42 protein-coding genes, 1 rRNA gene and 2 pseudogenes (1 of these 45 cut by a window edge) are annotated in these 46,677 nt (G+C 41.7%); 26 read left to right on the top strand and 19 right to left on the bottom strand.

Annotation, left to right across the window (positions count from 1 at the left end; translation table 11 throughout):
- Window positions 1-97: 97 nt before the first annotated feature.
- From rrf to B9T23_RS04195, 4 genes and pseudogenes are all read left to right on the top strand, one after another.
- A 5S ribosomal RNA gene (rrf, locus tag B9T23_RS04210) occupies window positions 98-212 on the top strand.
- Between the two features lie 191 nt (window positions 213-403).
- Window positions 404-875: pseudogene (locus B9T23_RS16920) on the top strand (hypothetical protein); the annotation flags it as partial.
- 67 nt (window positions 876-942) lie between these two features.
- Window positions 943-3,363: a YgiQ family radical SAM protein gene (locus B9T23_RS04200; protein ID WP_086193114.1), complete on the top strand. Its 2,421-nt coding sequence runs from the start codon at window positions 943-945 to the stop codon at window positions 3,361-3,363.
- A gap of 347 nt (window positions 3,364-3,710) precedes the next feature.
- Window positions 3,711-4,256: a DUF2726 domain-containing protein gene (locus tag B9T23_RS04195; RefSeq protein ID WP_086193113.1), complete on the top strand. Its 546-nt coding sequence runs from the start codon at window positions 3,711-3,713 to the stop codon at window positions 4,254-4,256.
- Between the two features lie 51 nt (window positions 4,257-4,307).
- Here B9T23_RS04195 and B9T23_RS04190 read toward each other — a convergent pair whose 3' ends face one another.
- The 6 genes and pseudogenes from B9T23_RS04190 to mdtD all read right to left on the bottom strand — a co-directional run bounded on the left by B9T23_RS04190 (window position 4,308) and on the right by mdtD (window position 9,569).
- Complete coding sequence (locus B9T23_RS04190) at window positions 4,308-4,667, bottom strand: RidA family protein (RefSeq protein ID WP_086193112.1); 360 nt, start codon at window positions 4,665-4,667, stop codon at window positions 4,308-4,310.
- Between the two features lie 61 nt (window positions 4,668-4,728).
- Window positions 4,729-4,860 (bottom strand): annotated as a pseudogene (locus tag B9T23_RS16915) (shikimate transporter); the annotation flags it as partial.
- Between the two features lie 268 nt (window positions 4,861-5,128).
- Window positions 5,129-6,184 (bottom strand): DNA polymerase IV, encoded by a 1,056-nt coding sequence (gene dinB, locus B9T23_RS04185; RefSeq protein ID WP_086193111.1) that lies wholly within the window; start codon window positions 6,182-6,184, stop codon window positions 5,129-5,131.
- 48 nt (window positions 6,185-6,232) lie between these two features.
- Window positions 6,233-7,252 carry an MBL fold metallo-hydrolase gene (locus B9T23_RS04180; RefSeq protein WP_086193110.1) on the bottom strand — a complete coding sequence of 340 codons (1,020 nt, stop codon included), beginning with the start codon at window positions 7,250-7,252 and terminating at the stop codon, window positions 6,233-6,235.
- A gap of 62 nt (window positions 7,253-7,314) precedes the next feature.
- Window positions 7,315-8,100 carry a glycoside hydrolase family 25 protein gene (locus tag B9T23_RS04175; protein WP_086193109.1) on the bottom strand — a complete coding sequence of 262 codons (786 nt, stop codon included), beginning with the start codon at window positions 8,098-8,100 and terminating at the stop codon, window positions 7,315-7,317.
- 77 nt (window positions 8,101-8,177) lie between these two features.
- Window positions 8,178-9,569 carry a multidrug transporter subunit MdtD gene (mdtD, locus tag B9T23_RS04170; protein WP_086193108.1) on the bottom strand — a complete coding sequence of 464 codons (1,392 nt, stop codon included), beginning with the start codon at window positions 9,567-9,569 and terminating at the stop codon, window positions 8,178-8,180.
- 409 nt (window positions 9,570-9,978) lie between these two features.
- Here mdtD and B9T23_RS04165 point away from each other — a divergent pair, with 409 nt between their 5' ends.
- Window positions 9,979-10,947: a hypothetical protein gene (locus B9T23_RS04165; RefSeq protein ID WP_086193107.1), complete on the top strand. Its 969-nt coding sequence runs from the start codon at window positions 9,979-9,981 to the stop codon at window positions 10,945-10,947.
- A gap of 82 nt (window positions 10,948-11,029) precedes the next feature.
- Here the strand turns inward: B9T23_RS04165 and B9T23_RS04160 are convergent, their stop codons facing one another.
- Window positions 11,030-11,650 (bottom strand): LOG family protein, encoded by a 621-nt coding sequence (locus B9T23_RS04160; protein ID WP_086193123.1) that lies wholly within the window; start codon window positions 11,648-11,650, stop codon window positions 11,030-11,032.
- 337 nt (window positions 11,651-11,987) lie between these two features.
- On the opposite strand from B9T23_RS04160, the gene B9T23_RS04155 reads away from it, so the two are divergent.
- The 6 genes from B9T23_RS04155 to B9T23_RS04130 all read left to right on the top strand — a co-directional run bounded on the left by B9T23_RS04155 (window position 11,988) and on the right by B9T23_RS04130 (window position 20,489).
- Window positions 11,988-13,565 (top strand): TerC family protein, encoded by a 1,578-nt coding sequence (locus tag B9T23_RS04155; RefSeq protein WP_067722496.1) that lies wholly within the window; start codon window positions 11,988-11,990, stop codon window positions 13,563-13,565.
- 85 nt (window positions 13,566-13,650) lie between these two features.
- Window positions 13,651-14,118 (top strand): YchJ family protein, encoded by a 468-nt coding sequence (locus tag B9T23_RS04150; protein ID WP_086193106.1) that lies wholly within the window; start codon window positions 13,651-13,653, stop codon window positions 14,116-14,118.
- Window positions 14,119-14,178: 60 nt separating this feature from the next.
- Window positions 14,179-14,823, top strand: a complete 645-nt coding sequence (locus tag B9T23_RS04145) for a trimeric intracellular cation channel family protein (protein WP_086193105.1) — start codon at window positions 14,179-14,181, stop codon at window positions 14,821-14,823.
- Between the two features lie 137 nt (window positions 14,824-14,960).
- Entirely contained in the window at window positions 14,961-16,280 is a 1,320-nt protein-coding gene (gene niaP, locus B9T23_RS04140; RefSeq protein WP_086193104.1) for a niacin transporter NiaP, read from the top strand.
- Window positions 16,281-16,444: 164 nt separating this feature from the next.
- The gene (parC, locus tag B9T23_RS04135) at window positions 16,445-18,664 is read left to right on the top strand and encodes a DNA topoisomerase IV subunit A (protein ID WP_086193103.1); all 2,220 of its coding nucleotides are present in this window, start codon (window positions 16,445-16,447) and stop codon (window positions 18,662-18,664) included.
- Window positions 18,665-18,812: 148 nt separating this feature from the next.
- Window positions 18,813-20,489, top strand: coding sequence for an AMP-binding protein (locus tag B9T23_RS04130; RefSeq protein WP_086193102.1), 1,677 nt, complete (start codon window positions 18,813-18,815; stop codon window positions 20,487-20,489).
- A gap of 52 nt (window positions 20,490-20,541) precedes the next feature.
- On the opposite strand, the gene B9T23_RS04125 is transcribed toward B9T23_RS04130, so the two are convergent.
- Complete coding sequence (locus B9T23_RS04125) at window positions 20,542-20,922, bottom strand: hypothetical protein (protein WP_086193101.1); 381 nt, start codon at window positions 20,920-20,922, stop codon at window positions 20,542-20,544.
- Between the two features lie 106 nt (window positions 20,923-21,028).
- Here B9T23_RS04125 and B9T23_RS04120 point away from each other — a divergent pair, with 106 nt between their 5' ends.
- Both B9T23_RS04120 and ppa read left to right on the top strand, forming a co-directional pair.
- Window positions 21,029-21,427 (top strand): MAPEG family protein, encoded by a 399-nt coding sequence (locus B9T23_RS04120; protein ID WP_086193100.1) that lies wholly within the window; start codon window positions 21,029-21,031, stop codon window positions 21,425-21,427.
- A gap of 128 nt (window positions 21,428-21,555) precedes the next feature.
- The gene (gene ppa, locus B9T23_RS04115) at window positions 21,556-22,092 is read left to right on the top strand and encodes an inorganic diphosphatase (protein ID WP_067722479.1); all 537 of its coding nucleotides are present in this window, start codon (window positions 21,556-21,558) and stop codon (window positions 22,090-22,092) included.
- 87 nt (window positions 22,093-22,179) lie between these two features.
- Here the strand turns inward: ppa and B9T23_RS04110 are convergent, their stop codons facing one another.
- Window positions 22,180-23,502, bottom strand: a complete 1,323-nt coding sequence (locus B9T23_RS04110) for an OprD family outer membrane porin (RefSeq protein WP_086193099.1) — start codon at window positions 23,500-23,502, stop codon at window positions 22,180-22,182.
- 593 nt (window positions 23,503-24,095) lie between these two features.
- Between B9T23_RS04110 and B9T23_RS04105 the strand changes: the two genes are divergently transcribed.
- Both B9T23_RS04105 and B9T23_RS04100 read left to right on the top strand, forming a co-directional pair.
- The gene (locus B9T23_RS04105; RefSeq protein ID WP_086193098.1) at window positions 24,096-24,866 is read left to right on the top strand and encodes a TorF family putative porin; all 771 of its coding nucleotides are present in this window, start codon (window positions 24,096-24,098) and stop codon (window positions 24,864-24,866) included.
- Between the two features lie 379 nt (window positions 24,867-25,245).
- Window positions 25,246-25,989: a TorF family putative porin gene (locus B9T23_RS04100; RefSeq protein ID WP_086193097.1), complete on the top strand. Its 744-nt coding sequence runs from the start codon at window positions 25,246-25,248 to the stop codon at window positions 25,987-25,989.
- A gap of 59 nt (window positions 25,990-26,048) precedes the next feature.
- Here B9T23_RS04100 and B9T23_RS04095 read toward each other — a convergent pair whose 3' ends face one another.
- The 3 genes from B9T23_RS04095 to B9T23_RS04085 form a co-directional block, all read right to left on the bottom strand.
- Window positions 26,049-26,558 carry a GNAT family N-acetyltransferase gene (locus B9T23_RS04095; RefSeq protein WP_067722471.1) on the bottom strand — a complete coding sequence of 170 codons (510 nt, stop codon included), beginning with the start codon at window positions 26,556-26,558 and terminating at the stop codon, window positions 26,049-26,051.
- 6 nt (window positions 26,559-26,564) lie between these two features.
- Entirely contained in the window at window positions 26,565-28,052 is a 1,488-nt protein-coding gene (locus B9T23_RS04090; RefSeq protein ID WP_067722469.1) for a YifB family Mg chelatase-like AAA ATPase, read from the bottom strand.
- Between the two features lie 67 nt (window positions 28,053-28,119).
- Window positions 28,120-28,347: an accessory factor UbiK family protein gene (locus B9T23_RS04085; RefSeq protein ID WP_067722467.1), complete on the bottom strand. Its 228-nt coding sequence runs from the start codon at window positions 28,345-28,347 to the stop codon at window positions 28,120-28,122.
- A gap of 279 nt (window positions 28,348-28,626) precedes the next feature.
- Between B9T23_RS04085 and glnK the strand changes: the two genes are divergently transcribed.
- The 7 genes from glnK (at window position 28,627) to B9T23_RS04050 (ending at window position 34,775) form a co-directional block, all read left to right on the top strand.
- Window positions 28,627-28,965: a P-II family nitrogen regulator gene (gene glnK / locus B9T23_RS04080; RefSeq protein ID WP_067722465.1), complete on the top strand. Its 339-nt coding sequence runs from the start codon at window positions 28,627-28,629 to the stop codon at window positions 28,963-28,965.
- A gap of 60 nt (window positions 28,966-29,025) precedes the next feature.
- Complete coding sequence (locus tag B9T23_RS04075; RefSeq protein ID WP_086193096.1) at window positions 29,026-30,429, top strand: ammonium transporter; 1,404 nt, start codon at window positions 29,026-29,028, stop codon at window positions 30,427-30,429.
- A gap of 138 nt (window positions 30,430-30,567) precedes the next feature.
- Window positions 30,568-31,026, top strand: a complete 459-nt coding sequence (gene nrdR, locus B9T23_RS04070; RefSeq protein WP_067722460.1) for a transcriptional regulator NrdR — start codon at window positions 30,568-30,570, stop codon at window positions 31,024-31,026.
- 12 nt (window positions 31,027-31,038) lie between these two features.
- Window positions 31,039-32,142 carry a bifunctional diaminohydroxyphosphoribosylaminopyrimidine deaminase/5-amino-6-(5-phosphoribosylamino)uracil reductase RibD gene (ribD, locus tag B9T23_RS04065; RefSeq protein WP_086193095.1) on the top strand — a complete coding sequence of 368 codons (1,104 nt, stop codon included), beginning with the start codon at window positions 31,039-31,041 and terminating at the stop codon, window positions 32,140-32,142.
- A complete protein-coding gene (locus tag B9T23_RS04060; RefSeq protein WP_086193094.1) occupies window positions 32,139-33,431 on the top strand; it encodes a DNA adenine methylase in 1,293 nt (430 codons plus the stop codon). The genes ribD and B9T23_RS04060 overlap by 4 nt, the downstream gene beginning before the upstream one ends.
- 27 nt (window positions 33,432-33,458) lie before the next feature.
- Window positions 33,459-34,118, top strand: a complete 660-nt coding sequence (locus B9T23_RS04055; RefSeq protein ID WP_067722454.1) for a riboflavin synthase — start codon at window positions 33,459-33,461, stop codon at window positions 34,116-34,118.
- A 111-nt stretch (window positions 34,119-34,229) separates the two neighbouring features.
- Window positions 34,230-34,775, top strand: coding sequence for a VTT domain-containing protein (locus B9T23_RS04050; RefSeq protein WP_086193093.1), 546 nt, complete (start codon window positions 34,230-34,232; stop codon window positions 34,773-34,775).
- Between the two features lie 115 nt (window positions 34,776-34,890).
- Here B9T23_RS04050 and B9T23_RS04045 read toward each other — a convergent pair whose 3' ends face one another.
- From B9T23_RS04045 to B9T23_RS04030, 4 genes are all read right to left on the bottom strand, one after another.
- Window positions 34,891-35,154, bottom strand: a complete 264-nt coding sequence (locus B9T23_RS04045) for a hypothetical protein (protein ID WP_378320476.1) — start codon at window positions 35,152-35,154, stop codon at window positions 34,891-34,893.
- A gap of 96 nt (window positions 35,155-35,250) precedes the next feature.
- Entirely contained in the window at window positions 35,251-35,886 is a 636-nt protein-coding gene (gene blhA / locus B9T23_RS04040) for a cell division protein BlhA (RefSeq protein WP_228145894.1), read from the bottom strand.
- 25 nt (window positions 35,887-35,911) lie between these two features.
- A complete protein-coding gene (locus B9T23_RS04035) occupies window positions 35,912-36,319 on the bottom strand; it encodes a DNA polymerase III subunit chi (RefSeq protein WP_086193091.1) in 408 nt (135 codons plus the stop codon).
- Entirely contained in the window at window positions 36,312-37,760 is a 1,449-nt protein-coding gene (locus tag B9T23_RS04030) for a leucyl aminopeptidase (RefSeq protein ID WP_086193090.1), read from the bottom strand. The genes B9T23_RS04035 and B9T23_RS04030 overlap by 8 nt, the downstream gene beginning before the upstream one ends.
- 159 nt (window positions 37,761-37,919) lie before the next feature.
- Between B9T23_RS04030 and lptF the strand changes: the two genes are divergently transcribed.
- The 4 genes from lptF (at window position 37,920) to B9T23_RS04010 (ending at window position 43,020) form a co-directional block, all read left to right on the top strand.
- Complete coding sequence (gene lptF / locus B9T23_RS04025; protein WP_067722442.1) at window positions 37,920-39,020, top strand: LPS export ABC transporter permease LptF; 1,101 nt, start codon at window positions 37,920-37,922, stop codon at window positions 39,018-39,020.
- A gap of 2 nt (window positions 39,021-39,022) precedes the next feature.
- Entirely contained in the window at window positions 39,023-40,093 is a 1,071-nt protein-coding gene (gene lptG / locus B9T23_RS04020) for an LPS export ABC transporter permease LptG (protein ID WP_086193089.1), read from the top strand.
- Between the two features lie 177 nt (window positions 40,094-40,270).
- Complete coding sequence (gpmI, locus tag B9T23_RS04015; protein WP_086193088.1) at window positions 40,271-41,818, top strand: 2,3-bisphosphoglycerate-independent phosphoglycerate mutase; 1,548 nt, start codon at window positions 40,271-40,273, stop codon at window positions 41,816-41,818.
- Between the two features lie 26 nt (window positions 41,819-41,844).
- A complete protein-coding gene (locus B9T23_RS04010) occupies window positions 41,845-43,020 on the top strand; it encodes a S41 family peptidase (protein WP_086193087.1) in 1,176 nt (391 codons plus the stop codon).
- Between the two features lie 4 nt (window positions 43,021-43,024).
- On the opposite strand, the gene B9T23_RS04005 is transcribed toward B9T23_RS04010, so the two are convergent.
- The 3 genes in view from B9T23_RS04005 to gacA are tightly spaced (at most 44 nt apart) and all read right to left on the bottom strand, a layout consistent with a single transcriptional unit that may run on beyond the window.
- Window positions 43,025-44,440 carry a sigma-54-dependent transcriptional regulator gene (locus B9T23_RS04005; RefSeq protein ID WP_378320495.1) on the bottom strand — a complete coding sequence of 472 codons (1,416 nt, stop codon included), beginning with the start codon at window positions 44,438-44,440 and terminating at the stop codon, window positions 43,025-43,027.
- A gap of 15 nt (window positions 44,441-44,455) precedes the next feature.
- Entirely contained in the window at window positions 44,456-46,024 is a 1,569-nt protein-coding gene (locus B9T23_RS04000) for a sensor histidine kinase (protein ID WP_086193085.1), read from the bottom strand.
- A gap of 44 nt (window positions 46,025-46,068) precedes the next feature.
- A protein-coding gene (gacA, locus tag B9T23_RS03995) for a response regulator transcription factor GacA (protein WP_067722434.1) crosses the window boundary here: on the bottom strand, window positions 46,069-46,677 show its 3' portion. The gene runs 27 nt beyond the window's last position; the window shows 609 of its 636 coding nt (coding positions 28-636); its start codon lies beyond the right edge, outside the window — the gene reads right to left on this strand; it ends in the stop codon at window positions 46,069-46,071.

Genomic DNA, 46,677 nt, shown 5'->3' with positions numbered 1-46,677 from the left:
ACTTTAACTCAAATATATCTGTTAATAACTCTTTTGACCAAAGCTAGGCATACACCCAGTGTAAATAAGACCATAGCGAGTAATCATAAACAGTTGTGCTGGCGACAATAGCAAGAGTGAACCACCTGATCCCTTCCCGAACTCAGAAGTGAAACCTCTTTGCGCTGATGGTAGTGTGGGGTTACCCATGTGAGAGTAAGTCATCGCCAGCTCATTATTCCTGAAAACACCCTGATCTAATCGGTCAGGGTGTTTTTTTATGCGCGGAATAAAGAGAAAAATAATGTAAAAGTTGCTAAAAAAGGCTCAAAACCCCCTCCTCATCAGCGCATTCATACCCAGAAAAAATCCTGTAAACGTTACTGTGGCTTCGCCCTCGTTAAATACATGTTTGTTGTAAGCTCATATTTCCGATATATACAGTTCACCTCATGCCGCTCATTGGGGAGCTAAGTTTGGATGAGAAAAAGTACTTGCTGCAATGTTGATGATCATGCCCATAGGTTTATGGTTGATGCTGATTTCTGCGATTGGGTAGGTTTTATTGGGACTGGTATTATTTACTTTTTCATTTTTTGCTGCACATTCAACCTCAAGTAGCTAGGTATCCGTACAATCCTTACAGTATCGTGTAGTGGGTTCTTCACTTTATCTATTTAGTTACTATATGGGATCCAGTATTTTGGGCAGTAGTAGCGGTTTAGTATGGGAAAACTAGGGTTGGAATGGCTTAACCTTGTTTATTAGCTGTGTGCTTGATGTTAGGTTTATTTTTTGCTATCCGACTCCATCTTTATAAACAACAAATAATTAAAGATTTAAATCACTGTTTTAGTATGTTTTTTAATCAAGAAAGTGGGCGGAATTCATGGTAAAATGATCGGCTTTCATCTTTGATCTAATTTTAAGATCTTCCATCTGCCAGCCGAGAATTTGCTAGCCATGTCTACAGCTTATACCGCACAGACAGCGCCGACCGCGTTGTTTGATTACGACAAATATTGGGCGTCTTGTTTTGAACCCGCACCATTTTTGCCGATGTCACGCGAGGAAATGGATCTACTCGGCTGGGATGCCTGTGACTTTATTTTAGTTTGTGGCGATGCTTATATCGACCACCCATCTTTCTGTTCAGGCATTATTGGACGTACCCTTGAAGCGCAAGGCTTCCGTGTGGGAATCATTGCTCAGCCAGATTGGACCGATCCTGAAGCATTCCGCGTATTGGGTAAACCGACCATTGCTTGGGGCGTGACCGCCGGCAATATGGATTCCATGATCAACCGTTATACGGCTGACCGTAAAATCCGTTCCGATGATGCTTATTCACCAGATAATCAGCCGAACAAACGCCCAGACCGTGCAGCAACTGTGTATTGTCAGCGCTGCCGTGAAGCATTCCCTGATGTGCCCGTACTTTTGGGTGGTATTGAAGCATCATTGCGTCGTATTGCACATTATGACTATTGGTCAGACAAAGTCCGTCGCTCGGTGTTGATGGATTCAAAAGCGGATTTATTGATGTACGGTAATGGCGAACGCTCTATTACTGAAGTAATGCACCGTTTGGCTAAAGGTGAAAAAATCCACGAAATTACCGATGTTCGTGGTACAGCATTTATTGTTAATAAACATAACCGTGCATCTAAAGCCAAGTTTGTTGAAATTGCATCGAATGATGTCGATAGCATTGGACGTGTTGATCCAATCATCAATCCGTATGTGATGACTGAAGATTTAGATGGTTGTGAAATAGAAAAAGATAAAGGTAATTCTTTAACTCAATATCAAAATTTCCAAAAAGAACCTGTTGCTAATCCAATTATCCGCGAAGGCGATAATCTGGATGCCGATACGCAAATTGTTCAGCTTCAGCCTGCGCCATCAAAAGCCATCAAACATAAATTGCCACCACGTGAACTGGCTGTCATTCGTTTACCTGCATTTGAAGAAGTGGCTGAAGATCCTGTTTTATATGCACATGCCAACCGTATTTTGCATTTGGAAACCAATCCCGGAAATGCTCGTGCCATGGTACAAAAACATGGTGAACGTGATGTCTGGTTAAATGCACCACCAATTCCGTTAACGACAGAAGAAATGGATTATGTGTTTGACTTGCCTTATGCACGTTTGCCACATCCAGTTTATGGTGAGGCACGTTTCCCCGCATTTGACATGATCAAGTTCTCCGTGAACATCATGCGTGGCTGTTTTGGCGGGTGTACTTTCTGTTCGATTACTGAACATGAAGGTCGTATTATTCAAAACCGTTCTGAAGAATCGATTCTGCGTGAAGTGGAAAAAATTCGTGATACAGCGCCTGGCTTTACCGGAATTATCTCTGACCTAGGTGGGCCGACTGCGAACATGTATCGTTTGCAGTGTAAAGATCCTGAAATTGAGAAAAACTGTCGTAAACCATCGTGTGTATTCCCAGGTGTTTGTCAAAACTTGCATACTGATCATGCACCGTTGACACAGTTATATCGTAAGGCACGTGAACTAAAAGGCATTAAAAAGATTCTGATTAGTTCAGGTTTGCGTTATGACCTGGCTGTATTGAACCCTGAATATGTGAAAGAACTGGTTCAGCATCATGTCGGTGGTTATCTGAAAATTGCACCGGAACATACCGAAAAAGGTCCATTGTCGAAGATGATGAAACCGGGTATTGGTACCTATGACCGTTTCAAACAGATGTTTGACCGTTTTAGTAAGGAAGCAGGGAAAGAGCAGTACCTTATTCCTTACTTCATCGCGGCGCATCCGGGTACTACCGATTATGACATGATGAACTTAGCGATTTGGTTGAAGAAAAATGGTTTCCGTGCTGATCAGGTACAGAATTTTTATCCTTCACCAATGGCAACAGCAACCACCATGTACCACACTGGTAAAAACCCGTTGGCGAAAGTGGCACGTTATACTGAAAATGTCGACATTGTGAAAGGGGACAAGCGTCGTCGCTTGCATAAAGCCTTCCTGCGTTACCATGATTCGAATAACTGGCCATTACTGCGTGAAGCATTGAAAGAAATGGGCCGTTCAGACCTGATTGGTAACTCGAAACAGCATTTGATTCCGACCTATCAGCCTGCAGGCACCGAAGGTCAGTATCAATCAGCACGTAAGAAAAACTCGACTGTTGCCGGTGATTCGCAAAAACGCAGCGGTGACAATGCTGTTCGTAATAATTCCGCAGCGAACCCGTCACGCCCGTCGAATACCAAAAAACGTCCTGAAAAAGGTCAGATCTTGACTCAGCATACCGGTTTACCACCCCGTGAAACAGGTGATGCTAAAAAACCGTTTGGTGGTCCTAAACCAAAAGGTAAATCTAAGCCGAAATCGAGAGCTTAGCCTTAAAAATAAAAAAGGATGCTACGGCATCCTTTTTTATGAATAACTGAAATAAATCATGCAGAAACATTTCGTCGGAATTGTCCGACAATATCCCATCGTCTTATTGCATCAGGGCTTAGGCTTGATATACCCTATTTATAGTGTCTAATAACGGATTTAATTTAGGCATCAATCATGAGCATAAAATCAGTGCAACTTTTTGTCAGCTTTTAAGATGATTTCGTCGTCATTTAAATGCAGTTTGTTTACTTAAAAAATTTAATAAAAATAAGAGTTGTATACTGAATTTGATAACAATCGGTGTGACACCGAAAAAGATTATAAAAATTTAAAGGACTAAGAGGATGATGGTTTATATTTTGGTCGGGAGTTTACTCCTATTTTGCGTACTGTGTATGGCTTGGAAAAGTCTGGAAAGCAGTAGCAAACAGCAAGATAGCGCTTTAAAGCAAAGGGCTATCTTTAATATTAACGAACAATTAACCTATACGCGACTCAAGGGAATATTGCCACAGAGCACTATATTGGCCCATGTTTCATTTGATGCGCTATTGACGACCAAATACTCTCGTACCCGCCATAAATATCGCAATATGGTGGCAGACTTTGTTGTGCTTGATGAACATCATCAAGTCACAGCCATTATTGCACTTGATGATCCCATGGCATTAAGACGTCCACAGAATGCGCAATATCAAGATGCACTTTTAGCTATGGCGGGATATCGTGTCATTCGCTATGAGGATGTGCCTGAGTATTATGAGTTAAGACAAGATTTCCTTCTTGAAAAATCTCCTCACAATCAGTTAGATATACAAGTTGCAGATACACCAAAGAAGTATAGTTTTTATCCTGAGCTGGAACGAAAGAAAATCCGAATCGTGGGGTAATAACAACAAGCATGAATTCATATGCGTTCATGCTTATTTATATCTATCGCTTTAATTTTCTGTACGGACAGCAGTAACCATCATTTCCACCAAAACGTCCGGTGCATAGAGTTTAGATTCAACACAGGTTCGTGCAGGCACTTGACCTTCAGCCACCCAGGCATCCCAAACTTCGTTCATTGCAGCATAGTCTTGTTGTATATCTTTTAAGAAAATCATCACCGACAAGATATTGCTTTTATCTGTTCCCGCATCTGCCAATAAGCGGTCAATATTATCTAAGGTTTCTTGCGTTTGCGCTTTAATATCCAGTGATGTGTCATTGGCCAATTGACCGGCTAAATGCACCAGATTACCTGAAATCGCCACTTCGCAATAACGCTTTTCTACATGTAGACGCTGAACATTCATCAAATTTTAATCCTGTGTTTTGGGTATTATTGCTGCGACAATTATAATCAGTAAATTGCCACACATTGTCAGCCATACTTGGGAAAAATTGGTTTTTTAAAATGAGTGTGGCAACAATGCCAAAGTAGAAATCGTACCAATCGACAACAGCATCAATGAAACTACTGAGTGCGGTTTTAAGCGCGTGTTGTTCTTAGAGTAGAGGTTCTTGGAGATTTACAGAAATATTCGCAGAAGATATGCAAGAGGGAGTTCCATGGTTTACAACAGAGTTGCCCTGTAATATTCGGATTTGATCGTCACGCCAATCACAGGACAGCATGCTAAAAGTAAAGGTGATTTTTAGCATCTCAGCGGCTACATGGATAAATGTATCGCGCCAATAGAGTACCGCAAAAATAGCAGTTGTGTATCATCAATTGGTCTAATTTTATTCTTTTGATTGAAAAACATTCAAATGCTTACCACAACGAAAGCTGCGGCTGATCCAGCTGGTCAGAAAGTTGGTGAACCCCAACCCCGATTAAGCGAAATTGAACATGTTCAGGAATCTGCATTTCAATCAACAATTGCTGCAGTACATCTTCCAGTTGCTTCTGATTTTCTAGGGGCTGTTTAAAGCTCTTACTATGCTGTAAAACCTGGAAATTTTTCAGTTTCAGTTTGGCCGAAACGCCGCGTGCACAAAGTTGTTTTTTCTCTAAAATTTGCCAGACTTGATCCATCAGTTTGGACCAATAATTCTGACATTGGGTTAAGGTGAGGTCATCATCAAAGGTGGTTTCCTTGGAAATCTGCTGGCGTTCACGTTCAGCTTGCACCGGTCGCTCATCAATCCCTTGGGCATAGAGAAACAGCTGCTTGCCGTATTTTCCAAAATGCTGAATCAGCACCGCTTCGTCAATTTGCTGTAAATCGCCCAAAGTTTCCAATTGCAAAATTTTGAGTTTTTCTTGGGTGACTTTACCCACACCGGGAATTTTCTTTAAAGGCAAATCCTGAATAAAGTTCTGCACTTGTGAGGGTTTAATTACACAGATGCCATTGGGTTTATGCCAGTCCGAAGCAATTTTCGCTAAAAATTTATTTGGAGCGACACCCGCTGATGCGGTTAAGCCTGTGGCTTGGAAAATATCTTCCCGGATTCGCATGGCCACTTCGGTTGCACTGGGAACGTTCTGTAAATTTTCTGTGACATCTAAATAGGCTTCATCTAAAGACAACGGTTCAATGAGCGGTGTATAACGCTGAAAAATATGATGAATTTTGACAGAGATAGCACGATATTTTTCAAAATTGGGTTCAATCACCACCACTTGTGGACAGCGTTTTTTAGCTTGTGACATCGACATGGCTGAGCGCAAACCAAACTCGCGTGCAGGATAAGAGGCAGCACAAATCACAGCACGTGGATGATGCGAGGAAACCACCACAGGTAAATGCTTTAGGTCAGGTCGGTCTTTGAGTTCCACGGATGCAAAAAAGGCATCCATATCGATGTGAATGATTTTTCTCATGCAGCCCTAATTCTGCCTCTAATTCTATATACCTTCAGTATCTCATCTTCATGGCTGAGATTGTAGAGCAGGATCAAGTGGATACGACACAGGCTGACTGAGTAAAACCACTTGTATTTTTTGTTGTTCTGCAGCCTGAATCAGAATTTTTAAGCTTTTTTCTGTGTTATCGGCCAGATAAGGTAGAAACTCTAAAGGCTGATCCACAGGTTTGAAAAAGTCATCCCAGTGGATGGGCACAACGACTTTCGGTTTTAAAGTTTTAAGTGTTTGATCCAGATAATTTTGCTGAAATTCAGTCGACTGCCGTGACAGCTGGGCAATGCCTAAAAATAAAGTATCGACCTTTAAATTTTTCAGTTGATCCGGAACAGCCCCGGTACTGGCTTTGACCAAAACAGTATGCCCTTGATGTTCAATTAAATAATCAAAGCTATGACCTTCTTTAAATTCAGAAAAGCGCGTTGGTTGTTGAAGCGGTTGGGAAATTTCTTCACCCAAATCATTATTCACTGCAGTGGGCGGGGTATGTTGTGAAGCAATGGCCGTGACTTTGAACTCACCAAAGGACATGGGGTGTAAGGGTTGAATCTGGATTAATTGTTGTTCTGCAACTTGTCCGCCTCGTGCAATATTTAAAGTACTGCTTGAACCGATAATTTTTGTATTTGGAAGTCGTTTGCCAAGCTCGGCAATATCTAGCGCATGGTCATAATGTGAATGAGTCACTAAAATCGCCCGAGTACGCTGTAAGTGCTGTTGCTGAATCATTCGCTGGATCACTTCAGGCTGACTTTGAATTTTTTGAAACAGCACTTGAGATAGGGAAGGGCGACTAAAGAATCCATCAATCAAAATCTGAGTTTTGCCATCATCGAAAAGTAGCGTTGAAACACCAAAGAATTTAACCTTAAGTGTTGGAGGTGCAGAAGATTTTTCAGATGGCTGATATTGCCATTTTTGAAAATCAGACATTTGACCGGAAGGTTGCAGTAAAAAAACCATGCCAGCCACCAAGCACAGAATAAGCAGTCTCAATGAAACCAAAAGTCCTTTTTTAATCGACATAATTTTCCTATTTTGTAATTGGGTATTATTTTTATTTTGATGAAAAATATGGACTTATCTTGTTATTTTTTCGGTAAATTTTCAACATTTTTTAAGGGGTGGATGCCATTTCGTTGTAAAAAGCTGATCCAGTCAGATTCATCGCCATTAAACACATTTAAGTCGACTGCTTTAGCAATGCCCTTGATGGTGCCCTGATTGGTATGTTGCCAGAACAGCCATTTCGGCTTGCCTTTTAAATCCGGTTTTCCATCATATTCACGTACCCACAGCGGAGTTTTTGGAAATTCCCCAGCCAAAATAATGTTATAAAATGACTTGGAAATATAGAAAATCGGTTGTTTGCCATAATGCTGATACAGCCGATCATGCATGATCTGGATTTCTTTCAGCAGTTGTTCTTTAGTGTAGGTGTTGATGCAATTACTGTCATATTCCAGATCAATCACCGGCGGTAAAGCATCGGCTTTATTGGGTACGGTTTCAATAAAATTTTGCGCCTGAATTTCACCGTCACGACATAGACGATAAAAATGATAGGCACCGACCATCAAGCCATTTTCACGCGCTTGCAGCCAATATTCCTGAAATTTTCGATCTTTAAAATCACCACCTTCCGTGGCTTTCAGATAAACAAACCGATAGCTCTTGGGGGAAATCTGTTTCCACTGAATATCGCCTTGATGATGCGATACATCAAAACCTTTGACCGGATAGTCTTGTGCCGAGGCAGGATTATGATGCAATACAAAAACATAAACGACGATTGCAACGCAAATCAGCACTAAGCCTGCGCAAGAGGCGTAAAGCTTTTTATGGCTGTTTGGGGCTAATCGTTTTTTAGGCATAAATAATTTACGGGTGATTTATCCAGCACATGATAACGCGATCTGAAGCTTCAAACCACGCTGTTTCTTCAATCAGTTTAAACAGGCGTATTGCGTGGAATGCGCCAAAAAATGCAGGCCGTGATGATATTAATACAGCCCAAGAAAATTAAGGTGCTATGAAATGCACTAGTGATGTGTTCGACACCATAGTATGCGGTGAAGACGTTAACTAAAGTCCCTGCCAAAGCCACGCCAATACTCATCGACACCATCATGATCATCGATAAGAAACTGTTACCACTACTGGCATCTTGTTGCGGTAAATCCTTCAAAGTTAATGTATTCATCGATACAAATTGCAGAGAATTCAGCATACCAAAGATAAAGAAGTGCAAAGCGCGCAACCAGATTGGAGTATCTGCCGTAGTGAGGGCAAAACTGGCAATACAAGCGCCCACCAATAAGGTATTGACCAACAATACCTTACGATAGCCAAAGCGTTGAATAATTTGACGAATAATCGGTTTAGATGCCAATGAGCCGAGTACAGTAGGAATCATCAGCAGACCAGTAATAAATGGCTCAAATCCAAATACCACTTGTAACATCAGGGGCATAAGAAAGGGCATGGCATTGCCGCCTAAGCGGGCAAAGAAATTACCCACAATACCAATGGCATAAATTTGATTACTAAATAATTTACTACGAAACAGTGCATTTTGATGACTATGTGCATGATAAGCATAAATAGCTGCCGCCATTAAACCTGCAGTGATTAATCCACTACTCCACCATAAAGACAGGTGTGGGCTAGAAAAGTTTTCGATCCCCATTGAAACGCCGACCATGGCGATTACCAGCAGTATGAAACCGGAAAAGTCGAATGATTTAACCGTAGGCTCTGTGACATTCGGCATGGCTTTAACTGTAATTAAACAACCTAAAAGCCCCATCGGAATATTAATTAAAAAGATCCAGTGCCAGGTCGCCACTTCTACCATCCAGCCACCCAGGGTGGGGCCGATGAGCGGACCCATTAGTCCTGCAAGACTCATCAAACTCATGGCAGATAAAAATTGAGTACGCGGAATAACCTTGAGCATGGCCAAACGCCCGACAGGTAACAATAATGCTCCGCCAATCCCCTGAATGACACGATAGAGCAGCAGTTCATTTAAGCTGTTGGCCAGACCACAACCTAAAGATGCCAAGGTAAAGATAACAATCGCGCTAAAGTACGTATTGCGTACCCCAAATCGATCTGCGAGCCAGCCACTTAATGGAATACAGGCCGCCACGGAAAGCACATATGCCACCACGACACTATGCATCTGGAGAGGATCTTCACCTAAATTTACCGCCATCGCGGGAAGAGCAGTATTGACGATGGTGGTGTCCAAACCTTGCATAAAAAAGCCAATAGATACCAACAAGACCAAGAGTCTAAATTCAGGTTGTAAGGCTTGATGTGATGGCGTGGCGTTCATAAAATTATAAAAGTGAAATTTTTAAATAGTTTAAAGTAATCATCTAAACATGGTGTAAGAAAAAGTTCTTCTATCGATAGTGAGTAAAGCGTAATAAAGTAGACCATCATGCGATGCAAATTCTTGGTTTAAAAAATTTGAAATTTCAAGCAAAGAAAATAAAATCCAGATCAAAGTTCAGCTTTTTAAACTTCTCCTTGCAATGAAGTTGATCATTCAACGGCAATCACTCCAATTCATTGGAAATAAAAAAATGCAGATAAAAACAACATTAAGCTGCTTTTTAATCGACGGTAACAAAATCCTGTCATGTTGATGTCATTAAAGTGACATAAAAATGTCATAATTCGGCCCAACCTCCAGTAGCGCTGGATGAGTACTTTTAATTGGTGAAAAAGGTTTTGTTTTTATGACAATCGAAATTTTGATGATTGTTGGCTTCTGTCTAGCCGCTTATTCAATTGTCGGAAATGATGTGCCGCAGACCTTAGGTACCTTTATTTCATCCAATGCCCATCGTCCCTGGTGGATGCTGTGGTTATATACCAGCAGTATTTTAAGCGTGGTCTTGCTGTATGGCTGGTGGGCTTCAGGTATTGGCGATGCATCTTATGGGCGTCTGGAAACCATTCCTTTTCCTGAGGGTGGCATTACCTGGCTGTATATTGTTCCGCCTATATTGCTGATTATTTTGACCAAATACGGGATTCCGGTCAGTACTACATTCTTGGTACTCACCATTTTTTCGCCGAGCAGTTTGGGTTCAATGCTGACCAAATCGATGATGGGTTATGCCGTCGCATTTGTGGTCGCAATCATTGTTTATCGTTTTGTGATTAAAGGCATTTCGGTTTATTTTAGTAAAACCCGGGATCATAAAGTCTCTCATGTCTGGATTAGTTTGCAGTGGGTGTCCACGGCGTTTCTGTGGAGCCAATGGCTGATTCAGGATCTGGCGAATATTTTCGTCTATGTACCCCGTCAGGTTCCGCTGGAATTTTTGATTTTTGCGATTCTGGTTTTTATCATTCTATTGGGCATGATTTTCTACCAACGTGGCGGTGCAATCCAAAAAATTATCGATACCAAAACCGGTGTGGCCGATATTCGTTCCGCGACCATTATCGATTTTATTTATGCCATTATTTTGCTGGTCTTCAAAGAGTGGAGCAACATTCCAATGAGTACCACATGGGTATTCTTGGGCTTACTCGCAGGTCGTGAATTTGCGATGTCGATGCATCTGGCTGAAGTGAATAAATATCGGACTTCACGCAATGTCAGTAAAGATGCGATGAAGTTGATGGTCGGTTTAATCATGAGTATTGTTTTAGCAACGACACTACCGTGGTTCTATAACTTTATTTCAAATTTATAGAACATACAGGGTAATCAAAAAAAGCGAGCCATGAGCTCGCTTTTTTGTTGTTTTTTAGGGTTTTTATGGTTATGAAATAGATTTAAATGGCAAAGTGTTTCGGAGAGCCGAGATTTTTAATTGCATTGATAATCTGATCTGCATGATTGCAAATAATCAGTTTCGCCCGATGCTGTGGCGGTAAAAAACCTTCACTGACTGCATGATCAAGCTGGGCAATTAAAGCATCATAAAAGCCATTCACGTTATATAGCATCATGGGTTTTTGATGCTGATTCAACTGGCCCCAAGTGGCAATTTCTAAAATTTCTTCAAAAGTTCCCAAGCCACCGGGCAGCGCAACAAAAGCACTGGCACGTTCTGCCATCATGGCTTTGCGTTCATGCATGCTGTCTACAATATGCAATTCGGTGAGTTGGTTATGTGCAATTTCATAATCCAGCATAAATTCAGGAATTACCCCGACCGTTTGACCGCCACGTTGTCTGACCGCATCAGCGACTTGTCCCATTAAGCCAATACTTGCACCCCCATACACCAGTCCAAAACCCAAGTCAGAAAGACCTTGAGCCAGAGCAATGGCTTTTTCTTGGTAAATGGGCTTGTTGCCTGAACGCGAACCACAATAGAACGCAATTAAAGGTTGAGTTGTTTTGGGCGTTGGATTTTTATGTTTTGGAGTCATTTTTAATACACTGATCATCATTATATTTTTACCATAGCACTTTATTTTTTCATGCTCTAGCTTAGATAGAAAATATGACACAGCATGTGATGTCATGAACAGGCTTTGCAAAGATTTGTTAAAACTTGCCGAGAGAAAGAGGGGGAGAACTGAAAAAAAGATGAATTTCCAGTTCAGCTTGCTATACTAAAAATCTGTTTTCCAATAAATGAATCAACATGGGTAGTGGTTGTCCTCACTCTGAACATCTCAATTCTTCCGCAAAAATTATACAGAATGCTGTTCATAGAATATTCACCGATTTTAATATGAACATCCTAAAATCAGACCTCAATCCCCTGCAGGAGAACATCCAATGATCTTTGAATGGATGTCAGATCCATCTGCATGGATTGGACTGGCCACTTTAGTGGTTTTAGAAATTGTTCTCGGTATCGACAATCTGGTCTTTATTGCCATTTTGGCGGAAAAACTTCCACCAGAACAGCGCAACACAGGTCGTATTGTCGGATTGCTACTCGCTTTGGCTATGCGCTTGGTTTTACTGGCTTCCATTGCCTGGGTCGTGACCTTAACCGAACCCCTGTTCCATATTTCGGAGCATCCTTTTTCCGGTCGAGACTTGATTCTGTTGTTTGGTGGTGTGTTCCTTTTATTTAAAGGCACCATGGAACTGCATGAACGCATTGAGGGAACTCAGCCACAGAAAGAAGAAAACCCGGTACATGCCGCTTTCTGGATGGTGATTGTTCAAATTGTGGTGCTGGATGCAGTTTTCTCTCTAGACAGCGTGATTACTGCAGTCGGAATGGTGAAAGACCTTTCTGTAATGATGATTGCAGTGATTATTGCGGTCGGCATTATGCTTTGGGCATCGAAACCGCTGATGGATTTCGTCAACAAGCATCCAACCGTGGTGATTCTATGTTTGGGCTTCTTGATGATGATTGGTTTCTCACTCATCGTTGAAGGATTTGGTTTCCATATTCCAAAAGGTTATTTATACGCTGCAATTGGTTTCTCTGTGGTGGTTGAGTTTGTCAATCAAACCATGCGCCGTAATCAGGAGAAAATGGTGACCACGACGGACTTACGTTACCGTACAGCTTCTGCTGTGATGCGTATGCTCGGCGGGAAGTCAGAGTCGCAAAATAATGATGCTGAAGATGTGCTTGCAACCCGTGCATTTGCCGATGAAGTCTTTAATGAACAAAATGGCGCTTATCACAGTGTGATGGTGCAAGGCGTGCTTGGATTGTCGGAACGACCGGTGAAATCGGTGATGACACCACGTCCTGAATTGGAATGGATTGATTTAGACGAAGACGATACTGCCATTAAAGAACAATTATTGAGCATGACCCATTCGCGTTTAATTGTTGCGCATGGTGAGCTGGACAATATTGCCGGTGTGGTCCTGACCCATAAAGTGATGAATGAATACATTGAAACCGGTGTACTCAATTTTGAACGTCACTTACGTGAACCGGTGATTGTGCATGAGAATGCCCAAGTGTTGATGGTGATGGAGCAGTTACGCCAAGCACCGTTACAATTGGCCATCGTCCTGAATGAATATGGTTCGATTGAAGGGATTGCAACCCCGATTGATGTGCTTGAAGCGATTGCAGGTGAATTCCCGGATGAAGATGAATTTGAAACTGCAGCAGAAAGTTTGGAAGACGGCACTTTAATTCTGGAAGGTTCTACCGATATTCGTCACGTTTCCTTACTTTTAGGCCGTGACTTGGTGGATGAGTCTGAACAGTATTCAACCTTGTCGGGATATATCTTGCATCACTTGGGTCATTTACCACAAAGTGGTGCAAAACTCGAAGCCGATGGTTATATCTTTGAAGTTGTGACGATGGACGGTCATAAAATTGATAAAGTCCATATCATTCCGCAAATTGAAAACCATGCCGACGATTAACTAAATTACGGCATATTATCTTTAAACCAAGATAATTGATTAAAATAGCTCGCATCGTCGGGCTATTTTTTATTGGGAAAATTTGATGTCAGAAAGCAATTGTCCATGTGGTCTTGGAATTTATGCCAGCTGTTGCCAACCGCTACATTTGGGGCAGGTGAAGGCGCAAACCGCAGAACAGCTAATGCGTTCACGTTATAGTGCATTTGCCAAACATGAGATTGACTATATTGTTAAAACCACAGCCATTGGACAACAACAGGCCTTGGATGTGGCTGCTATTCGTGACTGGAGTAAATCCAATCAATGGCTTAAGCTTGAAGTGGTGCAAGCCAAAGAAAAAATAGATAAAAATCATGCACAAGTAGAATTCAAGGCACATTACCACGATGGCAAACAGGCTCAGCTTCATCATGAAGTTTCACATTTTGTGCTACATGATGGAGCTTGGTATTTCCTTGATCCGACCACAGAGATGCAAATTACCATGAAGCAATCCTGCGTTTGTGGATCGGGGAAAAAATTTAAACAATGTTGTGCACAATATCTGTAAATTTCATCTGAATTTGCCTTAGAATAGCGCGCATCGATTACCCTCAGTGGAAGAAGGGCAATGTTGCTATTAGTGATTTATATTATTGCGATTACCGCCGAAGCCATGACAGGGGCTTTGTCCGCTGGTCGGCGTAGTATGGATTGGTTTGGGGTAACGCTGATTGCTTGTGTGACTGCACTTGGTGGCGGTTCAGTTCGAGATGTCTTGCTCGGACATTATCCACTGACCTGGGTCAAACATCCTGAATATCTGGTGCTGACCTGCGCTGCTGCCTTTGTCACGATCCTGATTGCCAAATGGATGCGTCATTTACGCTCGATCTTCTTGATTCTGGATGCCATGGGTCTGATCGGCTTTACCGTGATTGGTTGCCAGATTGCACTGGAAATGGGACATGGTTTCGTGGTTTCAGCTGTGGCTGGTGTTCTTACCGGTGTGTCTGGCGGTATTCTGCGTGACATCCTCTGTAACGATGTACCCTTGGTGTTCCGCCGTGAACTGTATGCCAGTATTTCTTTTGTGTCAGTCATCTGTTATTGGGTCTGTCAGGAGATTGGCTTTTCGTTGGAAGTGACCGTTATTTCGACCCTGATTTTCGGTTTTTCTTTACGCTGTATCGCCATTTATTTTGGTTTAGAAATGCCAAAATTCATTTATAAAGATGATGATGATCAGTCGGCATCTTCCAAAGATGCTTCATAAGAATTTGCACAAAAAAACGAGAAATGACCGACTAAATGAGCGGTCATAATCTTCAAATTAGCGTATAAAAATCAGCAAAATCATAAATCCTGTTGGGAAAGCAGTATACATCCTTTCACAAAATCAGAGATCTTGTTATGGATTTAGTCTCACGTGTACAACGCTTACCCATCGGTAAGTTTCACTATACTTTGCTATGGGTGATCGGACTTGGCTGGATGTTCGATGCAATGGATACTGGTCTGATTGCATTTATTTTGACCACCATGGCCGAAGAATGGAACATGACCCCGACTGAAAAAGGCTGGGTGGTGTCTATCGGTTTTGTCGGTATGGCCATTGGGGCGGTTTTCTCTGGCGGATTAGCGGATCGTATTGGGCGTCGTACCGTATTTGCGATTACTTTGGTGACCTATAGTATTGCCACTGCTTTATGTGCCTTTGCACCGAATTTAACCTGGTTATTGGTGTTTCGTTTCATCGTGGGTTTAGGTTTAGGTGGACAGCTTCCTGTTGCCGTGACTTTGGTCAGTGAATATATTCCTGCGCAAGTTCGTGGACGTTTTATTGTTTTACTGGAAAGTTTTTGGGGCTTGGGCTGGCTGGTTGCCGCTTTGGTTTCCTACTTTGTGATTCCAAGTTATGGTTGGCATATCGCATTTTTAATTGGCGGTTTGCCTGCCATTTATGTGTTTATGATTCTAAAAAAAGTGCCAGAATCTGTTCCGTATTTGATTAACCGTGGACGCATTGAAGAAGCGCATGCTCTGGTTCAGAAACTGGAACGTCAATGTGGCGTGGAAGTAATTGAACACATTGAAGTCAAACCGGTTGCAGAAAAACAGAATATTTCTTTTAAACAGCTTTGGACAGGACCGTTTGCCCGCCGGACCTTAATGCTGTGGCTGATCTGGTTCGGTATTGTCTATTCTTATTATGGTATTTTTACCTGGTTGCCAAGTTTGTTAGTAAAACAAGGCTATACCATCGTGCAGTCTTTTGAATATGTGCTGATTATGATTTTGGCGCAGCTTCCGGGTTATGTCGCGGCAGCATGGCTGGTGGAAAAACTGGGGCGTAAAGCGACACTGGCAGGCTTTATTGGCATGTGTGCTGTTTCGGCTTATTTCTTTGGTCAAGCGGATACCGTGAACATGATTATGTTCTGGGGTTGCCTGATGTCCTTCTTTAACTTGGGTGCATGGGGCGTGCTTTATACCTATACGCCAGAACAGTATCCAACCAATATTCGTGCCTTTGGTTCAGGTTGGGCATCTGCGGTGGGGCGTATGGGTGGTATTGTGGCACCGATGGTGGTCACCCATATGATGATCATGAACAATGGTTTCACTCATGTCTTTACGATGTTTACTGCAGTATTACTGGCAGTAGCTTTGGTGGTTTTAGTATTAGGCGAAGAAACTAAAGGCAAGACTTTAGAATCGATGGGTTTATAAAATTGCTGATTTTTTAGTTGATCGAACATTATAAAGTGGATATTTTTAGGCCATAAGACACAATTTGTCGCAGAGTGTTCAGTACTGCCCTTGTATAGAGTACACCTGCGACTTAGCATAACAACGTAGATACAAAAACGAATTATTTAGGATTTCACGCTTTTATGACCAGCCTTGTGCATCAAGCCACAGAAAATCGTTCCGTAGCAGAATTTACTGAACAAGCTTACCTTAACTATGCCATGTACGTGATTATGGATCGTGCATTACCGCATATCAGTGATGGTTTAAAACCGGTGCAGCGCCGTATCGTTTATGCGATGAGTGAACTGGGCTTAAAGCATAGCGGTAAGCCGAAAAAATCTGCCCGTACGGTAGGTGATGTACTCGGTAAGTATCATCCACATGGTGACTCTGCGTGTTATGAAGCGATGGTATTGATGGCACAGCCGTTTAGTTATCGCTATCCTTTTATTGAAGGTCAGGGCAACTGGGGTTCACCCGATGATCCGAAATCCTTCGCTGCAATGCGTTATACCGAAGCCAAACTTTCGCTTTATAGTGAAGTGCTGTTGTCTGAACTTGGTCAAGGCACGTGTGATTGGCAGGACAACTTTGATGGCTCGATGAAAGAACCGGTCAATTTGCCTGCTCGTGTTCCGAATATCTTGTTGAATGGTACCACCGGTATTGCTGTAGGGATGGCAACCGATATTCCGCCACACAACCTGCGTGAAGTGATCAAAGGCACCATCGCCCTGATTCGTAATCCGAACTTAACGGATGAAAAAGTTGCAGAATATATTCCAGCACCAGATTTACCGACCAAAGCGGAAATTATTACCTCACCTGAAGATTTATTAAAGATTCAAACCACAGGTCGTGGCAGTTATCGCATGCGTGCAGTGTACACGATAGAAAAAAATGAAATCGTGATTACAGAGTTACCGTATCAGGTTTCAGGTTCAAAACTCATCAGCCAGATTGCAGATCAAATGCAGGCGAAGAAACTGCCTTTGGTGAGTGATGTTCGAGATGAATCGGATCATAAAAATCCAACCCGTTTGGTGATTGTGCTACGTTCAAATCGTATTGATGCCGAAGCAGTGATGAGTCACTTGTTCGCAACGACCGATTTAGAGTCGAGCTATCGTGTCAATATGAACATGATTGGTGCTGATGGTCGTCCGCAAGTGAAATCGATTCGTCGGATTTTGCTGGAATGGATTGAAATCCGTAAGAATACCGTGACCCGTCGTCTGCAATATCATTTAAATAAAATTGAAAAACGCCTGCATATCTTGGCCGGTCTTTTGATTGCGTATCTGGATCTGGATACGGTGATCCGCATTATTCGCGAAGAAGATCATCCTAAAGTAGAACTGATCGCACATTTCGGCATTGATGAAATTCAGGCCGAAGCCATTTTAGAACTCAAGTTACGTCATTTGGCAAAACTTGAAGAAATGGAAATTCGCCGTGAACAGGAAGAGTTAGAGGCCAGAGCCGAGATTATCCGTGAACAATTGGCAAATCCGGAATCATTGAAGAATCTGATCATTACTGAACTGAAAGATGATGCCAAGAAATTTGGTGATGACCGCCGTTCGCCAATCGTACAACGTGCGGAAGCCGCAGCAATTAGCGAACAAGATTTAATGCCGGCTGACCCTGTCACCGTAGTATTGTCTGAAGCGGGTTGGATTCGTTGTGCTAAAGGTCATGAGGTGGATGCTGAAAACCTGAATTTCCGAGCAGGGGATCAGTACTTAAGTCATGCAACAGGTAAGTCGAATCAACGTGCGTATGTGCTGGATGAAACAGGGCGCAGTTATGCACTTTCAATTAACAGTTTGCCATCGGCACGAGGTTTGGGTGAGCCTTTAAGCTCCAAACTTGCTCCAGCAAATGGAATTGGCTTTATTCAAGTCATGATTGCAGATGATGAGCAGGAAATTATTGCAGTGAGCTCTAAAGGCTACGGCTTTAAATCAAATGCAAAACAGCTCGATACCAATGCAAAAGCGGGTAAAGCCTTCTTAACCATATCTGATGATGCCAAAGCATTACCATTGCAAACGGTGGATACCAATACCCATTTAGCTATCTTGAGTACCGCTGGTCGGTTATTGGTGATTGATTTGTCAGAATTACCAATCCTGAACAAAGGTAAAGGAAACAAGTTGATACAACTTGAACCGAAAGAGCAAATTTTGTCCATGACATTGCTTTGTTTAAATGAAATAATTCAAGTGGTTGCGGGACAGCAGCAATTAAAACTAAAAGGTGATGATCTTCAGAAATATATAGGTAAAAGAGCGACTAAAGGTCAACTCTTACCACGAGGATATCAAAAAGCAAATAAACTGTTCATTCAAAGATAAAACTAGCATCCATTGATCAAAATACGTTATATATGATTCGTATTCGTGTAAATGGATGTCGTGTTATGCCTAAACAAGTTTAATAATGACGCATAACATTGAAAAAACAGTTGAAAACTAAAGATTACAGATTGGAGAGAAGGGCATAATGGAAAAGATTTGGTTGGCTGAATACCAAAAAACAGGGATTCCGGAAACTGTAGAATTACCACCAGAAAACACCTCGCTTAATGATGTTTTTGAACGTAATTTTCAAAAATTTGGTTCACGTGATGCCTTTATCTTTATGGATAAAGTCTTAACATTTAATGAACTAGAAGAAGCAAGCCGTAAATTTGCAACCTACTTACAAAGCTTAGGTTTGGCAAAAGGTTCTCGCGTCGCAGTGATGATGCCAAACGTGCTGCAATATCCAGTGGTTGCATTGGGTGTATTCCGTGCAGGTCTGGTTCTAGTGAATGTGAATCCACTATATACCTCGCGTGAACTTGAGCATCAACTCAATGACTCTGGCTCTGAAGTGCTGGTCATTATTGAAAACTTTGCAACTGTTTACCAGGCAATTATTGGTAAAACACCTGTGAAGCATGTGGTCGTAGCTTCTGTAGGGGATATGTTGGGTGCCTTAAAAGGTACGCTGGTGAACTTTGTTTTACGTTCAGTACGTAAACAAATTCCAGCTTGGGATATTCCAGGCCATATTAAGTTCAATGCTGCAATGTCTAAAGTCAATGCGAGCAACTACAAACGTCCAAGCCTGACTTTAAGTGATACGGCTGTACTGCAATATACTGGCGGTACTACGGGCGTTTCTAAAGGTGCAGAACTGACACATCGCAATCTTGTCGCGAACATGTTGCAGTGTGACGGCATTTTCCAAAGTAAGTTTGGTGCACAAGATGGTTCGAAAGATGACCGCATTTTCTGTGCATTGCCGCTTTATCACATTTTTGCGTTCATGGTTTGTGCTATGTACGGCATGTATAAAGGTCAAGCCAATATTCTGATTCCAAACCCGCGTGACTTACCTGCGGTAATAAAAGAATTGCGCAAATACCGTCCGTCATTCTTCCCTGCAGTAAACACTTTGTTTAATGCATTGGTGAACAATGAAGAGTTTAAACAACTCGACCATAGCAATCTTAAAATGGCGATGGGTGGTGGTATGGCTGTCCTTGCTTCTACAGCTGAAGCATGGAAAAAAATTACCGGCACTAACATCATTGAAGGTTATGGTTTATCCGAAACTTCGCCTGTTGCGACTGCAAACCCACCTTCATCAATGGAATTCAGCGGCACGATTGGTGTTCCGTTGCCACTGACTGAAGTTGCGATTCTTGATGATGACGGCAATGAAGTGCCACTTGGTGAACAAGGCGAAATCTCGATTCGTGGTCCACAAGTCATGAAAGGCTATTGGAACCGTCCAGATGAAACTGAACAAGTCATGACCAATGGTTTCTTCCGTACAGGTGACATCGGTATTATGGATGCTCGCGGCTATATTAAAATTGTAGACCGTAAGAAAGACATGATTCTGGTTTCTGGTTTCAATGTTTATCCATCTGAAATTGAAGACGTGGTTTCTAAACATCCAAAAGTATTGGAAGTTGCAGCGATTGGTGTGCCTGATGAAAAATCAGGTGAAGTGCCTAAGTTATTCGTGGTGAAAAAAGATCCTTCTTTAACCACTGAAGAAGTACTGGCTTACGCTAAAGAAAACTTAACCGGTTATAAACGCCCGCGTTATGTTGAATTTATGGATGAATTGCCAAAATCAAACGTAGGTAAAATCTTACGTAAAGATTTACGTAAAACAGCATAAACCCTGCAATAAAAAAAGCGCCGTTTTCGGCGCTTTTTTTATACTTGAACTTTTAATCTTTCATCAGCCAGCGATCAATATAAGGTCGGCCAATACCCATAATCCATACAAAGGTCGTGATGCTGCCGAACTGATAAACGTATCGCTTTAAATCAAATGAACCAAAGCTGTAGAAATTATCCAGTAAACAGTAAAGTGCAACGACTGTCGTCCATATCCAAAGTGCTTGACGTTTAATCCCCACCTTCCAAAGTGCGATAATTGAGATGACAATGGTGAAAATAAGAGACAGTCTATTTAGATTTGCACACATGACTGAAAGTAAAAATCCCACAATCGGCAACACGATTTTGAGTACACGATCCACTTTAAGTTGATGCTGGCGCTGTTTTTCCAGGACATCAAACATTTGTTGTTGATCTGGGTTGACCATACTGGATCCTTATTCCTCATTAATAAAAACATTATAATTTAACAAAAATTATTACTGAAACGCCATGCTATGATATTGGGCAGAAAATCTTAATGAGAAAAATGAGATGCAAAGCATAAGCGGAATAATCTATCTCATCTTAATTGCATGTTTATTGCCTTACGTTTTTACAGTAATTGCAAAAAAAACCGCTGGCTTTAAAGGACGAGATAACCAAAACCCGCGCGATTTTTTAGCCAAAACCACTGGCTTGGCAGCACGTGCCAATGCGGCACAGCAAAATAGTTTTGAAAGTTTACCATTGTTTATTGCTGCCATTTTAATGGCGGAATATATGGTGGTTCCTCAAACTGTAATTATGACCTTTGGTATTGCCTATATTGTACTCCGTATTGTTTACGGCATTTGCTATTTAGCCAATTGGGCAACTTTGCGTACAATTGTTTGGACCTTGTCTTTACTTTGTCCAATTTGCTTATTACTTCTGGTCATTAAATTAACTTAAGATTGCATCAATCTGTGGAAATACATATTTTGCTGTGGCGGATGTATAATCGCAAAGTTATTTAATTCTCAAAAACCGTTATAATCGTGCCGGTTTAAATAAGATTTAACTTGTTAAAGAGTGATGCTATGAGCTACAGCAATATCCCAGCGGGTAAAGATGCACCAAACGACATCTATGTCATTATTGAAATTCCTGCAAATGCAGCACCAATCAAATACGAAATCGACAAAGATTCTGATGCATTATTTGTAGACCGTTTCATGGGTACAGCAATGTTCTACCCAGCGAACTACGGTTATGTACCGAATACCTTGTCTTTAGATGGCGATCCATTAGACGTATTGGTTGTAACACCACACCCAGTTGAACCAGGTTCAGTGATTCGTTGCCGCCCTGTCGGTAAATTGAACATGGAAGATGACGGTGGTATCGATGCGAAATTGGTTGCTGTACCGCACGACAAATTGACTCCAATCTACAAAGATATTCAGGAATATACGGATCTTCCACCGTTATTGATCAGCCAAATTGAACATTTCTTCCAACACTACAAAGACTTAGAGCCAGGAAAATGGGTTAAGTTAAGTGGTTGGGAAGGTGCTGATGTTGCGAAACAAGAAGTACTTAGCTCAATTGCAGCTTATGCAGAAGCAAACAAATAATTGTTTGTTTCGAATTTAGCCTGAAAGGCTTAGATAAAAAAACCTGCACATTGTGCAGGTTTTTTTATCTCTTGAACTTACTGTGAATTAAAATAATTTCACAGGAATATCCAAGAATAAACGCCATTCGTTAGTGTCGCCGATGTAAGCGCCATCATAGACATCATTTGCACGATAGATTGAGTTACGAACACGCAAGCTCGCATCTTTGGCAAAACCACTTTGCACTGTGTATTTCACCTGGTTAAAGAATTCATTTTCCTTACCTTCGCCTGTTTTGCCTGCAACATTAATGTCCCAACCATAAACATAAGCAGTGGTCCAAGTTAAGCCAGGAACATTCATTGCACTGAAGTCATAGGTATACTGAACTTGTGCTGATTTCTCATGGTTGCCGACGAAGTCAGACAAGTAAGAGTTTGGCAAGTAAATGCTTTGGTAGCCGTCGGCATTTTGGCCATAATCGTAACCAACATTACCTGTATTTTGTTGATAAGCCAACATTACGTTATGCGCGCCAGTATTATAAGTCCCTGAAATTGCCCAAATATTATTGGTTTTTTCTACACCCGCAATACCTGTGTTTGCATAATCAGCCGCAGTTTCACCTGTTGCAGAATAAGTAGATGCATTTTTATCAAATTTAGTGTGATAACCACTGAAGTCATAAGTGAGCGAGCTGTCGTTAGCCAAAGCTTGTTTATAGTTGGCATTTACATAATGACGCTCTAATTTATTTTTGCTGTCTAGGCCATAGTAAGACGCATTCAAAGCATCATTAAATTTGTATTTTGCGCCCCAAACCACTGCACGGTCTAAGTTTTCACCATCAGTATTGATTTGATCAGAGTATTGGTTTTTAGTGAATTTACCCGCAATAACTTCCAAATTCTCAATTTCATGGCTTGTTGCAAGTACACCAGTGAAATATTCAGGAACCATACGGCCAGTGTTGCTTGCAAGAACAGGAATATCTAATACTTGAGTACCGTATTCAACCGTCGTATTTGAAACACGCGCTTTAACACTTGCACCACCACGAGCCCAATGGTCATAAGCATCACCATTTGGGTTTTCTGCAGTCGGTGCATGTTTAGGAATCATGCCATTATTCGCATTTTTGTTTTCGCCCAGTTTAAATGAAGCATCACCTACTGCATTTACACCAAAACCTACCACACCTTTGGTAAAACCAGACTCGAGCTTGACGATCGCAGATTGTGCAGCAGAGCTTTGATCTTTGACACCAGGTGCTTTCTTGTCACGGTTGATATAACCGGTACGGAATAAAACAGTTCCTTCAGCATCTTCAACAAAGCCTTTAGATTCACTTTGCTCGCTAGCATATGCCGTTGAGATTAATGCAGCTTGAATCAAAACTGCTAAGGTAAGTTTTTGTGCTTTTTGCATTGGGAGGTGGCCTTATACAAAAGAGGGAGAAATTAAATTGGAGGAATTGTATACGTAATGTAGAGCAAAAAAATCTTTTTTTTATTCATTTTATTTCATTAAAGTTATGCATTCTTTGAATATAAACGCATGTAAGAAATTGAATAAATGTTCAAAAAAATCGATTCCATTTAAAATATTATTTAAAACAATAATATATTTAAATGAAAGATGATTCTTTATGTAATTTTTTATAAAGAATAGATAAGTAGGACCTTGATTTGTACTTTCATTTTATTGGATTTCAACGCTTACTACTTTGGTCTAATAAAGGCTTTAAGCAGTAATTAAAAGTCTTGATGGTGCATTTTGATCAGATCTTGCTGATCATCTAAATCCTCAGATAATCATGATATTTAATGTGAATATCCTCTAATTTCTACAATAAAAATATAGTTTGCTTAAATGTTAAGCACCGTTATTTACCTAAAATTAAATAAAAGAAAGATGCTGTTATTTAATAAATTTGAACAAAAATTATAAAAAAGCTTTAGAATCCGCAGCTAAATTTGTCATCGAAAAAGAATCTTAGTCGGGTTCTCTAAGGGGTAGGAATGCATCAAACTTCACACAAAATTGCGTTATCTTTATTGTTTGCAATGTGCACAATGCCTGCATTTGCTGAAGAAGATACAATTTTACCAACAGCGGGAAAATTAACAGGTAGTTTTGCCGTGGTGAATAAATATATTTACCGCGGTGGTGTGGAAAATGATGATGTTGCTCTACAAGCTGGTCTTGAGTATGCACTTCAAAGTGGTGTTAGCGTAGGATACTGGGGTTCAACGCTTGATTATGATCTGTCTGATGAGAATAAAGATCATGGTTTTGAACATGATTTTTATGTGGCGTACGGCAATGAAATTAATCAAAACTGGAGCTATAAAGTTCAAGGGACTGCCTATTACTACCAAGATGGCGGTACAGTTTATAGTGAAGGTGGCGATAAACGTAAAACCACAGCATTCGATGTATTGGGCGAATTGGCTTATAAAGACTTAACTTTAGCTGCATCCGTAATGCTTGCAGATGCTTCCTTCGCGAACGCGGGAGATGTGTATTTAAGTGCAGCGTATAGTTATGCTTTGCCGCAAAATTTTATGTTGAATACTTCAGTTGGTGCATCCATCTATAACAGCCGCCGCGATGACAGCATTATTGAAACTAAAAATGATGTTGTTTTTAGTGAGGCACGTATGGGTGTGAGTAAAGAAATTGCAAATACGGGGGCTACCGCATCTTTAGATTATGTCGTCGGCGGTAAAGATCGAGTTGGCGAAGATTTTGATGATCAGGTTGTATTCGGTTTGAATTTTAGTTTTTAAGCCTAAAACTGCAAGAATTTTTAAAAGTGCATAAATTGCTTTAAATTTGTGCACTTTTTTTGCGCATGATGAAATAATGTGATTAAAAAATAGCCTTAAAAAGAGGCATGATGTAAGTAAATATGAATCTTACGCTAAAGTTGAAGTGAGTTTTAATAATGAATAAATTGGCTATAGCAGCGAATAAACCATATTTCAGATAAATTCATGATAATTAATTAAAATTTAATAAAAACAAAATGATAGGTCTGTTTATTTTTTATTTTAGATGACTTGTAGATAGCTCATTTTGCTTTTGGCATAGCAATTGCTATTACCTCATTGAGTTTATCGAAATAACCAAAAAAACCGTCGTAGCACGATGTGGGGGAATCAAACAATGAAATTAACTTTAAAAGCATTATCTCTGGCTGTATTAGGCGCAGCATCTACCTTCACTTTTGCAGAAGAGGCACCTGCATCAGAACATACAGTGACAGGTAATATTGGAGTGGTGTCTCAATATGTATTACGTGGTAATACTGCAGGTTTAGAAAACTCGGGGGCAGCGGTTCAAGGCGGTTTAGATTACAGTCATGCTTCAGGTTTCTATGCTGGATATTGGGGTTCTACACTAGATATAAGTTATGCAGAATCTGGTGAGAAAAGCTTTGAACATGATTTTTATGCGGGTTTCAGTGGTAAAATTACTGAAGACTTAGGCTTTAAAGTAGGTGGTACTTACTACGTTTATTATCCGTCTGATGATTCAAATGTTTTTGAAACCATGGTGGGCTTAAACTATAAGAGTTTTGGTCTTACTGCTCAAACGCTTACAGACGATGTCACTTGGGGCAATGCAGGGGATACCTATTTTCTTGCCGGTTATAGCTATGGTTTACCGAAAGACTTTACTTTGAATACATCATTAGGCGCGTATTACTATTCTGATAGTGGTGATTTTGAAGGTCTCACTTTAAATACCACAGAGGATTTCAATTTGCGTCATTTAACAGTGGGTCTAAGCCATCCATTGGGTGATACAGGTGCATCAGTTTCTATGGACTATATCATTGGTGGTAAATTACGTGATGATACTGATTTGAAAAATAAAGTTGTCTTAGGTTTGAAATATGGATTCTAATCCAAAAATGTAACTAAAAAGGCGACTCATGAGAGTCGCCTTTTTAGTTTGATAGAATGTTACGAGGTCGCATTAAAAGCCTCATGATAAGTGACTATTCCTTGTGGAAATTTCCCATCAAATGACAAAGCCTGAAAATATTCAGCAGGAACATTTGCTAAAATAAGATCAGGCACAGCTTTAAAACTGAATCCAGAATAAAAATTCGGATCACCTAAAACTACACAACCTTTTGCGCTAATCATTTTCAATTGATTCAATGCTGATTGAATCAGTGCTGAACCGATTCCTTGCAGTTGCCATTCAGGTAAAACTGCAACCGGTCCCAAACCATACCAACCTTGTACGCCTGAAGAAATTTGTACCGGTGAAATGGCAATATGCCCCACAATTTTTTTATTTAAAACAGCGACTAAAGAAAGAGTCAGTGCATCTGCCCGTCTCAAGGCATCTACAATGAAATGCTCAGTATGACTCGAGTATTGCTGATTTTTAAATGCCTGTTCAATCACATGGCTAATTGCCCCATGATCAGTACGATTTTCACGACGGATAAGTAAGTTATGCATCTCAAATTAGCCCTGTTGCGCCCGATAAGACAAAGCTTCGGTTAAATGTTGGCTTTGAATTTCCGAATGCTGGGATAGATCGGCAATACTTCGCGCGACACGTAATACCCGATGATAAGCACGGGCAGACAAGTTTAAGCGCTGCTGTGCCATTTCCATGATTTTTTGTGCTTGCGTATCCAATGGTACAAATTGCTCAAGCTGTTTAGGGCTTAAAGCGTGATTCAGACATTGCTGTCGGTGTATTTGTAGGTTATAGGCTTGAATCACGCGCTCACGCACAGTCTGTGAATTTTCGACCGGTGTTGTATCTTGCAATTCATGCACTTGTAAGGGTGGAACATCCAGATGCAAATCAATACGATCGAGTAGTGGACCTGAAATACGATTCTGATAACGTTTAATTGCATCAGCGGAACATTGGCAACGAATATCCTGATTAAAAGCATAACCACAAGGACAGGGATTCATTGCGGCAATCAGTTGAAAGTTTGCCGGAAAGGTAATTTGCCGTGAAGCACGAGAAATCACAATTTCTTTAGATTCCAACGGTTGTCTTAAAACTTCTAATACTTTGCGATCGAATTCAGGTAGTTCATCTAAAAATAAAACCCCTAAATGCGCCAAGGTGATTTCACCGGGTTTCGGATGTGAACCGCCACCGACTAAAGCGACCGCTGAAGCAGTATGATGGGGTGCGCGAAAAGGCCGCTGTCCAAAGGGATGTGAGGTATTGGAAACGGAATAAATACTGGCCACTTCCAAATTTTCCTGTGCATCTAAAGGTGGCAAAATACTGGCAAGCCGTGATGCTAACAGTGTTTTTCCTGTACCCGGTGGACCTTTAAATAATAAGGAATGCCCACCTGCTGCGGCAATTTCCAAAGCGCGTCGTGGACGGAGCTGACCTTTAACATCGGCTAAATCAAATTTGTACTGATCTGGTGCAGCAGAGTGACTGGCTTGATATTGCTGGATGGGCTGTTGATTAGAAATATGATCGCACACATCTTTTAAATGTTTGGCTGAAAACACTTCAAAATTAGGCAGTTGAGAGGCTTGCTCGGCATTTTGTTCTGGCAAAATCAGTTGATGTCCTAGCTGCTGGCAAGCAATGGCAATACTCAAGATACCGGTGATGGGGCGAAGTTGCCCGTCCAAAGCCAGTTCACCAATAAATTCCAGATTATCTGTAATATTTTCAGATATTTGCCCAGATGCGATAAGAATCCCTAAAGCGATCGGTAAATCAAGACGTGAACCATCTTTTGGCAAGTCTGCCGGGGCTAAATTGATGGTTAAGCGCTTAGTCGGAAATTGAAAACCACTATTGATAATGGCTGAGCGTACCCGATCTTTACTTTCACGAACTGCCGCTTCAGGCAGTCCCACAATGGTTAAAGAGGGTAGGCCCTGACTGACATGAACTTCCACCTCAATTAAAGGTGCATGAAGTCCAAGCAGACCTCGAGTGTAAATTTTAGCAAAAGACATTCTTATTGTTCCGTTATAGTGCGTTATTTTTAGTCGTTTTGTGTCTTTTAGTGCACCAAAAAAGTGCTTATTTATTGTTCTTAATTTTAAGTTCTAATGCTTCAACTTGTTTAAGCAGTTCATTCAAGTGTAAATTGGCATTATTTAGCGCAGTACGTTGACGTTCAATTTCATCTTTTGAAACCAGATCCATCTTGGAAACAGCTTCATTGAGTAAGGCGCGCAAATTATGTTCAATATCTTTTTTGGGTTGGTCGATTTGTTCCATGATTGCTTGTAATAAAGTTTCGATCATTGCTGATTCCCTAACGGTGCAGAAGTATGAGCAGTGTAGCATTGCTCAAACCTAGACTATAGTCCCCATCGATCAGATATAGTTTTGTTCGATGAGTAAAATCGTAAATTTTATAATAAAAATGACTCTTTTTTTAAGATCGGACTACGTTTAAAAGTATAAAATAGGTTATAAAGAAAACTCGTGTCAAAACTCTCTATTTTCCCCCAACCTTAGAAATTTTGGCACGAAATTTGAACATAAAACCTTACTGGTGAAAGAAGCCGAAGGAAAACAAACATGAAGCTCGTAACTGCAATTGTAAAACCCTTTAAATTAGATGACGTGCGTGAAGCACTCTCTGACATTGGTGTTCAAGGGATCACCGTAACTGAAGTCAAAGGCTTTGGTCGTCAAAAAGGTCATACTGAACTTTATCGTGGCGCTGAATATGTCGTTGATTTCTTGCCTAAAGTAAAAATTGAAATCGCTATTAGCGATGACATGGTTGATTCAGTGATTGAATCGATTACCCGTGTTGCAAGCACAGGAAAAATTGGTGACGGTAAAATTTTCGTTACTAATTTAGAACAAGTCATCCGTATTCGTACCGGTGAAACAGGTGCAGACGCTGTCTAATTTGGCACGAAGTTTGCTGAGTACCTAATAACTCAAAAAATACTAGGTTGGGGGATACGAATGAAAAAAATGCTCATTGCGCTGAGTTTGTCTGGCGCACTTTTAGGTGGTTCTGTTGCATGGGCTGAAGAAGCCGTAACAACATCCGCTGCTTCTGAAGATGTCACAGTAGTTGAAACTGCTGATACATCGTTAACAAATTCTGAATTAGCTGCGGCACCTGCTTCAGCTGAAGCAACAGCAGCACCTGTCGAAGAAGAAGTAAAATTAGACACAGGTGATACCGCATGGATTTTAGTGTCTACAGCACTGGTTTTATTGATGACTATTCCAGGTTTGGCCCTGTTCTACGGTGGTATGGTTCGCAAGAAAAATGTCCTCGGCACAATGGCACATAGCTTTGTTGCAGCGGCAGTCGTAAGTATTACTTGGGTGGTGATCGGTTATAGCTTAGCCTTTGGCGAAGGAAATGCATTCATTGGTAGCTTGGATAAAATCATGTTATCCGGCATTACCACAGATGCCTTAACCGGAACAATTCCAGAAATTCTATTTGTTATTTTCCAAATGACCTTTGCGATCATTACCGTAGCTATCATTACAGGTTCGATTGCAGAACGTATGAAATTCAGCGCTTTCGTTGCATTCATTACCATTTGGAGTGTTGTGGTTTACGCACCAATTACCCACTGGGTATGGGGTGGCGGCTGGTTAGGTAACGACGGTGCACTGGATTTTGCTGGTGGTACGGTCGTTCACATTAACTCGGGTGTCGCAGGTCTGGTTGCTGCCTACATGCTTGGCAAACGTATGGGCTTGGGCCGTGAATCAATGGCGCCACATAACCTGACTTTAACTGTGGTCGGTGCAAGCCTGGTTTGGGTAGGCTGGTTCGGTTTCAACGGTGGTTCTGCACTGGGTGCTAACGGTTCTGCTGGTTATGCATTAGTTGTAACTCAAGTTGCAGCGGCGGCCGCAGCAATTGCATGGTTAATTACTGAAAAAGTGGTTCGTGGTAAAGCTTCTGTATTGGGTGGTGCATCTGGTGCGGTTGCCGGTCTGGTGGTGATTACCCCTGCAGCAGGTTTCGTGACTGTAGGCGGTGCAATGGCAATGGGCTTAATTGGCGGTGTCGTGTGCTTCTGGGGTATTACTGCGCTTAAACGTGCACTTAAAGCCGATGACTCTTTAGATGCTTTTGGTCTACATGGTGTGGGTGGTATTGTCGGTGCAATCTTAACGGCAGTGTTCGCGAGTGAATTCATCATGGGTGATAAAGTCCCTGCAGATATGATGCATCAATTATGGGTGCAAATTGAAGGTGTACTTGCAACGATTGCTTACTCTGCAGTACTGACTTTCATCATTCTTAAATTGATTGACTTGGTGATTGGGATTCGTGTTGAAGCGGATGACGAACGTATGGGTCTAGACTTAAGTCAACATGGTGAACGTGTCGAATAATATAAAAACCGATAATCAATATATTGTGTAAAACAGCCCGTAAGGGCTGTTTTTTTTCCATATCTTGCGTAAGTCTCTACAAAGGGCAGAATTTTTGCTACACTCTAAATCCGATTTGATTTGTTCAATTAAACCGCTATGCATTGTCCGTTTTGCAACGCCGCAGATAGTAAAGTTATCGATTCGCGTTTGGCTGCTGAAGGCTGTCAAATTCGTCGACGTCGTGAATGTATTAGTTGCGGAGAACGCTTTACCACCTTTGAAACCTATGAAGTTGTGATGCCCCGGGTGATTAAATCTGACGGCAAGAGCGAACCTTTTGATGAAGCGAAAATGCGCCGTTCATTGATGCATGCTTTACAAAAAAGACCAGTCACACAAGAGCAAATTGAAACTGTCCTCAGCGATATCCAATTACAAATTCGCCGCCTGGGTGAGCGTGATGTCAAATCACGAATGATTGGTGAAATTGTCATGCAATCCTTATTTGCTCTCGATCATGTGGCCTATGTACGTTTTGCCTCGGTGTATCAAGACTTTCAGGATGTAGAAGCTTTTCGACGTCAAATTGAACAAATGCAACACCGTGAACACTAAAAGAGTTTGAAGATGTCTAAGTTAAGCCAAGATCCCATTCACCAAGATCAGCTGTGGATGCAACGTGCGATTGAATTAGCGCAACTTGGACAATACTCAACCAAACCGAATCCAAATGTCGGCTGTGTGATCATTAAAGATGGTCAACTGGTCGGAGAAGGCTTTCATCCTCGAGCAGGACAACCGCATGCGGAAGTCTTTGCCATGCGTCAGGCAGCAGATCATGCCAAAGGCGCAACTGCTTATGTGACTTTAGAACCTTGTGCACATTATGGTCGTACACCACCTTGTGCCAAAGGCTTGGTGGAAGCAGGTGTGGCTAAAGTAATTGTCGCTTGTCCTGATCCGAATCCACTGGTGGCAGGCAAGGGTGTACAAATTCTAAAAGATGCCGGCATTGAAGTTGAAGTGGGCATTTGTGAACAAGAAGCAGAAAAACTCAATCTTGGTTTTCTTAAAGCCATGGCAACCGGTATACCTTATGTCCGTTTAAAAGTGGCTTCAAGCCTTGATGGTCGTACAGCCATGGCATCAGGGGAATCGAAATGGATTACCGGACCTGAAGCCCGTCAAGATGTGCAGCATTGGCGTGCCATTTCTGGTGTGGTCATTACCGGGATTGAAACGGTACTTGCAGACGATTGTCGGCTTAATGTGCGTCAGCTGAATGGTATTGAAGATATCACCAGCATTGTTCAGCCCAAACGTCTGGTGCTCGATCGTCAGGGACGTTTACCCCTCAACGCAAAAATACTTCAGCAGCCCGATACGCTCATGGTCATGGGACCGTTCCGTCAGGAACTTGCTGATTTAGGCGTGCTACAATTTGCAGTACAACCTTTAAAAGACTTGCTACAGACCCTATCTACGCAACATCAAATTTATGATGTGCTGGTGGAAGCGGGGGCAACATTATCGACTGCCTTTTTACAACAACAGTTAGTCGATGAAATGATCAGCTATGTTGCACCAACATTTTTAGGTCAAACAGCACGTGCAATGTTTAGTGCGGAATTTAGCCGTATGGCAGAGCAACTTCGATTTAAGCTCATGGAGGTCACCCAATTGGGGGATGATGTGCGCTTAAGGTTAATCCCTTCTCAAGAGACAGTATGAATTCAGAGTCTTCGGTTTATCATAAACGTCGTCATTCAGCACGTACCACAGACGAATATCTTTTCAATCAGCTTGTTCCGTATTTAGGCAATAAGCGTCGTTTACTTCATCTGATTTTGGAAGCACTTGAGAGCACGGGAACATTAAATAGCAAAAATGGTCGTGCCCCGATTTTCGCTGACTTTTTTGCAGGCTCTGGTGTGGTTTCACGTCTGGCGCGTCAAAATGGTTATCGTGTGATTGCCAATGACTGGGAACCGTATAGCCATGCTTTAAATAGTGCAATTTTATCCTGCACAGAAGCACCGGCATTTAAAGAGTTGGGTGGTTATCAGAAAGCTATTGATTACCTGAATCGTTTGCCGGAAGTCAAAGGCTGGGTAACGCATAACCTGTGTCCGCGTAATGACGAAATTTATGATCCGGCACGTGATCGTCTATTTTTCAAACGCCGTAATGGCATGCGTATCGATGCGATCCGTCAGCAAATTGCCGCGTGGCAGGCACAAGGGGCAATTGATGATGTCGAGATGAGTGCCTTGCTTGCGCCCTTGCTTTATTCAGCCAGTTTTGTCAGCAATACCAGTGGGGTATTCAAAAGTTTCCATCATGGTTGGGGTGGTAAAACCCAAACCGCTTTGGAACGAATTGAATCATTACTCTGGCTGACACCCAGTCGTTTCTGTGCCATTGGCGAACCGAAAAAACCGGCAGCAGAAATGTGGTGTGTCGATGCTCAGCATCTTGCCAATCAAATGAGCAGCTTTGAAGTGGATGTGGCTTATCTGGATCCACCGTATAACCAGCATGCGTATGGTAGTAACTATCATGTACTGAATGCTTTAACCTTGTGGGATCAGGCTGATTTGCCGACTCCAGATACCAAAGGCTACAAGAGCGGGATTGACCGTGCATGGCGTAAAGAGCGTCCAAGTCAATACAACTCTTCCAAGCATGCCAAAGAAGCCTATGAGAAATTGGTTGCGACAATTAATGCACGTTATATTCTGACCAGTTATTCTACCGATGGTAATATTGAAGCCGGTGATTTGCTACAGGCGAACTTAAAACGTGGTCGTGTGACTTTGCTCACGCAAGATGTACCACGCTATCGTGTCAGCAAACAACGCCAGTCAGAACGCGCACGTGTACTAGAGTTTATTGTGATTACCGATACCCATGCCAAATCTGGTCCACCGCTGCGCCAACTCTTGGGTCAGTTGTATCATTTTGCTGAACTGGGTGGTGTCGATACCACCGGCGTGAGTACACAACTGGCATTGTGGTAAAACAAAGATATAAATAGAGAACAAGTTATGTTTACAGGCATTATTGAAAGTCTAGGCAAAGTGGAAAGTTTACAAAGCGTGGGCGGTGATGTCCGTTTGCGTATTGGCACCAGTCTCGACATGTCGGATGTTCATTTGGGCGATTCAATTGCCACTAACGGCATTTGCCTCACTGTGATTGAATGGGGCGAAAACTGGTACGCTGCCGATGTCTCGCGCGAGAGTTTAAATCGCACCACCTTAGGCACATGGAAAGTGGGTCAGCGCGTGAACGTGGAAAAAGCCATGCTGCCAACCACACGTTTTGGCGGTCATATTGTCAGTGGTCATGTCGATGCTGTCGGTGAAATTACTGTTGTGCGTGAAGATGCCCGTTCAATTTATTATGAAGTGACTGCGCCGGCTGAAATTGCCAAATATTTAGCTGAAAAAGGTTCGGTGACTGTGGATGGTATTAGTCTGACCATTAACCATTTACGCGGTAATGTGATTAGTCTCAATCTTATTCCGCATACGGCTGAAAGAACCAATATTGGCACATGGAAAACCGGTGCTAAAGTCAACTTGGAAGTCGATGTTTTAGCGCGCTATATCGAACGTTTAATGCTTGGTGATAAAGCGGCTGAAACAAAAGAACAATCCAAATTAAGTATGGCATTTCTGGCAGAAAATGGCTTCTTGAAGTAAAAATCCATAGAATAGAAAACAGTCTGGTTGAAAAATTAGGCTGTTTTTTTATTTTTATTTATGGTTTTTAGTAATTTATGCAAATAATAAAGTGCAAGTGGGTAGGTGCAAATGCTTGATTTTTTAATGCATATTGAACAATGGTTACCGACTTTACTGGACAACTATGGTCAGTGGATTTACGCCATTTTATTTCTGATCATTTTTGCAGAAACTGGTTCTGTATTCATGTTCTTCTTGCCTGGGGACAGCTTGCTGATTGCCATTGGCGCACTATGTTCAACCACCGATGTGATCCATTTACACTATATGGGGCTATTACTTTTTAGTGCTTCTGTATTGGGCTATATCGTCAATTATTATACTGGTCAGGTGTTGGGATTTAAATTTTTTCATGAACATTCACGGTTTTTGAAACCTGAATATATTGTTAAAACCAATCATTATTTTACCAGACATGGTGGAAAAACCATTCTGGTTGCACGCTTTGTGCCGTTTGTCCGTTCATTTGCACCTTTTGCTGCAGGGGCGGGGCACATGAATATTTTTAGTTTTATGCTTTATAACGTAGTAGGCGGGCTGATCTGGATTAGCTTGTTATTAGGTATGGGCTATGGCGTAGGCAATATGCTGGGACTTGCCGTAGATTTAATTTAGTTTTTAATGATTCGGGTCGTATTTAAATTTACTTGAATTGAATAAAAAATTAAATTTATTATATTGATTAAAATAACAATAGCCCACCGAAGTGGACTGTTTTGATTGATCTATTTCAGTGTTTGGTAATCGTGACAGATGTGCTGGCAACCCAAGAGCTTAATGCCACTGGAGTAGAAACAGAAAATTGTCCTTTTTCCGCTTCTCGGGAAATATAAATTGAAACTGAGTGGAAGTCGGCATGGCTAATCCATAAATCTTGAGCAGATACACTCCATTTTTCACCCGAATCCAGTGCCGCAATTTGAGTGGAAATTTGGTTCAAGATATCCATTTTTTCTTCCTGAATAAGATGATGTTTAAGCATTTCAATAGTCATGTTTTTAAATCTATTTAAAAACATGACTATCTTGTGACATAAACATGTCATTTATATGACAGTAGAAAAATAGCCTAGATCAATAGAGATAAGAAATTAGTGCTTTGGTTTCTCTGTTGATAAATCAGAGTTTTTCAAAATATAGTCAATTTCTTCTTGGCTGGCTTGATGTAACTTGGCACGAAATACCGTCACCGCCTGTTCAATGAGGGTCTCAGCTTCTAACTCTAAACGTAAACGCACGCTTTCCAGTTCCGAGAGTACTTCATGGTCATGAATCGACAGCATGCCTCTGGAGAAATTCAGTGCTGAGCCTTCAGGATTCTTATGATAACGCGCTGTATAAACTTGGGTTTCATGATCTAAAGTTTGACGAATAAAGGCCAAGGTTTGAGTTTGTTCGGCAAACTGTCTGGCTTCATCTAACTGCAATGCTTGAGCATAGGCAGCTTGTGCTGCACGGTTTTTTTCCAGTGACTGTTCTAAAGCACGTTGCTTGCGCAAGCGGGCTTCTTCAATCAATTGTGCCTTACGTTCGATATAAGCACGTTCAATTTTTTCATAAGAGAGCTGTTGTGCTTCTTTATCTTTTTCTAACCACTTTTGAATATTGGTTTCAGGTTTCAGCACATTGCAGACGCGGTGTAGGTCATCAATAAATGCCTGACGAACAGCCTCAGGCACATTTAACCAGCGCTGTTTAAAATCTTGACCGACATTTAATGCCACCACATATCTCCTTATTGCAATTGATCGGCTAAAGCTTGAAAGTTCGCGGTTCAATACCTAGGCGTCGATATTGTTTAAATTTTTCACGCCCCAGCTGTTTTGCCGATTCATTATTTTCGATGATTTCTATAATGTGACTAAATTTATCAATCTGTTCAATAGCTTGATTGTTAAAATTAAACACAATCCAGTCAGATTGCTGCGGCAGTCGAGCTGAAATACAAATTGTAGCGCGTTCTTGATCAATCCCATGCGGAATAAAACTGCTGGGATCAAAACTCCACAATCGTTCATCTAACTGCTGTTGCAAGTCCAAATCTTCACAATACAACCAGATATGTTCAGGCTGTTTCAGAATCTTACGGCACAAACGGCAAGTGCTTTCCACTTGCCGTTCGGGACTTTTTTCAAATAAGTAAAAGCTAACTTTAGCCATTCGACTGCGCACGATTCGCCAGGAATTGAACCAGTAATGGAACAGGGCGACCAGTTGCACCTTTCGCTGTACCTGAGTTCCATGCTGTTCCAGCGATGTCTAAATGTGCCCAACGGTATTCACGGGTGAAGCGTTGCAAGAAACATGCTGCAGTCACCGAGCCGGCTTTCGGTCCACCAATATTGGCAATGTCGGCAAATGGAGAATCAAGTTGCTCTTGATAATCTTCAAGCACCGGCATGCGCCATACACGGTCAAATGAGGTTTGACCAGCAGCACTGATTTCCGCAGCCAGTTCATCATCCGGTGTAAACAGGCCAGTTAGAACCGAACCTAAGGCAACCACACATGCACCGGTTAAGGTTGCGATATCAATCACCAGAGCAGGGTTGAAACGTTTGATGTAGGTCAAGGTATCGCATAAAACCAAACGACCTTCAGCATCGGTATTTAAAATTTCTACCGTTTGACCGCTCATCGTGGTCACGATATCACCCGGACGGGTTGCATGACCTGAAGGCATATTTTCAGCTGCAGCAATGGTACCGACTACATGAATTGGCAGTTTGGATTCACAGAGTGCGCGCATCGTACCGAGTACAGAAGCTGCACCACACATGTCAAATTTCATTTCATCCATACCCGCACCAGGTTTGAGTGAAATGCCGCCGGTATCAAAAGTCACGCCTTTGCCCACCAGTACGATAGGCGCCTGTTCGGTATTGGCCTGGTATTCCATGGTAATGATGCGTCCCGGACGATCTGAACCTTTGCTGACTGCCAGGAAAGCGCCCATGCCGAGGTCAGCCATTTGCTGCTCATCAAGAACGGTGACTTTTAATAGTTCAGGATATTCAGCCGCCAATGCTTGTGCTTGTTCCGCCAGATATTCAGGGAAACAGATATTTCCCGGACGATTGCCTAAATCACGTGCCAAGCTTTGACCCGATTGCACTGCATGGATCAAGCTGAGTTGTTGTGAATTTAAAGTGCTATTGCTTGAAATGAGATGAATTTCTTCAAGGATGAATTCATTTTTCTTCGATTTATATTCATCAAAAGCATAACCGGCTTGGGTTAAAGCCAAAGCAAATAAATAATGATGTTCAGGTGCTAAGGCAGAAATATCAATACTGATCTGTTTGAATTTTTTTTGTGACGCTTTGATAATGGTTTGTGCGATTTTTGCTAATTTAGCCGGCTGAATTTCAGCTGCTTTATCGATCCCAATGAGCGCACTATTGCTACATGCCGCCACTTTCCCGATAAGGGGTAAAGATTCGCTTAGACCAGCTTTGAATTGTGCGGCTTCTACTAAAGTATTTAAATCATTGATTTCATAGGCAGTCGCTGCCTTTTGAAGCTGCTCGGAATCGACTAATATCAACAAATAGGGGCTAGATGCATTCTCTTGGAATGACGTATTAATTGTCAGTTTCATGTTCTGTATTCATGCCTTTGAAAGTTTGCAAACCATTAAACCATTGAAACATTTCTATGAATAGAGTTTCAATGCGCAACAACAGTATAGGTTTTATATTTTCACCATTCGGGTAAACTAGCGCTAGTTTTTATTAGCCTCTTTTTTGGAAGAATTAATTTGATTATTCGGCGTTATCTGGTCAAGCAAGTGGTGTCTACATCCTTGGTTGTGATTGCCTTGCTTACCTTGATCATGATGGGTGGTCGACTGATCAAGTACTTTGGTGTGGCGGCACAAGGTCGTTTAGATGTCAGTATTTTGTTCAGTATTATTGGTTACCGACTGCCAGAATTTTTAACCCTGATTCTTCCACTCGGCTTTTTTATCGGTTTGATGCTGGTGTTTGGTCGTTTGTATGTCGACCATGAAATGGCAGTCCTCAACGGCAGTGGTGTCAGTCGGCATCAGCTGGGGCGCTTACTGATTCCGCTTACTGTGGTTTTTCTTGCTGTTCAAACCGTGTTGATGGTGTGGATGTCTCCGTGGGGGATTCGCCAGTTTGAAGAGCTGACGACCAATCAGGCGGTCAGAACCGGTTTCGATTTAGTGCGTCCAAAAGAGTTTATTTCCTCAGGCCCCTATACCATTTATGCCGGGGATTTGTCAGAAGATCGTCGTAATCTCAAAGATGTGTTTTTCTATCAACGCGCGGAAAACCCGGGTAAACCTGACGTGATGATTTTGGCCAAGGAAGCAACTCGTGTAGAAGTTGCCAATGAAACGGCCAGTATTGTCGATTTATATGAAGGGCGCCGTTACGAAATTTTCCCCGGAAAACCGAAATATACTCAAGCAGAGTTTCAATCTTATCGTTTACGTTTAGAAAGTGATACCGAAGCCAAATTTGAAAGTGCCGAAGTCGAAGCGTTACCCATAGCGAAACTATGGAGCAATCGTGATGATCCTGTAGTTGCGAGTGAACTGGGTTGGCGGATCTTCGTTCCATTTTCAGTGGTTGCGGCTTTAATCTTGGCGATTGCACTTTCAGAAGTGAGTCCTCGTCAAGGACGCTATTTAAAACTATTCCCGGCTTTACTTATTTTCGCCAGTTTGATTGTGGCACTGATGGCAGTGAAAACCCGTGTCAGTAAAGATGAGTTAGGGATTTGGGCATATCCTTTGGTGTTGATCGTGTATGGCATTGCTGGAGCATTGTTCTCCCGAAAACAAAAGCTCGCCCCTAAAATCAAGAAACGAATTCAGCAGGTGAGGTCTTAAAAATGTTAGCACGTCGAATCATTGCCAAACATGTGACCAAAACCACGGCATTAGCCATGTTGGGTGCAACGGTTATTTTATCGGTTCTGCAAGTTTTATTTACCTATTTAGGTGAATTGGGTTCCTTGAATGAAACTTATAATGCATGGCAGGCACTGCAATATGTGTTATGGAGTGCACCCAATTATCTGTATGAAATTTTACCGATCTCTGCATTGATTGGGGCTGTGCTTGGTCTGGGCACTTTGGCTTCCAATAGTGAACTGGTAGTGATGCGTTCAGTCGGTATTAGCTTATGGCGCATTGTCGGTTGGGTGATTCGTTCCGCATTAATCTTAGTGGTTTTGTCCTTTGTACTCAGTGAATGGGTGATTCCTTATACCAACGAGCAAGCCAAAAGCGTGAAAGATCACCGCAGTGTCAGTTCACTGGGTGAAGTCAATGGTTACTGGACTCGCGAAGGTCAGCGTTTTATCTATATTGATTATGCCAATGCCAAAGGTCAGCTGAAACATGTCCAGGTGGTTGACTTTGATGATAGTTATCGCTTGAAAGGTGTTTTAAATGCCGAGCAAGGTCAGTTCGTTAAAGATGGTGATTGGAATCTAAAAAGTGCTGCGCAAATGGATATTTTGCCGCAAGGTAATTCAACCCTGGTAAAAACCGATCAGTTGCCTCTGGCTTTAGCCTTGCAACCAAAATATGTGCATATGGTTACGATTGACCCTGAAGATTTATCGCCGAGTCAATTGGTGAGCTTTATGAGTTATATGCATCAATACAGCCAAGTACCGAAAACCTATAAGCTGGCATTTTGGCAAAAAGTCGGTTCGCCATTTGCACTCATTGCCTTGGTACTGATTGCATGTTCCTTTATTTTTGGTCCCTTGCGTCAACAGTCGATGGGTTTTCGTTTGGTGATTGCCTTATTTATTGGCTTGGGATTCTTCTATCTGCAAGACTTCTTGGGCTATGCAAGTTTGGTGTATTCACCTTCGCCGGCATGGTTCGTATTTGTACCGATTATTTTCATGACTTTAGTGGGCGGTTATCTGCTGCGACGCGCACGTTAACTGTTGAATAGGGTCTGTTAACATTTCATAAATGGCAAACATAGACGAAGTCTCAACAGACCCTACAGTGATAAAAACAATGTGCATGATCCGCTTTAGTCATGATCTGCACATAGAGTCTTGACCGAAAATTCGGTAAGATATGACGATGAAATTGTAAACAAAAGAGTGTTCATTATGACGGATGCAACTGCTGGCAAAATCCCTCACGTATTGGTAATTATGGATGGTGTGGGTCATCGCGAAGCGGTCGAAGACAATGCTTTTCTGGCAGCAAAACGACCAAATTTAACTGCTATGCAACAAAAGCATCCACATGGTTTGATTTCAGGTTCGGGCGAAGATGTCGGACTGCCGGATGGTCAAATGGGCAACTCTGAAGTGGGTCACATGAACCTCGGTGCAGGTCGTGTGCTGTATCAAGATTTTACCCGGATCACCAAAGATATTCGTACCGGCGCTTTTTTTGAACATGAAGTATTGATTGATGCGGTAGAAAAAGCCAAAGCAGCGGGTGGTGCTGTACATATCATGGGTTTATTGTCACAAGGTGGCGTGCATGCGCATGAAGACCACATTGTTGCAATGGTGGAATTGGCACTGAAACGTGGTGCAAAAGTTTATTTGCATGCTTTTCTGGATGGCCGTGATACTCCGCCAAAAAGTGCACAACCATCACTGGAAAAATTAGATGCAGTCTTTGCACAATATCCGGGTCAAGGTCGTATTGCGACCATGATTGGCCGTTATTTTGCCATGGATCGTGATAACCGTTGGGATCGTGTTGAACAAGCCTATCGTCTATTGACTGAAGGTGAAGCTGCACGTACCGCAGCAACCGCGGTTGAAGGTCTGGAACAGGCTTATGCGGCAAATGAGTCGGATGAATTTGTCAAAGCTACCCGTATTGGTGAGTTGGCTAAAATTCAGGATGGCGACAGCGTTGTATTTATGAACTTCCGTGCCGACCGTGCGCGTGAAATCACCAAAGCCTTTGTCGAAAAAGAGTTTGCTGGTTTTGAGCGTAAAGTAGTTCCAAACCTGTCTAAATTTGTGATGTTGACGCGTTACCAAGCGACAATCGATGCGCCTGTTGCCTATATGCCAGAAGCATTGAAAAACTCGATTGGTGAATATTTATCAAACTTGGGTAAAACCCAACTGCGTATTGCTGAAACTGAAAAATATGCGCACGTGACCTTCTTCTTCAGTGGTGGCCGTGAAGATGAATATCCAGGTGAAAAACGTATCCTGATTCCATCTCCAAATGTGGCGACTTATGATCTTAAGCCTGAAATGAGTGCTTATGAAGTCACGGATGAATTGGTTGCTGCAATCAATTCAGGTGAATATGACTTGTTGGTGGTGAACTTTGCCAATGGTGATATGGTCGGACATACCGGTGTATTTGATGCTGCAGTGAAAGCTGTTGAAGCTGTCGATACCTGCCTAGGTCGTGTATATGAAGCAGTGATGGCACAAAAAGGCCATATGCTGATTACCGCTGACCATGGTAATGTCGAGCAAATGCAGGACTACAAAAGTGGTCAGGTACATACTCAGCATACGACGGAATTGGTTCCCTTCATTTACGTAGGACCAACCTCTGCGACGATTGCTGAAGGTGGTGTACTGGCAGATGTCGCGCCAACATTGTTGAGCTTAATGCAAATTCCTGTACCTGAAGAAATGAAAGGTCGAAATTTAATTACTTTAAAATCATAAAATTAACACGACAAACAGGTGAAAGGATGGCTTTACAACGCTGGAAGATGGTTGTCACTTTAACAACGTTATTCATCTGTGTGAGCCATTCTGCACTTGCTGCTGTGAAAGATCAGCCTGTTTTAGATTTTGATGATGAAGTCGAACAAAATTATGCTGAAGTTCCGGTGGAATCGATTCAGCAATTTGTTCAAATCTATAGCATTGTCAAAGAAAATTATGTTGATGCTAAAAATGATGATGCATTATTTCAACAAGCGATTAAAGGTCTGGTTAGTGGTCTAGACCGTTATTCTCGCTACCTCAGTCCTGAAGATTATAAGCAATTATTACAATATACTGAAGGCGATATAGCCTCTGTCGATTTTGAACTGATTTATGATCAGCAGTTACATCAATGGGTTATTCATGGTCTAAAGGATAATGCCGATTCGGCCAAGCAAGGTTTGCGCAATGGTGTGGCTGTATTTAAGATTGATGATCAAGAACTGAAAAAACTCAATCATGATCAGGTCAATAGTTTACTTAATGGTTCGATTGGTTCGACCTTAACTTTGCAACTGGCACAAAATAGCAGCCCGATTATTTTGGTGCGTAATAAAAAAATAGAAACCGATATACAAGCCAGTGTCTTGCATAATCAGGTTTTAGTGATCAAAGTGAAAGTTTTTCAGCAAGATACTGCCAATGAAATTAAACGTCTAATTGAAGAGCGTTCTTCCTCACGTCTGAAAGCGGTGTTGCTCGATTTAAGAAATAATCCAGGCGGCTTATTGTCTGCCGCAGTTGAAACGGCCGATTTATTTTTGAATCAGGGCGTGATTGTTTCCACCAAAAGTCGTTCTGAAGGTGATCAACAATTTCAAGCTTTACCGAGTTTTGAATTTCAAAATTTAAAGCTAGGCATATTAATCAATAACCGTTCTGCCTCAGCCGCCGAAGTCTTTACTGCGGCAATGAAAGACCATGGTCGCGCATGGGTCGTGGGGGAGAAAAGCTATGGAAAAGGGGTGGTGCAAAAGCTATTTCCTCTTTCCAACGGTGCCGCTTTACAGATGACGGTATCGCATTACTACACCCCTAAAGGGCAGATGATTGAAGGGGTCGGAATTCAGCCGAATCAGCAATACCTGCCGCAACATGAAATGAAAGAGGAAAACTATCTGGAACATGTTGCAGAAATCATTCTAAACCGTAAATAACGGTTTATTCATCATCCGTATCTAAGCCAAATTTCTTTAAGCGGTAACGTAGAGAACGAAAAGACATGCCCAGTTTTTTGGCTGCAAGCGTTCTGTTCCAATGGGTTAAGTTTAGGGCATTGAGTAAAATATCTTTTTCAATATTTTCCAGATAAAGCTCTAAACCTTCATCGGGTAACTTTTTAGCAGAAACTAAAATGTCACTACGAAAAACATTACTAGCTTCTTGCTGATGATCCAAAGGTGTCACCGTTGGATAACGCAACGGCGCACTTTGTAGATGCGGTAAATCAATTTTATCCTCATCACTCAGGGTGATGGCGCGTTCGATAATATTACGCAGCTCTCGAACATTACCCGGATAATATTGGCTCAGCAAAAAGTTTCTCGCGCGTTCAGTCAGTTGTTTTTGAGGGATACTCCATTCCTGACTAATTTTTTGAATAAAATGATGCGCCAATAAAATAATATCATCACCACGTTCACGCAGTGGCGGAAGAACCAGATCCATCACATGAATACGGAAGAATAAATCTTGTCGAAATCTACCTTGTTGCACCAATGCTTCCAAGTCTTGATGGCTGGCACTAATCACACGAAAATCGACATCAATTTCAGCATCTGAACCGACGGGACGAATCCGTTTTTCTTGTACGGCACGAAGCAGTTTGACCTGCATGGTTAAAGGCAGTTCAGCAATTTCATCTAAAAACAGACTACCACCGTGTGCAGATTGAATCAGACCTTGTTTGTCCTGAGTTGCACCGCTAAAGCTGCCTTTCTTATGTCCAAACAGTTCACTTTCCATCAGTTCCGTTGGAATAGCGCCACAGTTAATTGCAATAAAAGGCCCTTCATTACGATTGCTGAGTCGATGTACCAGATTGGCAATGACTTCTTTTCCTGTGCCGGATTCACCGGTAATAAAGACTGGTGCTTGAGAACGGGCAATTTTATTTAAAGTAATGCGTAATTGTTGAATCGGCAGCGATTGGCCAATCAATAATTTTTGTTCCAGACTATCTTCTTTGCTTTGGAAGTTTTCGATTGGTTTATTCAAAGCTTTTTGTAAGAGTTGTTCCAGGTGTTTCTGATTGATGGGCTTGCTGACAAAATCAAAAGCCCCTGCTTTTAATGCCGCAATCGCAATTTCCATATTGCCATATGCGGTCAGCACAGCCACAGGTAGGGCTGGAAGATGTTGACCAATCCATTCTACCAATTGCAGTCCATTACCATCTGGTAAATTCAAATCCGTTAAACAGGCATCATATTTATTTTCAGATAAGCGTTTTTTCGCCTGTTCAAGACGATGTGCGATATGCGTTTTGATGCCCATGCGTGATAAAGACATTTGCATCAGCGTACACAAATCTTCCTCATCATCCACCAATAAAACAAGTGGTTGTCTTTCCACAATTACACCCCAGCAATATTAATTTAAAGCAACACGTAGGCATTCAATTCGAAAGCATGCCCCTTGTTTTTGTTCTACATAGTTGAGTTTTGCTTGGTTTGCTTCACAAAAACTATGTGATAAGTACAATCCTAAACCAGTTCCCGTGATTTCGGTACTAAAAAAAGGTTGAAATAAATAGCTCAAATCTTTGGATGCCACACCTGTACCAAAATCGAGAACGTCAATTCGGACATTGGATTCATGTGAGTAAATGTTTAACTCAATATGAGAGTATTCAGGTGAATTATGACGAATGGCGTTACGAATCAGGTTAATCAGGACTTGGCGAAATTGTGCTTCATCAAAAGTAATCGAAATTTTATTTTGTATGTTGCATCGAATTTGGTGGATGATATCAGATAAATCTTCTTGAATCATTTGAGGGATAAATTGATTCAGCTGGATCTTAGCCGGATGCGTTTCTCTATTTCGCACCATATTCAGTGTATCCTGAATAATACGATCAATGCGCTGTGCTTGCTTTGCAATCATCTGACTTAATAGGTTTTGTTGATTTAGATCACTGTCTAGCAACAGTTCATTGGCTTGAACAATCGCCGCCAGAGGATTGCGAATTTCATGGGCAATACTGGCAGACAATTGTCCTAAGGCAGCCAGTTTTAATTGTTGTACCCTTTGATTGAGCTTGCCGGCATCTTGCAGCACCAACAGGGTCAGGGTTTGATGGGGAACCATTAATTTTTGCACTTCGATATGCATATGATAACGGCTCAGCTGGGATTCGAATTGAAATCTTTCACCATCTTGCAGTTGCTCAAATTTAATTAATTCAAATAAATCAGGCTGTATTTTGTATAAAGGAGATTTGTCATAGGCATAGAATGGGGGAATGCCTAACAGCATACACGCCGCAGGATTGCTCAGCACGATGTGACAGTTTTCATCTAAAACCAGATAACCCAGTTCAATCTGTTCCAGAATATAACGGTTCAAATTTTGCAGTCGATTGAGTTCCAAGGATTGAGAAAAATTCAAATTTTCCAGCAATTGGAAACGCCGTACCACAATTTGCGCACTGCCATAAACCACAAAAAACAGAAAAGCCAATAAGGCACTATTGCCAATATTATTGAGTGAAGAAAAATCAAAAATGCTGCCTAAAAATATTTGATAAATCACGCTAATAACAGCGATGAGGGTAATGATTAAGGCTTTTTTTGCATCTAATAATAAAGAAGCGGCAAAGATGGTAATCACGAATAGCAGGCTTAAATGCAGATTCGGACCATCCAATGCGAAAGTCAGTAAGCTTAAAGCAATGACATCGACAGCAAATAACAGCGTCAGTTGTTGGGGAATGTTGGCTCGTATTTTTTTAAGACTAAGCAGTTGCATGCAGCCTATCGCTACAAAGCAAATGAGTACATAAAGATAGAGCTGTGGATAGCGGTAATCTGTATTTAAGTGTTGATAAGTGAGTAGAAAAATCAGCAGAAGACATGTCGCAATAATCAGTCTGTAGGCGCCATACCAGATGCCTAAATGATACTGATTAAACTCAAAGTTTTTGGTGTTTTGCGTCATGCATGTCTTCTAAAAAGCTTAAGGGAAGTTCTCAAGGAAAGTCATTAAGGTTTAATCAGCCCATAACGAATGGCTAAATGAGTCAGTTTCACATCACTATCTAAATTTAACTTTTCAAAGATACGATAACGATAAGTATTCACGGTTTTGACACTGACAAAAAGTTTATCGGCAATTTCCTGTGCACTAATACAATTCACTACCATCATCGCAACCTGCATTTCACGTTCAGAGAGTGCATCAAATGGTGATTGCTGGGTATCTGAAAGATATGAACTGGCCAGTTGCTCGGCAATGTCTGCACTAAAATATTTGCCACCTTGCATGACTTTATTGATGGCACGAACCATTTCAGTCACAGGTGCGCCTTTGGTGATATAACCTTTTGCGCCTGCTTTAAGCAATAATGACGGATAGGGTTCTTCAGCCAAGCCACTCACAGCGACAACTTTGGTTTCAGGTGCGGTTTGCAACAGACGGCGGGTGGTTTCTACCCCACCGATGCCCGGCATATTCACATCAAGTAAAACCACATTGGGATGATGGTGACGGACTAAGGTAATCGCTTCTTCCCCAGATTCAGCCTGACCAATCACTTGAACATCCGCATGGTCTTCGAGCATTCGGCAAATCCCGGTACGTACTAACTCATG

Origin of the sequence: Acinetobacter terrae (genome assembly GCF_002135195.1) — a bacterium.
Taxonomy (GTDB): domain Bacteria; phylum Pseudomonadota; class Gammaproteobacteria; order Pseudomonadales; family Moraxellaceae; genus Acinetobacter; species Acinetobacter terrae.
Note: the sequence above shows the minus strand (reverse complement) of the source record. Positions and strands in the feature narration are given on the sequence as shown.

Coding starts and splice junctions, on each gene's coding strand:
- B9T23_RS04200 (WP_086193114.1), top strand. CDS start 943: ATGTCTACAGCTTATACCGCACAGACAGCGCCGACCGCGTTGTTTGAT.
- B9T23_RS04195 (WP_086193113.1), top strand. CDS start 3,711: ATGATGGTTTATATTTTGGTCGGGAGTTTACTCCTATTTTGCGTACTG.
- B9T23_RS04190 (WP_086193112.1), bottom strand. CDS start 4,667: ATGAATGTTCAGCGTCTACATGTAGAAAAGCGTTATTGCGAAGTGGCG.
- dinB (WP_086193111.1), bottom strand. CDS start 6,184: ATGAGAAAAATCATTCACATCGATATGGATGCCTTTTTTGCATCCGTG.
- B9T23_RS04180 (WP_086193110.1), bottom strand. CDS start 7,252: ATGTCGATTAAAAAAGGACTTTTGGTTTCATTGAGACTGCTTATTCTG.
- B9T23_RS04175 (WP_086193109.1), bottom strand. CDS start 8,100: ATGCCTAAAAAACGATTAGCCCCAAACAGCCATAAAAAGCTTTACGCC.
- mdtD (WP_086193108.1), bottom strand. CDS start 9,569: ATGAACGCCACGCCATCACATCAAGCCTTACAACCTGAATTTAGACTC.
- B9T23_RS04165 (WP_086193107.1), top strand. CDS start 9,979: ATGACAATCGAAATTTTGATGATTGTTGGCTTCTGTCTAGCCGCTTAT.
- B9T23_RS04160 (WP_086193123.1), bottom strand. CDS start 11,650: ATGATCAGTGTATTAAAAATGACTCCAAAACATAAAAATCCAACGCCC.
- B9T23_RS04155 (WP_067722496.1), top strand. CDS start 11,988: ATGATCTTTGAATGGATGTCAGATCCATCTGCATGGATTGGACTGGCC.
- B9T23_RS04150 (WP_086193106.1), top strand. CDS start 13,651: ATGTCAGAAAGCAATTGTCCATGTGGTCTTGGAATTTATGCCAGCTGT.
- B9T23_RS04145 (WP_086193105.1), top strand. CDS start 14,179: ATGTTGCTATTAGTGATTTATATTATTGCGATTACCGCCGAAGCCATG.
- niaP (WP_086193104.1), top strand. CDS start 14,961: ATGGATTTAGTCTCACGTGTACAACGCTTACCCATCGGTAAGTTTCAC.
- parC (WP_086193103.1), top strand. CDS start 16,445: ATGACCAGCCTTGTGCATCAAGCCACAGAAAATCGTTCCGTAGCAGAA.
- B9T23_RS04130 (WP_086193102.1), top strand. CDS start 18,813: ATGGAAAAGATTTGGTTGGCTGAATACCAAAAAACAGGGATTCCGGAA.
- B9T23_RS04125 (WP_086193101.1), bottom strand. CDS start 20,922: ATGGTCAACCCAGATCAACAACAAATGTTTGATGTCCTGGAAAAACAG.
- B9T23_RS04120 (WP_086193100.1), top strand. CDS start 21,029: ATGCAAAGCATAAGCGGAATAATCTATCTCATCTTAATTGCATGTTTA.
- ppa (WP_067722479.1), top strand. CDS start 21,556: ATGAGCTACAGCAATATCCCAGCGGGTAAAGATGCACCAAACGACATC.
- B9T23_RS04110 (WP_086193099.1), bottom strand. CDS start 23,502: ATGCAAAAAGCACAAAAACTTACCTTAGCAGTTTTGATTCAAGCTGCA.
- B9T23_RS04105 (WP_086193098.1), top strand. CDS start 24,096: ATGCATCAAACTTCACACAAAATTGCGTTATCTTTATTGTTTGCAATG.
- B9T23_RS04100 (WP_086193097.1), top strand. CDS start 25,246: ATGAAATTAACTTTAAAAGCATTATCTCTGGCTGTATTAGGCGCAGCA.
- B9T23_RS04095 (WP_067722471.1), bottom strand. CDS start 26,558: ATGCATAACTTACTTATCCGTCGTGAAAATCGTACTGATCATGGGGCA.
- B9T23_RS04090 (WP_067722469.1), bottom strand. CDS start 28,052: ATGTCTTTTGCTAAAATTTACACTCGAGGTCTGCTTGGACTTCATGCA.
- B9T23_RS04085 (WP_067722467.1), bottom strand. CDS start 28,347: ATGATCGAAACTTTATTACAAGCAATCATGGAACAAATCGACCAACCC.
- glnK (WP_067722465.1), top strand. CDS start 28,627: ATGAAGCTCGTAACTGCAATTGTAAAACCCTTTAAATTAGATGACGTG.
- B9T23_RS04075 (WP_086193096.1), top strand. CDS start 29,026: ATGAAAAAAATGCTCATTGCGCTGAGTTTGTCTGGCGCACTTTTAGGT.
- nrdR (WP_067722460.1), top strand. CDS start 30,568: ATGCATTGTCCGTTTTGCAACGCCGCAGATAGTAAAGTTATCGATTCG.
- ribD (WP_086193095.1), top strand. CDS start 31,039: ATGTCTAAGTTAAGCCAAGATCCCATTCACCAAGATCAGCTGTGGATG.
- B9T23_RS04060 (WP_086193094.1), top strand. CDS start 32,139: ATGAATTCAGAGTCTTCGGTTTATCATAAACGTCGTCATTCAGCACGT.
- B9T23_RS04055 (WP_067722454.1), top strand. CDS start 33,459: ATGTTTACAGGCATTATTGAAAGTCTAGGCAAAGTGGAAAGTTTACAA.
- B9T23_RS04050 (WP_086193093.1), top strand. CDS start 34,230: ATGCTTGATTTTTTAATGCATATTGAACAATGGTTACCGACTTTACTG.
- B9T23_RS04045 (WP_378320476.1), bottom strand. CDS start 35,154: ATGACTATTGAAATGCTTAAACATCATCTTATTCAGGAAGAAAAAATG.
- B9T23_RS04035 (WP_086193091.1), bottom strand. CDS start 36,319: ATGGCTAAAGTTAGCTTTTACTTATTTGAAAAAAGTCCCGAACGGCAA.
- B9T23_RS04030 (WP_086193090.1), bottom strand. CDS start 37,760: ATGAAACTGACAATTAATACGTCATTCCAAGAGAATGCATCTAGCCCC.
- lptG (WP_086193089.1), top strand. CDS start 39,023: ATGTTAGCACGTCGAATCATTGCCAAACATGTGACCAAAACCACGGCA.
- gpmI (WP_086193088.1), top strand. CDS start 40,271: ATGACGGATGCAACTGCTGGCAAAATCCCTCACGTATTGGTAATTATG.
- B9T23_RS04010 (WP_086193087.1), top strand. CDS start 41,845: ATGGCTTTACAACGCTGGAAGATGGTTGTCACTTTAACAACGTTATTC.
- B9T23_RS04000 (WP_086193085.1), bottom strand. CDS start 46,024: ATGACGCAAAACACCAAAAACTTTGAGTTTAATCAGTATCATTTAGGC.